At 43.7% G+C, this 57671-nt stretch carries 59 protein-coding genes and 1 pseudogene (1 of these 60 only partly in view); 11 read left to right on the forward strand and 49 right to left on the reverse strand.

The window, feature by feature from the left end; all coding sequences use genetic code 11:
• Positions 1-68: 68 nt before the first annotated feature.
• On the reverse strand, positions 69-1559 hold the full coding sequence (locus MKY44_RS21420; protein WP_341008509.1) for a glycoside hydrolase family 43 protein: 1491 nt from the start codon (positions 1557-1559) through the stop codon (positions 69-71).
• 180 nt (positions 1560-1739) lie between these two features.
• Between MKY44_RS21420 and MKY44_RS21425 the strand changes: the two genes are divergently transcribed.
• Positions 1740-2645, forward strand: a complete 906-nt coding sequence (locus tag MKY44_RS21425; protein ID WP_341008511.1) for an ArsR/SmtB family transcription factor — start codon at positions 1740-1742, stop codon at positions 2643-2645.
• Positions 2646-2711: 66 nt separating this feature from the next.
• Here the strand turns inward: MKY44_RS21425 and MKY44_RS21430 are convergent, their stop codons facing one another.
• From MKY44_RS21430 to MKY44_RS21545, 24 genes and pseudogenes are all read right to left on the reverse strand, one after another.
• The gene (locus MKY44_RS21430) at positions 2712-3239 is read right to left on the reverse strand and encodes a DinB family protein (RefSeq protein ID WP_341008513.1); all 528 of its coding nucleotides are present in this window, start codon (positions 3237-3239) and stop codon (positions 2712-2714) included.
• A gap of 28 nt (positions 3240-3267) precedes the next feature.
• Positions 3268-3725 (reverse strand): annotated as a pseudogene (locus tag MKY44_RS21435) (NUDIX hydrolase).
• 17 nt (positions 3726-3742) lie between these two features.
• Positions 3743-3892: a hypothetical protein gene (locus MKY44_RS21440; protein ID WP_165980251.1), complete on the reverse strand. Its 150-nt coding sequence runs from the start codon at positions 3890-3892 to the stop codon at positions 3743-3745.
• 53 nt (positions 3893-3945) lie between these two features.
• On the reverse strand, positions 3946-4677 hold the full coding sequence (locus tag MKY44_RS21445) for a metallophosphoesterase family protein (protein ID WP_341008515.1): 732 nt from the start codon (positions 4675-4677) through the stop codon (positions 3946-3948).
• Positions 4674-5618 (reverse strand): GNAT family N-acetyltransferase, encoded by a 945-nt coding sequence (locus MKY44_RS21450; protein ID WP_341008517.1) that lies wholly within the window; start codon positions 5616-5618, stop codon positions 4674-4676. Before MKY44_RS21450 ends, MKY44_RS21445 begins: the two co-directional genes overlap by 4 nt.
• A 76-nt stretch (positions 5619-5694) precedes the next feature.
• Positions 5695-6042, reverse strand: coding sequence for a hypothetical protein (locus MKY44_RS21455; protein ID WP_341008519.1), 348 nt, complete (start codon positions 6040-6042; stop codon positions 5695-5697).
• Between the two features lie 4 nt (positions 6043-6046).
• Complete coding sequence (locus tag MKY44_RS21460; RefSeq protein ID WP_341008520.1) at positions 6047-6667, reverse strand: hypothetical protein; 621 nt, start codon at positions 6665-6667, stop codon at positions 6047-6049.
• A gap of 39 nt (positions 6668-6706) precedes the next feature.
• Positions 6707-7408 (reverse strand): DUF1361 domain-containing protein, encoded by a 702-nt coding sequence (locus tag MKY44_RS21465; protein ID WP_341008521.1) that lies wholly within the window; start codon positions 7406-7408, stop codon positions 6707-6709.
• A gap of 41 nt (positions 7409-7449) precedes the next feature.
• Positions 7450-7878, reverse strand: coding sequence for a GNAT family N-acetyltransferase (locus MKY44_RS21470; protein ID WP_341008523.1), 429 nt, complete (start codon positions 7876-7878; stop codon positions 7450-7452).
• A gap of 17 nt (positions 7879-7895) precedes the next feature.
• Complete coding sequence (locus MKY44_RS21475) at positions 7896-8345, reverse strand: GNAT family N-acetyltransferase (RefSeq protein WP_341009916.1); 450 nt, start codon at positions 8343-8345, stop codon at positions 7896-7898.
• A 33-nt stretch (positions 8346-8378) separates the two neighbouring features.
• Positions 8379-8789 carry a GNAT family N-acetyltransferase gene (locus MKY44_RS21480; RefSeq protein ID WP_047843998.1) on the reverse strand — a complete coding sequence of 137 codons (411 nt, stop codon included), beginning with the start codon at positions 8787-8789 and terminating at the stop codon, positions 8379-8381.
• A gap of 128 nt (positions 8790-8917) precedes the next feature.
• Complete coding sequence (locus tag MKY44_RS21485) at positions 8918-10144, reverse strand: amidohydrolase (RefSeq protein WP_341009918.1); 1227 nt, start codon at positions 10142-10144, stop codon at positions 8918-8920.
• Between the two features lie 618 nt (positions 10145-10762).
• Positions 10763-11596, reverse strand: coding sequence for a class I SAM-dependent methyltransferase (locus MKY44_RS21490; RefSeq protein ID WP_341008525.1), 834 nt, complete (start codon positions 11594-11596; stop codon positions 10763-10765).
• Positions 11597-11745: 149 nt separating this feature from the next.
• Complete coding sequence (locus tag MKY44_RS21495) at positions 11746-11874, reverse strand: class III lanthipeptide (RefSeq protein ID WP_341008527.1); 129 nt, start codon at positions 11872-11874, stop codon at positions 11746-11748.
• 36 nt (positions 11875-11910) lie between these two features.
• A complete protein-coding gene (locus tag MKY44_RS21500) occupies positions 11911-12039 on the reverse strand; it encodes a class III lanthipeptide (RefSeq protein ID WP_218639195.1) in 129 nt (42 codons plus the stop codon).
• A 36-nt stretch (positions 12040-12075) separates the two neighbouring features.
• Complete coding sequence (locus tag MKY44_RS21505) at positions 12076-12201, reverse strand: class III lanthipeptide (protein ID WP_341008530.1); 126 nt, start codon at positions 12199-12201, stop codon at positions 12076-12078.
• Between the two features lie 64 nt (positions 12202-12265).
• A complete protein-coding gene (gene lanKC, locus MKY44_RS21510) occupies positions 12266-14878 on the reverse strand; it encodes a class III lanthionine synthetase LanKC (RefSeq protein WP_341008531.1) in 2613 nt (870 codons plus the stop codon).
• 123 nt (positions 14879-15001) lie between these two features.
• The gene (locus tag MKY44_RS21515) at positions 15002-15643 is read right to left on the reverse strand and encodes an ABC-2 transporter permease (RefSeq protein ID WP_341008533.1); all 642 of its coding nucleotides are present in this window, start codon (positions 15641-15643) and stop codon (positions 15002-15004) included.
• A complete protein-coding gene (locus MKY44_RS21520) occupies positions 15644-16495 on the reverse strand; it encodes an ABC transporter ATP-binding protein (protein ID WP_341008535.1) in 852 nt (283 codons plus the stop codon).
• Positions 16496-16521: 26 nt separating this feature from the next.
• On the reverse strand, positions 16522-17814 hold the full coding sequence (gene yfmH / locus MKY44_RS21525) for an EF-P 5-aminopentanol modification-associated protein YfmH (protein ID WP_341008536.1): 1293 nt from the start codon (positions 17812-17814) through the stop codon (positions 16522-16524).
• Positions 17811-19085: an EF-P 5-aminopentanol modification-associated protein YfmF gene (gene yfmF, locus MKY44_RS21530; protein ID WP_341008537.1), complete on the reverse strand. Its 1275-nt coding sequence runs from the start codon at positions 19083-19085 to the stop codon at positions 17811-17813. The genes yfmH and yfmF overlap by 4 nt, the downstream gene beginning before the upstream one ends.
• A gap of 499 nt (positions 19086-19584) precedes the next feature.
• The gene (locus tag MKY44_RS21535) at positions 19585-19890 is read right to left on the reverse strand and encodes a YfzA family protein (protein ID WP_341008538.1); all 306 of its coding nucleotides are present in this window, start codon (positions 19888-19890) and stop codon (positions 19585-19587) included.
• A gap of 237 nt (positions 19891-20127) precedes the next feature.
• Positions 20128-20682, reverse strand: a complete 555-nt coding sequence (locus MKY44_RS21540; RefSeq protein WP_341008539.1) for a methylated-DNA--[protein]-cysteine S-methyltransferase — start codon at positions 20680-20682, stop codon at positions 20128-20130.
• Between the two features lie 42 nt (positions 20683-20724).
• A complete protein-coding gene (locus MKY44_RS21545; protein WP_100529120.1) occupies positions 20725-21429 on the reverse strand; it encodes a DNA alkylation repair protein in 705 nt (234 codons plus the stop codon).
• A 190-nt stretch (positions 21430-21619) separates the two neighbouring features.
• On the opposite strand from MKY44_RS21545, the gene mgtE reads away from it, so the two are divergent.
• Positions 21620-22990, forward strand: a complete 1371-nt coding sequence (gene mgtE, locus MKY44_RS21550; protein ID WP_341008540.1) for a magnesium transporter — start codon at positions 21620-21622, stop codon at positions 22988-22990.
• Between the two features lie 70 nt (positions 22991-23060).
• On the opposite strand, the gene mmsB is transcribed toward mgtE, so the two are convergent.
• The 6 genes from mmsB to MKY44_RS21580 all read right to left on the reverse strand — a co-directional run bounded on the left by mmsB (position 23061) and on the right by MKY44_RS21580 (position 31457).
• Entirely contained in the window at positions 23061-24224 is a 1164-nt protein-coding gene (gene mmsB / locus MKY44_RS21555; protein WP_036674453.1) for a multiple monosaccharide ABC transporter permease, read from the reverse strand.
• Positions 24193-25758: a multiple monosaccharide ABC transporter ATP-binding protein gene (mmsA, locus tag MKY44_RS21560; protein WP_341008541.1), complete on the reverse strand. Its 1566-nt coding sequence runs from the start codon at positions 25756-25758 to the stop codon at positions 24193-24195. The genes mmsB and mmsA overlap by 32 nt, the downstream gene beginning before the upstream one ends.
• Positions 25759-25779: 21 nt before the next feature.
• On the reverse strand, positions 25780-26865 hold the full coding sequence (gene chvE, locus MKY44_RS21565; protein ID WP_341008542.1) for a multiple monosaccharide ABC transporter substrate-binding protein: 1086 nt from the start codon (positions 26863-26865) through the stop codon (positions 25780-25782).
• Between the two features lie 317 nt (positions 26866-27182).
• A complete protein-coding gene (locus MKY44_RS21570; RefSeq protein WP_341009919.1) occupies positions 27183-28433 on the reverse strand; it encodes a response regulator in 1251 nt (416 codons plus the stop codon).
• Between the two features lie 56 nt (positions 28434-28489).
• The gene (locus MKY44_RS21575; RefSeq protein ID WP_341009920.1) at positions 28490-30358 is read right to left on the reverse strand and encodes a cache domain-containing sensor histidine kinase; all 1869 of its coding nucleotides are present in this window, start codon (positions 30356-30358) and stop codon (positions 28490-28492) included.
• A 91-nt stretch (positions 30359-30449) separates the two neighbouring features.
• Complete coding sequence (locus MKY44_RS21580; protein ID WP_341008543.1) at positions 30450-31457, reverse strand: substrate-binding domain-containing protein; 1008 nt, start codon at positions 31455-31457, stop codon at positions 30450-30452.
• Positions 31458-31660: 203 nt separating this feature from the next.
• Here MKY44_RS21580 and MKY44_RS21585 point away from each other — a divergent pair, with 203 nt between their 5' ends.
• A complete protein-coding gene (locus MKY44_RS21585) occupies positions 31661-32242 on the forward strand; it encodes a LysE family translocator (RefSeq protein WP_341008544.1) in 582 nt (193 codons plus the stop codon).
• Between the two features lie 19 nt (positions 32243-32261).
• Positions 32262-33038 carry an AraC family transcriptional regulator gene (locus tag MKY44_RS21590; protein WP_341008545.1) on the forward strand — a complete coding sequence of 259 codons (777 nt, stop codon included), beginning with the start codon at positions 32262-32264 and terminating at the stop codon, positions 33036-33038.
• 174 nt (positions 33039-33212) lie between these two features.
• Here MKY44_RS21590 and MKY44_RS21595 read toward each other — a convergent pair whose 3' ends face one another.
• The gene (locus MKY44_RS21595; protein WP_341008546.1) at positions 33213-33788 is read right to left on the reverse strand and encodes a hypothetical protein; all 576 of its coding nucleotides are present in this window, start codon (positions 33786-33788) and stop codon (positions 33213-33215) included.
• A 172-nt stretch (positions 33789-33960) separates the two neighbouring features.
• On the opposite strand from MKY44_RS21595, the gene MKY44_RS21600 reads away from it, so the two are divergent.
• Positions 33961-34626 carry a phosphatase PAP2 family protein gene (locus MKY44_RS21600; RefSeq protein ID WP_341009922.1) on the forward strand — a complete coding sequence of 222 codons (666 nt, stop codon included), beginning with the start codon at positions 33961-33963 and terminating at the stop codon, positions 34624-34626.
• Between the two features lie 164 nt (positions 34627-34790).
• Here MKY44_RS21600 and MKY44_RS21605 read toward each other — a convergent pair whose 3' ends face one another.
• Positions 34791-36224, reverse strand: a complete 1434-nt coding sequence (locus MKY44_RS21605) for a glycoside hydrolase family 1 protein (protein WP_076252895.1) — start codon at positions 36222-36224, stop codon at positions 34791-34793.
• Between the two features lie 88 nt (positions 36225-36312).
• Between MKY44_RS21605 and MKY44_RS21610 the strand changes: the two genes are divergently transcribed.
• Positions 36313-37254 (forward strand): helix-turn-helix transcriptional regulator, encoded by a 942-nt coding sequence (locus MKY44_RS21610; protein ID WP_341008548.1) that lies wholly within the window; start codon positions 36313-36315, stop codon positions 37252-37254.
• A 73-nt stretch (positions 37255-37327) separates the two neighbouring features.
• Positions 37328-38143, forward strand: coding sequence for a class I SAM-dependent methyltransferase (locus tag MKY44_RS21615; protein WP_341008549.1), 816 nt, complete (start codon positions 37328-37330; stop codon positions 38141-38143).
• 99 nt (positions 38144-38242) lie between these two features.
• On the opposite strand, the gene MKY44_RS21620 is transcribed toward MKY44_RS21615, so the two are convergent.
• From MKY44_RS21620 to MKY44_RS21630, 3 genes are all read right to left on the reverse strand, one after another.
• Entirely contained in the window at positions 38243-39037 is a 795-nt protein-coding gene (locus MKY44_RS21620) for a hypothetical protein (protein ID WP_341009923.1), read from the reverse strand.
• Positions 39038-39136: 99 nt separating this feature from the next.
• Positions 39137-39553 (reverse strand): hypothetical protein, encoded by a 417-nt coding sequence (locus tag MKY44_RS21625; RefSeq protein ID WP_211082569.1) that lies wholly within the window; start codon positions 39551-39553, stop codon positions 39137-39139.
• Positions 39554-39830: 277 nt separating this feature from the next.
• Entirely contained in the window at positions 39831-41111 is a 1281-nt protein-coding gene (locus MKY44_RS21630) for an XRE family transcriptional regulator (protein WP_341008550.1), read from the reverse strand.
• A gap of 203 nt (positions 41112-41314) precedes the next feature.
• Between MKY44_RS21630 and fabV the strand changes: the two genes are divergently transcribed.
• The gene (gene fabV / locus MKY44_RS21635) at positions 41315-42508 is read left to right on the forward strand and encodes an enoyl-ACP reductase FabV (RefSeq protein ID WP_341008551.1); all 1194 of its coding nucleotides are present in this window, start codon (positions 41315-41317) and stop codon (positions 42506-42508) included.
• Between the two features lie 134 nt (positions 42509-42642).
• On the opposite strand, the gene MKY44_RS21640 is transcribed toward fabV, so the two are convergent.
• The 3 genes from MKY44_RS21640 to MKY44_RS21650 form a co-directional block, all read right to left on the reverse strand.
• Positions 42643-43887 (reverse strand): DNA glycosylase AlkZ-like family protein, encoded by a 1245-nt coding sequence (locus MKY44_RS21640; RefSeq protein ID WP_341008552.1) that lies wholly within the window; start codon positions 43885-43887, stop codon positions 42643-42645.
• A gap of 116 nt (positions 43888-44003) precedes the next feature.
• Entirely contained in the window at positions 44004-44231 is a 228-nt protein-coding gene (locus MKY44_RS21645) for a hypothetical protein (protein ID WP_315938477.1), read from the reverse strand.
• Positions 44232-44394: 163 nt separating this feature from the next.
• On the reverse strand, positions 44395-45513 hold the full coding sequence (locus tag MKY44_RS21650; protein WP_341008553.1) for an NADH-dependent flavin oxidoreductase: 1119 nt from the start codon (positions 45511-45513) through the stop codon (positions 44395-44397).
• 225 nt (positions 45514-45738) lie between these two features.
• On the opposite strand from MKY44_RS21650, the gene MKY44_RS21655 reads away from it, so the two are divergent.
• Complete coding sequence (locus tag MKY44_RS21655; protein ID WP_210109096.1) at positions 45739-46206, forward strand: MerR family transcriptional regulator; 468 nt, start codon at positions 45739-45741, stop codon at positions 46204-46206.
• Positions 46207-46415: 209 nt separating this feature from the next.
• Here MKY44_RS21655 and MKY44_RS21660 read toward each other — a convergent pair whose 3' ends face one another.
• Entirely contained in the window at positions 46416-47012 is a 597-nt protein-coding gene (locus MKY44_RS21660; protein ID WP_341008555.1) for a restriction endonuclease, read from the reverse strand.
• 261 nt (positions 47013-47273) lie between these two features.
• Between MKY44_RS21660 and MKY44_RS21665 the strand changes: the two genes are divergently transcribed.
• Positions 47274-48545, forward strand: coding sequence for a hypothetical protein (locus MKY44_RS21665; RefSeq protein ID WP_341008556.1), 1272 nt, complete (start codon positions 47274-47276; stop codon positions 48543-48545).
• 77 nt (positions 48546-48622) lie between these two features.
• Here MKY44_RS21665 and msrA read toward each other — a convergent pair whose 3' ends face one another.
• The 6 genes from msrA to MKY44_RS21695 all read right to left on the reverse strand — a co-directional run bounded on the left by msrA (position 48623) and on the right by MKY44_RS21695 (position 54562).
• The gene (msrA, locus tag MKY44_RS21670; RefSeq protein WP_341008557.1) at positions 48623-49138 is read right to left on the reverse strand and encodes a peptide-methionine (S)-S-oxide reductase MsrA; all 516 of its coding nucleotides are present in this window, start codon (positions 49136-49138) and stop codon (positions 48623-48625) included.
• Positions 49139-49316: 178 nt separating this feature from the next.
• Complete coding sequence (locus MKY44_RS21675; RefSeq protein WP_017686880.1) at positions 49317-49574, reverse strand: GlsB/YeaQ/YmgE family stress response membrane protein; 258 nt, start codon at positions 49572-49574, stop codon at positions 49317-49319.
• Positions 49575-49883: 309 nt separating this feature from the next.
• Complete coding sequence (locus tag MKY44_RS21680; protein WP_341008558.1) at positions 49884-51188, reverse strand: ATP-binding protein; 1305 nt, start codon at positions 51186-51188, stop codon at positions 49884-49886.
• Positions 51188-52651 carry an RtcB family protein gene (locus tag MKY44_RS21685; protein WP_341008559.1) on the reverse strand — a complete coding sequence of 488 codons (1464 nt, stop codon included), beginning with the start codon at positions 52649-52651 and terminating at the stop codon, positions 51188-51190. The genes MKY44_RS21680 and MKY44_RS21685 overlap by 1 nt, the downstream gene beginning before the upstream one ends.
• Before the next feature lie 503 nt (positions 52652-53154).
• The gene (locus MKY44_RS21690) at positions 53155-53973 is read right to left on the reverse strand and encodes a TerC family protein (RefSeq protein WP_036617064.1); all 819 of its coding nucleotides are present in this window, start codon (positions 53971-53973) and stop codon (positions 53155-53157) included.
• 277 nt (positions 53974-54250) lie between these two features.
• Positions 54251-54562: a DUF3817 domain-containing protein gene (locus tag MKY44_RS21695; RefSeq protein WP_036617062.1), complete on the reverse strand. Its 312-nt coding sequence runs from the start codon at positions 54560-54562 to the stop codon at positions 54251-54253.
• Positions 54563-54777: 215 nt separating this feature from the next.
• Between MKY44_RS21695 and MKY44_RS21700 the strand changes: the two genes are divergently transcribed.
• A complete protein-coding gene (locus tag MKY44_RS21700) occupies positions 54778-55881 on the forward strand; it encodes a glycosyltransferase family 4 protein (protein ID WP_341008560.1) in 1104 nt (367 codons plus the stop codon).
• A gap of 56 nt (positions 55882-55937) precedes the next feature.
• Here MKY44_RS21700 and MKY44_RS21705 read toward each other — a convergent pair whose 3' ends face one another.
• From MKY44_RS21705 to MKY44_RS21715, 3 genes are all read right to left on the reverse strand, one after another.
• Positions 55938-56300 carry an HIRAN domain-containing protein gene (locus MKY44_RS21705; protein ID WP_341008561.1) on the reverse strand — a complete coding sequence of 121 codons (363 nt, stop codon included), beginning with the start codon at positions 56298-56300 and terminating at the stop codon, positions 55938-55940.
• A gap of 42 nt (positions 56301-56342) precedes the next feature.
• On the reverse strand, positions 56343-57314 hold the full coding sequence (locus tag MKY44_RS21710) for a helix-turn-helix transcriptional regulator (protein WP_341008562.1): 972 nt from the start codon (positions 57312-57314) through the stop codon (positions 56343-56345).
• Positions 57315-57589: 275 nt separating this feature from the next.
• Positions 57590-57671, reverse strand: the end of a protein-coding gene (locus MKY44_RS21715) for a hypothetical protein (protein WP_341008563.1). 488 nt of this gene lie beyond the right edge of the window; 82 of the gene's 570 nt are visible here — the last part of the coding sequence; its start codon lies beyond the right edge, outside the window; it ends in the stop codon at positions 57590-57592.

Below are 57671 nucleotides of genomic sequence, written 5' to 3' on the forward strand. Positions count from 1 at the left end.
TTAATATATCTATATTTTTACACAAATTTAAAAAAAGAGAAGGACCCTTAGGCCCTCCCCTTAACTTCTCAGTGATAATCACACTTGAAATTTGTAAACTCAGCTGAAGCATCTTGCCCGCTCGCGTATAAACCAATGAGTACGCCTGTAAAACCTCCTGCCACCTCCGAGGATAGGTATCTCGTCTGTGCCGTGCCTAGCAGAATCTCTTCACCATCTGTTTGAAACAGGAAACTGTAACGTTCCTGACTTGAGCGGATCACCAGCGTTGCATGCTGTTTATTTCCCAGATCTACCTCATGTTCTATCGATTTGATATCACCGATATTCAGGCGCTCGATCACCTTATAACCGCCCTGCTGCCCACAAATAGCCACTTCATAATGATGATTCTCATCCATGTAGATCGTGATCCCGGCTTCTCCACTAGTCAGACTAACATCGACTGAAATTGTTGCATTAAAGTCTTTTTGACGTAGCCCGATGAAGGTTGGGGATGCTGGAACGTTCAGCGTTACATCGGTTCCTGTTAGTGTAAGCTTATCTGATTCAAGCTGATAATGCTCTGTATTTGGATGACGAAGGTAACACCAGTCGAGGTTCCAGTCTGTATTTGCAAACGTATAATTCTTCTTATCCTGCTGGATCACCGTGTCAGGAATAAGATTAGTCTCAAAACTCGTCAGCGTTGTACCTTCATGCCCGGATGTAAACCATCCATCTTCACCAAACGTAATTGGAGTCAAGAACACCTCACGACCCAGATGATGGTACGTAGCCCATCTGCCGATCTGTCGGAATCCCAGGTGAAAGAGCCACCAGTTTCCCCGATCATCCTGAACCAGATCACCATGCCCCACGCCCTGGAGCTCATACCCGCCCAGATTGCGATTCGTTAGAACCGGATTGTGTGCATAGGCTTCGAACGGACCTGAAGATGAAGTTCCCCGAGCATACGTAACCATGTGACCATACTCTGTGCCGCCCTCAGCTGCAAGCAGGTAATAGAAACCGTTCATTTTATAGAGATGCGGACTTTCCAGATATCGTCCACCTGTCCCATTCCATATTGACCGACTTGGGGTCAGTTTGCGGCCAGTTTCAATCTCAATTTCACACTGGACAATTCCGCCAACGCCTTCATCATCCACCCCATTACTCATAAACAAGGTCTTTCCATCTTCAAAATACAAATCAGGATCAATCCCGCCTTGATCCACGTAGATAGGCTCAGACCATTCTCCGTAGATATCGTCCGTCCATACATAGAAATTCTGATGTGTCGTATCATTCGTAGTCACCATATAAAAACGCCCGTCATTATGCCTGATGGTTGGGGCAAATACACCCCCGGAGCTGTTCACCGTCTCGAGCTGAATCTGGCTTTTACGAGTCAGGCAGTGACCAATCTGCTTCCAATTCAGCAGATCCTTGCTTTCAAAGAGCGGGACGCCCGGAAAATATTGAAAAGAACTACACACCATATAGTAGGTATCGTGCACCTTAATCACACTAGGGTCTGGATAAAAACCTTTCACAACAGGGTTATTGTATTTCATTACTCCACTCCATCTCTTATCATAAAATTCACAAATATAAGAATTCAACTTCGTAACAACTACAAAAATTAAACACCATCGGGCGTAAACTTGCAATGAACCTAGATTGCATCTTGGAGTTAATTTTATTAAATTAATATATATGTGATTTTAGAAGATTGAGGGTAGGGAGTTGTACAGATGATCAAAGCAAATGGGGAACCCCAGTTCCTTCCTTTATATGAGGCGCTGGCAAGTGAAGTCAGATGGAGAATCATGGATATGATTGCAGATCGCGAAATGAATGTGAAGGATATTGCGGCAGTATTAGAGCTTAGCCCCTCCATTGTCACGATGCATATTCGCAAACTGGAGGATGCGGGTCTAATTGGGAGTAGAAGAGTTCGGATTAACGGAGGAACACACAAATTATGTTACCTCAAGCAAAATCAGATTGAGATCGAGCTGCCATCCCCAAGCCAAACTTCACGAACCAGAGAGCAGACGATATCCGTCGGACACTATACTGCTTTTGATATCCATCCTACCTGTGGGCTAGGAACACTTGAGAAAGAAATCGGCGTATGGGATGATCCCCGTTACTTCCTTGATCCCGAGCGGGTACACGCCGCTATCCTGTGGTTTGGGAAGGGCTATGTTGAATATAAAACACCGAACTTTGTCCTTCCTGACCAGACAACCGATGCTATTGAAATTTCGATGGAACTGGCGTCTGAAGCTCCGGGATTGCGAGATCATTGGCCTTCCGATATTCGTTTCACCTTCAACGGCGTATCTCTTGGAACGTGGACAAGCCCTGCCGACTTTGGCAGAGCAGCACGCGGCAAATATACGCCGGAATGGTGGCATCGTAATGTGAATCAGTATGGATTGTTGAAGACTATTCGTATTGATGCCTACGGTACCTATATGGATGGTGAGCGGATGTCAGACGTTACTCTCGCGGATATTAAGCTTAGCGAACCGTTCTGGACGCTTCGCTTCACAGTTGACGAGGAAAGCCCCAACGTAGGAGGATTAACGATCTATGGTGCTGGTTTTGGTAATCATGATCAGGATATTGTTATTCGTGTACTTCAGATCTGAAGTAACCGCTGAGGGGAGGTGGTGATATCATCAGATCTGGCATTAGAAAAATTACCTGTCTATGTGTTAGCAATCATTCTTTGTTCGGAACCACTTTCTTAGCTGATTAATATGAGCTTGATGATAACGGTTATGGTCAGCCATATGCCATAATCCCCAACGTACCGTAGCTTGCTTTTCGTTCTGATGTCCAAAAGTAACTACTCGATCTAGGTCAGCATCTGCTACTTGTGTGCAGGTTTCTTTCAGAAGGGTTAATACACCCTCATATTGAGAGATAAGTGTGTCACGTGACACACCTTGAACCAGCGGAAGTCTATTATTTTCATCAATCATGGGACCATATTGCTCTATTAATGACTGCGGAAGGACAGATCCCTTTATTCTATAAACCCAATTCATATCAACAAACGTAATATGTCGTATTAATTGAGCTGTACTATTAAACTGGTTCTGTTCCCCTTTGTAATCTACCTCTTCTTGCGACATCCCCTCAGTAATCGATTTAAGTCGCTGACTATTCTCTGTTACTGCGGAAAATAACATTCCAACAATAGGCTCCATATTGGCTTCACCTTGTAAATCGTAAATCAAAGTCATCCCACCTCGCTTGAGTACATGTCTATTTCAATGACTCTCTGATCAGTCTTTGATTCAATTCCCAGATTGCTACTCTATTACTATCCCATTTAAGTATTTCAAGAGCTTCTTCATAAGCCACCCATTTATATTCTGAGTGCTCATTGGATAAAGACAGATCCATTTCATCCAGTTCTACTCCAAAGCAATACTCAGGAATAACAAATGTATCAGGTCCCCACATAAAATAACCAACCACATCTACCACGGAGTGAGTCGAGCTTGAATTAAGGCTCCTGTATTGACTATTTAAGGGATTCCCGCCTCTTCAAACGCTTCTCTCATGGCTGCTTCTAATGGTTTTTCTTCATCTTCCCCTCCCCCAGCTATGCCCTGCCAGTAATCTTCTCTTAATCTTCGAAAGATAGCGTATGCATAGTCATTTGAATCTTTCAACCTGGTATAAGGAAAAACTAATATTTGAAATGGTGCTCGAGACACAGGTACATCCCTCCTCTTTACCTTCGCTCTTTCAACAGTTCCTTAATCTCCCTTAACTCTGATAATATTTCTTTGGTGTGCTGGCTATTTTTTGAGTTATCTATTCCAACTTTCACAACATAAATACCGAGGAAGAGATACACCACCAACATAATGATCATTCCCATGTACATCTCTCCTTTCCAAAGTAGCAGCACATTGCTACGAACGTTTACTCCGTCTACACCCCCTCTCTCTCCAACTGATTCCCATGGAATGCCTTCAAAAGAAAAGCCCGATCCGGAACGTTCAACCGTTCATATGATTTCAGATACTCCCTATTGTCGTATGGAACGCCAATGAATTTCACATCCAGTTTGCTCTCTTGGAGATCCACAATACCATATCTGGCAATGGCAAGATCATTACAGCCTAAAGCTCCCGGATTCAGATATACTCTTTGATCTGTCCTATAATAATGAAGAATATGATGATGACCAAAACAAACCAAATCATGGGCCGTCCCCTGATATCTTGCATCCAATTTGGTTCCGGATGTTTCTTTGTCGATGACATCCAACTTGTCGTTGCTCATATGATAGTGAGTCAAAAGGAAGCGATGTCCTTCTACCTCTTTTTCAACGAATTTCGGTAGAGCTTGGATTTTCTTGATCGATTCTGCACTTAGATGTTGACCAATCCATTCATGGTGCTCAGCTATGCCTTTATGTCCTTCTAATGGACCCTTATTTTGGAGTAAGCTCAATACGGCTTCTTCGTGATTCCCCGAAATCGCTATCATATTTTCACGATTGTACAGCATCTCAATCACTTCATTGGAGTAAGGTCCGATGCCGATCATATCCCCCAAACAAAATGTATGCTCAACATCCCCTCTGGAATCGATATCAGCCAATACCGCTTGCAGCGCAGGAAAATTCCCATGAATATCGGTTAAGATGGCAACCTTCATTGTGATTCCTCCTCAGGAATATACATCGTCTGAATCTCCTGCACACCCGGAATAAATCCCAGATTCAGATACACGGACTCCGCATCATTTCCTTGCATCACATACAATCGCAGCACGGGATATTGACCCTTAAGCGCATTCAAAGCTCTCTGTAACATCAGTGTAGCAAGCCCTCTTCCTCTATATGCCGGCCGAACCCCTATGCTATATACAGCAGCCTGATTATCTTGCAAGCACAAGCGACAATTTGCAATAAGCTGTCCCGTTTCCTTGTCGTATACAAGCGTGGACGCTTGGGTCAAAATCTCATTGGTATAATTAGGGTCATCGCTTGGTGTAAAATCTGCAAGCGTGGTATGTTTTCTTCGTGTAGCTTCAAGACTTCCTGCAAAACTCTCTAGGTCACATTGAGCAATCTCATCTTCATTCACATATTTTTGGGTGCCGGTTTCACTTTCAATAATCTCTGGACTCTTCACGGTTACCCTGCTGTCCCATTCGATTTCAAAATGATCTGTAGGCCGCTGCATCCAGCGACATCTGAACTCCACTGGCCAGAATCCAGCTCTTGCATATAGATCGACTTGGTCTGGAAGAATCTCAAAGGTCAGAATACGTTTGGTGCGATCCGACCACTGTAATAATTTATGCTTCAGGAGCTTCAATACCTCAAAGCACTGCTGGAATGGCGGGATAAAAAACAAATGATACATCTGGTTAGGCTCCATTCTCACGCCACCTATTTTGCTTTCCCCTTTGTAAATCCAGTACGCACTGATCTTGGAAGAACTGAACTCTTCTTCCCTGAAAAATCCGACATAACGCATATCATAATAAACCGTGCAATATAATCCCCATTCGGCAAAATCAGCTTTGCGAATCGAATATTCATCCGACAGATCATATTGAAGAATATCTGTAGACCACTCAGTTAAACCCATACGTAATTCCTCCTCAGTTTTAATTAAATGGCAAGCAATCAAATCATTTTTCTATACGCCACCCCGTGAACATGAATTAACACATGTTGTGCCTCCATACGTTCGAAGAAATCTGACATGTCCTTAAACGGATTCTCGAAATACGAAGACTACCAAGGAAAACCTCTAATGTCTGCCCTGTTTCTGTATTCTTGAACATACAATGCTCGCCGTGAACATCAAAATACCAATTTCCCGTTAATTCTTCTTCTCCGTGGATTACATCCGCATTGGTCAGCAAATGGTACGCACCTTCGAGAATTTCCGCCCGATCAGGCTGATCGGTTTCCAATATCAGTTGGTCGATCAATTGCCGCGCGATTCTTTGGTACATATCCATCACAGCCAACAATTCCTCCGTAATTTCCTGGGTTATAGCCTTCATACCTTCATATCCTTATCCGGTATCCAATTTCTGCAATTTCACCTTCGATATCACTTAATTTCAGTTCATCATTTAATTGCTGTAGTAAGACCTCATCGATCGGCTTCATATCAAATACCTGTTCAACCAGTTTGATATCCAACGCTATCTCGTAGTAATCCTGTGCCCAAGCATGATAATATTTCGCGCCGCCTACCAAAATCTCTAACAGTTCGTATTCATGATCCCCAAGCTCCGTGCCCGCAGACCACCCTTCCTGATCCGCCACACTCCAGATACAGAACGTCGTCTGATCCATTACAAATGCCGGCTCTACCACAAAAGTATTAAATGCTTCTGGAACGCTTTTTACCACCTCACTCCTATCAACCTTATGCTGAAGTGTATACTCTTTATCAAAGCCTTTAATAATCAGCCCATTCGGACTGAATATTGCAAAATAATGATCTCCTTGCCCATCTCTCATCGATGCCATTTGCTCATTCGTGTCCCACTGGGAATTATACGAGTAATACCTGTACTCCCATTCCGGCATCAAAATGGCATCCAGCATAGCTGCTGCCTTTAGAATCTGTTTGCATTCACTAATGTGAGGAAGTTTATCGATAAAATTAAGATTACCCATCGTGTGATATTGCCTCCTTCACCCTTTCAAATGGAATAATTAGTTACCCGACCTTGCGGTTAGCAAAGATACGATAACGTAGCCAAAAAGTTGAACCGTAAATACAATGGCAACAAACTCAACCATTATGCTGTTCGCTGCATTAAAATCATTCACAAGATCCACGAAGATCTTCCCAGGTCGGGATAATACATCCCACGAATTCCACCGATTAAATCTCCCAATGTAAACCCCTATACTGCTCAATAGCAAAATAACACCGACAACCATCATGCTAATGTACTTATTTATTAATTTGCTTAACATGCCATGGATTTGAATGATTGAACAAGTCGAGAGCAGCAATCCGATGATCGCTACGGCAAACGTCAGGGTGAGTCCATACCAAAAATCAATATTAACCCAAAATCTAACTTCCCCTTGAGCATCAAAATATCTGAATGAATGCAGAATCTCCGTAAAAAGGTAGGCCGCATTGGGCAGAAAAAAGAGCCAGACTCCACACATCAGCCCCATACATATCAAGCTCGTTGTGGTTAATTTCTTATTGAATATGTATCTAATGCAGGATGAGATGATGAATGGTACCCATGCCAGGAACATATCCCAACTTAAAAATCGATACATATTCGTATCTGTTTGGGCACGTAAATACATCACAACACCTAGACAACATAAAGTAGCCACGAGCAAGGTAACGATGAGTCGGAGATCTTGAACCGGATGTTTGTTATCTTTCATTTCTTTGCTTCTACTTCCTTTTCCTTGATGAATGTTATAAGTTATAAATACTTTTTAAATGCCTTGCTGGATTCTCCGTTGTACCCCAATTTCGTATAAAAGTGATGTGCTTCGTTTCTGGATGATCCGCTCGTAAGAAACACCTTTACACAATTTTTCTGCTCACATACATGCTCTATATGTTTCATCAATTCAGATCCATATCCCTTGCTCTGCACATGTTCCGTAATGATAACCCGCTCAACTACGCCGAATGGTCTATTTTCCACCAAAGCATCCAGACAAATATGTAAATGAGCCGTGCCGATCACCTGATCACCCAGTTCATACACAAACAAGAAACTGTTTGGGTTATTCCGAACTTCTTCAATCCGTTCTGCCAGCACCTTTGTGTTTAAGTTGTTCGGCAATAATTCTGTATACAGCCTTTCGATAACCGCTGCATCCCTAGCTTCTGCCTCTCTTATCATCAAGCTTCTCCTCCCTGTTACCTCAATTGATAACTTAAAATGATATCACCGTTGTCTTCAAACTCTCCCGTTTCTTGAAACCCGCAACGTTTGTACAGCACATTTGCCGCAATGTTATGTGGAACATGGGATACCCTGATTTGCTGGCAGTCACTTCTCTCTTGCAACATATGAATCACTTCTTGAATGGCAAGTTTGCCGTAACCCCTCCCCTGGTACTTCTCATCAATCATGAAGCGCAGAATCCAGTAATACCCGTCATTGTAGATCTCGTTATCAAATAAAATAAAACCGACCATCTGAACCTCTGCCAAAATGCCATATGGTTTGGACGTAATCTCCTTCGTCGCATGGATCAATGAATCCGCATTGCTTGCGACCAAATCCAGTTGATCTTCCCGTGGTTTAAGGTGGATGCACTCAAGTTCATTTTCTTTGGTTATAGGTTGTAACGTCACTTGTTCCATACCCACAATCCTCTCTCCTTGCAAGCTTATTCACTAGATTTTCTTGATCAATATAATCTCCAAGGGTTGTGTATCCAGCAACAGAGCCCCTGCATCAACATACCCCAGCTTTCGATAGAAATGTTGCGCATGTTCGTCTGATTGCGTTGAAGTCATCACCGTATCAAAGCCTTGTTGCTTCATTAGATTTTCCCAGTGATGTACCACTTTTTTGCCATATCCGCCGTTTCGATAGGGTTCATCAATCCAGATCATATTCATGAAGGGAAGGTTATCCCAAAAGTACCCGTACCTCATCCATCCAACTCTTGATCCCTCGTCCTCGTCCCATAGGATGAATATTTCTTTCTCACTAATCTTCGTTTTCACAAGTGGCTGATGGATATGCCGATCTCTTTCAATGATGTAGTCGTAGTCAGCTTCCGTTGCATACTCAATCTTCATTTGTAATACTCCCTTCATTAACTACGTCCATCATAACCCAAAATGTGGTAGTTGCGAACAGTTCTTTCCTCTTTTTCTCCCATGCCAAAAAACCACGGTTTCCCGTGGCTGCACCCGCTCTATTTTCCTCAATCCGCTGTTGATCCGCTGACCAATTGCCCCTTGTACCATACGGCCTGCCGCGCAGATCGCCGCGCAACAGCTTCCGCCGAACAACTCGCATGCACCAATACAAAACTCGCGGTGTCGCCTACCTTCGGCCAGACTTGTTCCCCTTGTGAATCCAGCGGTGTAACCCCGCCTGTTACCCATGCCAAAGATTGAGACAAGGACAGTTCGTCGCTATATCCGTACAGTTCTGCGAATCGTCCCGCTTTCTCAAGCATATCCCCATTGCCAAAAGGAGACCAATGATCCGTCAGGCTGTCTGTGGCCAGCTTCACGTTCACACCCATACCGTGGAGCATGGGAAGAGGCATCATCGTTCTGCCAATAGGCACCGTAGAAGCAATGCTCATCCCAAGCGAAGCCATTCGCTGCGCCATGTCTTCTGCTTCCTGCTGCTCTGCGCGGGCGAACCAGAACGCATGACTTACCGTAACTTTACCCTGAAGCCCTGCTGCTTCTGTCAGATTTGCGAGTTCCAGCAGCGTTTGTTTGCCAGCCTGCCCGCCATCATGCAGATGTATATCAATGCCCGCCTGGTGCTGAACAGCCAGTTCAACCATGGCGTTCAGTGATTTCTCGATCTGTTCGTCCACCGTATGAGGATCAAGTCCGCCCACATGCGTTGCACCTTCCTTCATCGCTTGGCCCATAAGCTCCACTGAATGGGAGCGAAGCAGTCCATGCTGCGGGAAAGCCACGATTTCCGAAGAGATTTTGCCCGAAAATGATTCCAGAGCCTGCCGCGTCGCTTCCAGTCTTTTCAAGCCACTGACGGGTTCAATATTGCAATGACTACGTACATGAGTGGAGCCGTACCCCTGAATCAAGGTCAGAATACTCTCCGCTTGACGCTGGGCATCTGGTAACAACTTGGGCAACAGAACCTTCTCTTCTTCAATACGTTCAAAAATACTGGAAATACGCTTAACGGCTGTCCATGGCCCATCGTAGTAGGTTTTATCCAGATGAATATGTGCCTCCTCGAACGAAGGCAACAGCAGAAGTCCCTTGCTATCTACTTGTGGTAGATCGCTAGACAGCGGGTTGTTTCCTTCCACAATCTCCGCGATCACTCCATCTTTAATCCGCAGATGAGCGGGGCTTGTCCGTGTCCCCGTCACCTGTTGCCCTTCCCGAATATAACTCCGCTCCACAATCACGTTTGTTAACCAATAAGCCTGCTTCATCATGTCACCCCTCTTTTCAGTCCGTTTTTTCGTACATCATGCATCTAATTATTTATTAAACCATGGTACCATAAGGGTTCACTGGGCAAAAATATATAAAACGTTGGTGTCCCATATGCAGATCGTTTGGCTCGCTACGGATCAAAGAATGCCAAAAAACAGACACAATCCAGTGCCTGTCCTACGCGTTCAATCTCCTATCAGAGATTTAATTTCCATCCATCTGTCTATACATTCATCCAATCTCATTAAAAACGAAACCACGCATGCCCTTCATCCGTCATGCCTTCAATGTGCTGGTCGCTTATGTCAACGCTCTAATAGCATACAAAACTTATTATGTAAATATGACGCTTGCTTGGACTATCTCTAGGCTTTATGGAGATAAACATGAAGTGATATGGATAATCTGAAGCATACTGCTCCGAATGATTTTTCACATCATAAGTCTCTCCAGAAAATAACGGAATCCTCTCGCGTTGATCGAGAGAGTAAGCAGAGGATCCGCAGCATGAACCGAAAAGTAAAGAACCAGGGTAATTCCATGCATGACTGGAGAGAGAGGACGTTCGAGACGAAGCATTTAATGTGAAAACTGTCGGTGGCGGGACATAATCCTTATTTCTTCTTTAAAACCGCCGCGAAGGACTCCCCCTCCGCTTGATACTCTCCGCCATTCACATCTGCGTATATTTTTTCGAGAGTAAATCCGGCATCATTCACTTCTTTTTCCAAACTTTCAATCGTAAAATGTTGATTCCAGTAATGATAATTAACTAGCTCACCATCTCCAAAAACGAGAACATTTTTTGACAAAGTCACATGATCAGGATATTTTATTGAAGCAAATAAAGATAAATGTTTTTTATCCGAAAATGGATTATCTTTTCTAGTTAAACCCCACATAAAATTTTGCTCAAATTTTTCGTAACTATTCTCCGATAACACATCTAATAGAACTAATCCTCCGGACTTTAAACCACGATGGATATTGCTAAGTATTTTTTTTCTGTTTTCCGGATTAAAGACACTATAGATTTCATAGATTAGTAGAGCAAGATCAAACTCCTGTTCAATCTCAATGTTAGTCATATCTTCGATTCTGTAATCTATTATTAAACCCTTTTTTTGGGCTTCGTGAACTGCGTATTCAATTGATTTTTCATTAAAATCCACACCAACAACGTCATAACCCCTAGCAGCTAAACTTTGGGAATACAGGCCTGGACCACAACCTAAATCAATGATCTTTTTATACTTCGTCAATGGTGCAATTTCGCTAATAAAATTAACAGTTTCATCAATAAAATCATTCCCCTTGCTTCCACCAGGAATATTTTCATCAAAATGAGCTTTCAAAACAAAGTCAGCCCGGTTTGAGTCAAGCCAGATTTGTACTGATCCTTCCTCAAATGGCTCGGGAATTTTAGCTAAATCCAGTAATTTTTCCATTTTTTTCACCTCTATTGAATTTTTAATGGTTGGTTTGTATCTAAAATAATGCGTTGCTTAGCTGAAGATCAGCTAAAATCAGCTAAGCAACCAGTTATTGAAGTTAGTAAAATGGCGCGTTTTTTTTGCAGTTCTATTTCATAGATTTTTTAACAGCTGTTACTGATTGTTGATAGGAACGTAGTTACAGTCCAGGTGGTTGTAATTGTTCCATCCACGGCTTGACCTTTACCTTCTTTGTCTTTTGCTAATTTTTGCAATTCCAATACTGCTTTCATTGCTTTCAGCTCCTTTTCTGAGTGGAAATTATACTTTTAACAGCTGTTACTGATTGTTGAAAGAAACGTAGTTACAGTCCATGTGGTTGTAATTGTTCCATCCACAGCTTGGCCTTTACCTTCTTTGTCTTTCGCTAGTTTTTGCAATTCCAATACTGCATTCATTGTTTTCACCTCCTTTTCCGGAATGATACTCACTTTTTAGCAATGATTACTTAAAGTTGAAAGAAAAATGGTTACTGTAACTGTTGTTACTGTTGCTTCCACAGCATGACCTTTGACCTCTTTGTTATTGGATAATTTCTGCAATTCCAACACTGCATTCATTGTTTTCACCTCCTCCGAAAATTTATGTTCAACAATATACCCATATATTCTCAACTAATTTTTATTAACTCGTTACTGAAACATCGTGAGCTTTAGTTCTTGTCAGAAATTCATCTGAATTGACAAGTGGCAACCAATAGAGCGGGTTATCTTTGACGATGCCCATCAATGCCAGTATTATTCCCGAGCTACCTGTATACACATCATCCGCTAGCCTATATGAGAATTGACCGGGGTATACATAATATCCATTTTTATCAATTAAGAATAAATTAAGAAGGCTCAATACCTCTTTAATAATTACTTCACGTCCCCCGTTATTTTTCATCAAAGAAGGAATTAAAAGGAAGCTTCCTGCCCCATCGAACAACCCACCACTAATAGTGGAACAGATCTGTGACAACTTTGTAATCGCATTGATTTCTTCTTGATAAGCATCTTCTCCACTTACATGATTTAGAAACCATATTGCAATTCCAATTCCAATCGATCCTCCTGATAGGTAGGGCAATTGACGATTTCGATTATCCAATGTTTGTAGAGAGCCGGTTACCTCATCAAATATTGTTTTTTCTAGATCCTCCTTTATTAATTGTCTAGCTATTTCCAAATAATGTTTATCATTCGTAATGGAATACATGGCGGAATAAAAGAGAGAGACACCTGATAACCCATCAATTACTCCTATCCCTACTGCCATCCAGTCATTCGTGCTAAACCGCGCATCGTTATTTCGATTTCTTTCAATTGATTCTTCAATTTCCTTCGCGAACTGTAAATATTCATCATTTTCTGTCTCTAAATATAAACTGATGATGAACAGCCCTATTCCTGAAAGACCTGAGCGCAAAGAAATATTGGATTCGTTCATATTAGCTCTTATGTTCTTCAATTCATTTAAGACAACTGCCTCATAACCTGTGTCATACAATAAAGCCAATATCCCTGTTTTCCCATCAAACATACCATTAGATTCAATAGTATTTAAATTTCCTAACAAAAAGTCTTGGATCCACTTATCGACTTCTAGAGAGTTCGTATTATTTTTGATAAGTGTAAAAGCAGCACCAGTCCCACCAGTTAAAAAGTTGAATTTACCCCCATTCATCTCAAACTGGCGGATATCTCCATGAACAAATCTTTCATCATTTGTTAAATTATCCTGCATGCCCTCTATTAATTTCTTCGTGATTGAGGAAATGTTAAAGTCACTTGTTTTATCAGAAAGGACCATTTCTTTAGGAAAATACTCTTGGTAATTTCTTATTTTTTGGTCACATTTCTCTTGTAAATCTACAATAAATTGGTAGAATGAATCTTCATAAATCTCTTTTATCCATCTGAAGTGATTGTATTGTAGGTACTCATCTAAAACTTCCGAAGATAACACTGGAAGAGCCAGATACTTTGTTAATTTCTTTAATCCAAACCAATCTCTCGCTCCACTGATCTTCATTTCCTGGGATGCGAATCCGATGGTCATCATAGTGGGTTTGTCTTTGGAGGTTACATGCATAGCTGTTTCAAAATCAATTAGCCTCACGGTTAAGTCATCAGCCACCATTATATTCGCTGGCTGAAAATCACCCATGGCTATTCCTTTTTTATGCATCTGATCTATCAGCGTAAAAAGTTGCAACAATACCTTTTTAACATTTGCGGCATGATTACGCATACGCTCATCATCTCTAAAGAATGGAAAGTGTTGAGCGAGCCACTGCCTTAAGTCTCCCCCTTCAATGAATTCTTCCACCAAAAAGTAGTGCTCCCATTCTTGAAAATACTCTATTAAACTTACAACGCCCGTTACATCTTTAAGCTTCACTAAAGCATCATATTCCTTTATCTGTCTCGATAAGGAGTCACGAGCTGAACCGTCCAAACCAGCATTTGGCCTGGCTTCCTTGATAATCACATTCAGGTTATCTTTCTTTCGAGTCGCACGGTATACCCCACCCGCATTACTATAGCTAAGTGCACTTTCAATCTCATATCGCTCTAAATTGCCATCCCCTTTAGTTTCCAGATCATCAGAATAATTTAGTGAATTCAGATAATCATCAAAATCTTTCACAAAATCAGGAACCTGATAAAAGGGCGTTCTCTCATCTTTAACTAGATTACCTTGTTCATCCTTAATACAATGTTCTCCATATTCATTATATATACTTCTGAATCCACCATATCTGTAAAATACATTACTATTTTTCCATCTCTTATCACTAAGTATATATGCGCCTTTCTTAAACCCTTGGGTTGCCAGACATAACATGTCTAACAATTTTACAAAGACATCGTTATTCACAGGGTATATTGTTATAAACTTCCCCGAAGAAGCACGATTGGCATTCTTCGAATTCGTTTTGATAAAACTTTGTCTATCCTTGAGGTGCTTGAACTCAATCCGCTCATCTATACATAATTTAGAAACCCGATCTAGCAGGTTCTGTGATTCTTCGAATAACGCTGTAACATGAATTTTCCATCCCTGATCAGGAAGTCGTGAACCTTTAACATGATAGTGCTTCCAAACCGATTCACGATCTGAGATAACCGCATATGTATCAGGAATGTCACCAAGTTCATACCTATTCTGCTTTTTTTCATCATTCTCCAATTTACCGTAATATTCCGAGTTTGGTTTTAAATATAGATTGTATAGCATATTTCCTTCCATACATAACCCCTCCGATTTAGCTTTAACATACTCTATTATCGAATTAATTAACGTTGTTAGACGAATTAACCATTAAAACAGTCTTCAAAAAAATTTTGAGACTGTTTTATAAAATTGTCATTCTTAAAATTCTTTCCTTCGGTATATTAGAATAGCAGACCATAAAGATACAATATAAACAATAACACCAAATATTAAGTAAATAATCGGGGCAAGTAGATCTGGATTGTTCGGGTTAAAGAATGATGCCACATAACCAACCAAGCTTTGTGAAACAATCGTAATCAATATCGCCCCACCTACACTCCCCAATGTAATGGAATCCGATTTTTCTGGACCAAAGATGTAGTATAATGGAAAGTTTATTGCACCAGTGACAAGAACTGCGAAAATCCCAAAAAAGATAGAATTGGACATCTCATTGATCGGCGTGCCTGACACCAGATCATATATATAAAAGATGCTATACGACAGTATAACTCCGTAAATTACCACCAAAAAATAGAAGAGGTAGTGACTTTGTACAATAGTACTTCTACTGACAGGTAGAGTAAGAACGTATTTATCATAACCCGACTTACCCTCGAATTTGATTACGTCAAGGGCAGACATCACCATAAGTAAGATATTTAACAGTGCAACTAACCGGTGCATTGAGGCATCTGTAAATGTTAAAATGATGACCGATAACAGTATGGCCAGTCCCGTATATAAAAAGGAACTCCGATAAACTAAATAATAACTTGTCAATAATAAACCGTTCATTTATTCATTACTCCTTGTTAATAATAAGCTGATGTCATCCATTGAGATGGGCTTAGTCACCAGATCATGCGGTAATTGCTTTTTATCGGATACAAGTACACTGTAATACGTATCAAAGTTTCTTTTGGCAACCACGATATCTTGGTTAAGGGAATTAAGTTTTTCCATGTCCATATCTACAATTGTATACTTTTCAAAAACTTCATCTTTCTCTGCATTCAGCAAAATTTCACCTTCCTTTATAATAACAAGATGAGTAGCTATTTTCTCAATATCACTCATTATATGAGAGGAAAGTAATATACCCCCATTTTCTTTGCTGGCAAAACTTTTCAACTCATTTAACACCTCTTCTCTTGATGAGGAGTCAAGCCCTCCTGTCGCTTCGTCAAGAAGCAATAATTGTGCATTATGCGACAATGCAACAGCAACTGACAGTTTCATTGACATTCCACGTGAAAATTCATTTACCTTTTTATCTACAGGGAGAGAAAAAGAACTAACTAAACGATGAAAGTTATCCTGATCCCAAGAATCAAACAATTTGCCAAAAACTTTATTCAGTTGCTTTATTGTAAGATGAGCCGGCAGATTAGCTGCATCAAATACGACGCCAATCTTCTCTTTGATTTTAGGGTTTTTATTTATATTTTCTTCTCCAAATATGTTCACCATGCCATCGTCATTGGAAATTAACCCTAATACAATTTTGAATGTTGTTGATTTCCCCGCACCGTTATCACCAATAAAACCAACAATTGATCCGGATGGGACATTAAATGAAATCCCCTTTAAGACAACCTTGTTTCCATAGGATTTTCTAACATTTTTAATTTCTAAAAGGTTTGACATTCTCTCAGCTCCTGATTTTCTGTCTTCTATTTGTCCTTTACAATTAATGTTGTTCTTGAATCACTCGAAAAGTGTACATGCAGTACCTCTTCAAGATCAGATGCTGTTAAGCTCTCAAGTATTGGCAATACGTCAAATAAGTCCAAGTCATTAAAACGATAACGTGTAAATTGATTAGCGATAAATTGAGGCGAGTTAATGGCACTTAAAAATGCACCAATCTCTTTTTTAATAACACGTTCTGCATCGTCTTGATTGATGGAGTCCTTTTTAAATTTCTCGATGGTTTCACTTATAATTTTAATTACGTCTTCAGGCGAATGACTGTTTCCACCTATGATCGAAAACCCAAAATTCTTTTCATGTGTATATTCGAAATTAAATGAGTTGTCCACATAACCATTCTCATACATTTTCTCATAAGCTTCTGAACCGATTCCGAACATCAACTCAAGCAAAACATTTAATGACATCTCATATTTAAGTATCTCTTGTCCTTGTTTTATCGGAAATGATTCTTTGTATCCAATAAAAACTTTAGGAATCGGAACTGGCAATTTTATAACACTTGAGCTTTTGTTCACTGCAGCACCTTCTTCAGGAAAAAAACGGCGAATCTTTTTAGTTTCAGGAAATTCTTTTTGCTCCTGGTTGCTTCGAACAAGCCTTAAAATTTCTTCAGGAACTACAGGTCCAATAACGAAAAGCAACATGTTACTCGGGTGATAAAATGTATTATAGCAAGTGTACAAATCCTCTTTTGTAATTTGTTGAATTGAAGGAATTGTTCCTGCCAGATCGATTTTAACTGGATGACTCTTATACAGATTATCCAGAACACCAAATCGTGCACGCCAATCTGGATTATCGTCATACATTTTTATTTCCTGTTCAATGATACCTTTTTCCTTTTCTACCGTTTCATCTGTAAAATAGGGTTCCTGAACAAAATCAAGAAGAGTTGTGAGATTCTCTTTTATGCGAGATGTAGCTGATAATGTATATGCCGTACGAGTGAAACTGGTGAATGCATTAACAAAGGCTCCTTGCTCTGCAAATTTATGAAATGCATCCCAATTTTCACATTCAAACATCTTATGTTCTAAAAAATGGGCTATTCCATCCGGGAATTGAACTGAATAATCTTTTCCTTCAGGTGAAAATTTGTTGTCTATCGAACCGTACTTAGTTGTGAATGTAGCAACTGTTTTATGGAAGTCTTTCTTGGGATGTATGTACACTTCAAGGCCATTGGCGAGCTTTTCATAATATATGGTTTCTTCTAATCCCTCATAAATAATGGGGTGCAATTCATTCACTCCTCTCTATTCAAGAAATAGATCGTATCCAGTTTCCACTTTTTAGCGGCGCAAATGACATCAGCTTTTGATATTTTACTAATTCTTTGAATCTGATCATGTATATCAATAGATAATCCACTATCCACAGATTGAATGAATATGTCCATAATTCCTACAGGAGAATCATGCGCTTCCAGTAATAGATTAATCAACATTCCTTTACCTTGTTCAACTTCCGCCTCTGTAAATTCACCTTGTTTCATGGCACGCTCTTGTTCTCTAATCATTTCAACTACACGTTCATAATGAATGAAATCAATCCCTGCCATAGCGATCAATAATCCTTTATTGCTTTCCATTTGGGAATGAGAGAAGTAAGCAAGACTTTCCTTTTCACGTATATTACGAAATAGTTTGGAAGATGGAAACCTGCCAAAAATAGCATTCGCCACTCTTGCAGCCTCGTAATCCTCATCTTGTATTGTCGAAGAAATTCTGTACCCTAACAAAAGGATACCTTGCTTTACGTCCATTTTATCTTGAATAACTTTAATATCATTTACAGTTACACCTGCAGAAGAAAACCCTTTCATAAATTCATTGTTATGTTGTTCACAAAAGATGTTCTGCACCATTAATTTGACCTGATCTTCGTTAAATTCACCCACAATAAATAAGTCAAAACGATCCGTTTGAAGCATATTTTCATAGGCTTGATAAATTGATATGGCATCCAGTGAATTAATATCTTCTTTTCTTCCGAATGCTGGAATTTGGTAAGGCTCACCTTTATACATCTCTTCTAGCAAGCGAACATTCGCGTATAGCATTTTTTCATTATGTATTGAATCAATCCGTTGTTTTAAGGAACGTTTCTCTTGTTCAACAATTATAGAATGAAACCCTCCATTTTCAATTAAGGGATTGTAAACGATCTCATGCAATAATTCAAGAGACGACTTCAGTAATGAAGCAGAATCATCAAGAAATTTGTCCGCAGGTATCTCCATCCTAAAAACAATGCTATGATCTTCACCTTTTTTTTGTACATCTAGAAGGAGAGTTGCTCCGTACAATTTATCAAGTTTTTGTTGTATCAACTTACGATTCGGGTAAAGTATTGACCCCCCGTTCAGGATATGGGGAATGAGTGCTCTTGCAGTGATCAAACTCTCTTGGAGAGGCGACTTCATCGTTAACATAATACTTACTGTCTTAAATTTATTCGTGTTGTACAGGTGAAGATGTACGCCGTTTAACTCCTCGGAACTTATATGTATATCTTCCAACCGTGATTCCCCCCTCATATATCTATGTAAGAATTCTTTTTATGTCCAAATCCATAAATATATTAATTGATGATCACCAAGATAACAAACTATATAATCTACATTTACATATTTTTTCCACTATTGTATCATAAACCATCATATATTTCTACCATAATTGCCAAAAAAATTCAAAATTCTACTTTGCTACAAACGGACGTTCCTCACGTAACATCGACTCTTTGAGAACTCACTCTTGTTTATGCGTTTGAATTATTAAAATGATTGCTTAAGGGAAAAGCTTGGTAGAAATAAAAGAGTCAGTCCGTTCTGAAACTGCACATTTGATATTTAGAAGTGACTGATGTGGAGAGAAAACTGAAAAAGAGGAATTATAGATATAAGGTGATCTTAAAAGAACGTTATCCAGAGAAAATAACAAGCTGGCCCCTGGTGTTTACCATAACCAGCTTGCAAATTGGATTTCTATAAATCTTTTAGTATCCTGCCATTAGTTTGCTTATCTTTTTGCAAATATAGCTGATATACTATCTCCCAATGCTTGAATCAATATTGCAACAACGTGAACTATCAAAAACAAATTAAAAAATGGAAAAGAATACGGGGCAATCCGTTCGGTGAGTAATTTTGATTCCAAAACCCCTCTTACCGTTTTGGCCAATACGTTGTCACTATCGTTTATACTGGGTTCCAAGAAAGTGCCATCAATGGCGATAAAAATTATTTGAACAACTATGAATACTCCAATCGTAATGATCCAGCGCTTTGCTCGATTAGAATGACGCTTTTGAGGAGCATACGACATCGTAGTTCCTCCTTTCTGAATTAAATTTGAATCCTCATTGAATATGCATATTCCTAGTAGTTGTATTTAAGATATATATATACCACACATAGATTATATACCACTTTCATATTGCAAATCACTTATTTTATCCCAAATAAAGAAAAAAAAGTATAATCAAAATTGTTTATGATGCTCTCTAAATAATAAATATGCTTTAATTCATATTGGACTTTCACTTTCTAACTATTATCAGGCTTAGAAATTAAACCGCGCATGCCCTCCATCGGTCACGCCTTCAATCTGTTCGATATCCAGCAGTCTGCGCTTCATCTCCAGGCCTCCACGGAACCCAGTCAGCTTGCGATTAGCCCCAATAATGCGGTGGCATGGTAGCAGAACCGGAATTGGATTGGCCCCATTTGCAGCACCAACCGCTCGCACAGCCGATGGTCTTCCAATCGCAGCGGCAATGTCACCATAGGTCCGAATTTCACCATAAGGCACACGCCCTAGCTCTCTCCATACCTCTTGTTGAAAGTTCGTTCCGATCAAGTCGAGTGGGATTGCATCTGTATAAGCCATGGGTTCCCCTGCAAAATAAGACTGCAGCCAGTCCATCATACCTGTTTGTTTGAGAGCATGCTCGTTCTCTTCCAGTTCCACGCCAGGTGCAACTTTCTGTATCCAGCCGTTCCAATCTTCCAGTGTTTCGTTGGGCATAACCACTCGGCACAATCCCTGTTCCGTAGCGAGCAGTACCCATGGACGACCGTCCAACTGCATCGTGGTGTACATCAACTTTTTTCTCATTCGTTTATCGCCCTCTCCCCGGTGGAATGCTTCATGTTAGGACTAGGAGGTAACCTGCTTCTTCACCTTACGTTTCATACTGCGGATCATCTGCTTGCTCTCTGGATCCACGCGATAAGATTCCGTGATTTTCTGAAGTGCCTTATTATACGTAAAATCGTCCAGGGTATTATGGTTCAAATAACGCATAGTCACCTCAGGTTGTTTCACATAAGCCATTGAGATGGCCCAAGCAACTGCCATTTTCACATAATACGCCTCGTGCCTAATCTGATCCAATGCGGATAAAACCTGATCGATATATCTCTCATTCAGATAAAAATTCAACAGCATTACCACACCAAACCGGATTTCATATTCCTGATCTGATCTCAGATACGGCTGCAAGAATTCCCACATGGGTTCCGGATGGACCTTCGTATATTTCAGTCCCGCACAGAAGCTGTCACACACTGACCAGTTGTCAATCTTCGGTACAAATGTTTCAATAGCCTTTAACAGCTCGTCCAGATCAGCCTGTACATGTCCAATGACCATTGCTTGCAACATCACTTCTTCAAAATATTCATCCTCTGCCGTTTCCAGATACGTGCGCCAGTCCCCGGCGGCAAGGTGCTTGGCAATTTTTCGTAAGGCTGGCAACCTTACACCAAGTACATTCGAGATGTTGGGAATAAGTGCAGCCGAGAATTTCTGATACTCCGGCTCAACCATGCTGAGCAATTGTGTTCTGATATCTACTTCCACTAGCGCATGTCCTCCTCGTCTGTTGCTGTACAACAAGTATATCCTTGCAGCGGCTGTTTGTAAGCCCATATCGAATGTTTGAGCAAGATTACAATATCATTTTGGGTAATCTCTTTTTTCTCCATTTGTTTAACCGCCAACCCATTTCGTTTAAAAATATGAAGCTGACCGAATAGAAAGGAGTGTCGATATGAACGGACCTCATACCAAAAAAGATTTCTCCGTGGAGGAGATCACCGAACAACTCGTGCAACATGTACAATCTCCGAACCTTCCCGATTTCTATAAATTGGTGAAAGAACTGCATCCCTACGACCTCTCACTTGTATATAAAAAGTTCCCTGAAGAAGAAACCAATCGGTTTTTGCTCCTTTTCAAACCCGATGCTCTGGCGGATCTCGCCGAGACCTTGAAGCTGCACGAACAGATTCAACTGTTTGAACGACTTGGGCCGGAACGAACACTTGAAGTCATGCAGCAGATGGACAAAAGTGATCTGATTCGGTTCATGCACGATTTGCCTGCCAAACGCAGAGAAGAATTGCTCTCCAATATGAATCTGGATCACTCTGCCATTATCCGATCCGTGCTTAATTACCCGCCGGAAACGGCAGGACGCATCATGACAGATCAATATCGGACCCTGCTCGCTCATGAGACAGCCAAGGAAGCCTTACGACAATCGCAAGGTACCATGCATATCTCAGCCTCAAGTTATCTCTATGTAACCGATAATGAAGGCAAACTGGTCGGTGTCGTGAGTTATCGATCCCTTGCCTTGGCTGACGATAAGACCCAGGTTGAAGAACTGATGACCCGGCGGGTGATCCATGCAACGGTAGATATGGACCAGGAAGAAGCAGCACAGCTTCTACAGCGTTATGAGTTTATTGCACTTCCGGTGGTGGATGAAAATCACAGGTTATGCGGTATCATTCAGATGGATGATGTCATCGATATTATTATGGATGAAGCCAGTGAAGATTTGGCCAAGATGGGGGGCGGCAGCAAGGATATCGACTTTGATACCAAACCACTCGTGGCCGTCAGACGCAGGCTTCCCTGGCTCATCTTGCTTCTATTGATTGGTCTAATCTCGGGAAGTATTGTGGATTTCTTCGAGGATACATTGAATCAGGTTGTAGCACTGGCATTCTTCATGCCGATGATTGCAGGTATGACCGGTAACACAGGAACGCAGTCTCTGGCTGTTGTGGTACGCGGACTGATCGGACGCAAACTCGACAAAGCCACCGTACTCGCACTGATTGGTCGGGAGATCAAGGTAGGCATCATGATTGGCTTGGTATGTGGATTGCTGATTACTGTCATCGCTTATTTCTGGCAAGGGGACTGGCTGCTGGGCGCCATTATTGGGGTATCTCTGTTCCTCACTCTGGTCATTGGTACACTGACCGGTACATGCATCCCGCTTTTACTTAGTCGTTTCAAAGTCGACCCGGCTGTTGCCTCTGGCCCGTTAATCACCACATTGAATGATATCTTGTCCCTGTTTATCTATTTTGGAATCGCCACACGTTTCCTCGATGCCTTGATGTAAATAAGTTGGGCATACAGCAAAACAGACCTGATCCTGAGATCAAGGTCTGTTTTTTTCATTTTACCAAGTGTTACGCTGATCTTTTATTTTTATTATAGATATCAAACGCTACCGCGAGCAGCAGTACCAATCCCTTAATGCCCTGCTGCCAGTCAATACCGAGACCAATCAGGGACATCCCGTTATTCAGCACACCCATAACCAAACCACCGATGATGGCACCAAATACCGTACCTATGCCCCCTGAAGCGGAAGCACCACCGATGAAACAGGCCGCAATGGCATCCAGCTCAAAGTTGGTGCCCGCTCTTGGCGTAGCCGCATTCAGACGTGCGGCGAAGATCAACCCGGATACCGCGGCAAGTGTCCCCATGTTCACGAAAACCCAGAAGGTTACCTTTTTTGTTTTGACACCGGACAGACCTGCGGCCTTCTCATTACCTCCAAGCGCATACACATGTCGTCCCATGACGGTACGATTCATCACGAAGGAGTACACAACGATCAGGACAAACAGCAGAACCAGAATATTCGGAATACCTGCATAACTTGCGAGTACAAACGTAAACAGATTTGTCACAACAGCCACCACAATCAACTTGAGCAGAAAGAGTCCCTGTGACACAACCTCGAATCCATATTTTCGCTGGGAACGGCGTTCCCGCAGTTCATTGACAATGTACCAGACGGTGAGCACAAGACCCACAATGATAGATACCAGACCGAAACCTGAGAATTGAATGTCCGCCAAGAAACCCGAGCTTATTTTCTGGAATCCACCCGGGAAAGGAGAGATCGATTGCCCCTCCAGCACAATCATCGTTAAGCCGCGGAACAGTAACATCCCTGCCAACGTTACGATAAATGCCGGAATCCGTACATATGCGATCCAGAAGCCTTGCCATGCACCGATTAAAGCGCCAACCAGCAAGGAAGCGATGACTGCAAGCCAAGCTGGAAGCTGCCAATCAACCATCATAATTGCGGCAACGGCACCAACAAAGGCTGCAATGGAACCAACAGACAGGTCAATATGCCCGGTAATGATGACCAGCACCATTCCGATCGCCAGCACCAAAATGTAACTGTTCTGCAAAATCAAATTTGTAATATTAATCGGCTTGAGCAACAGCCCGCCTGTAAGTACCTCGAACAAAAGCATAATCACTACCAAGGCAATAATCATACCGTATTGACGGATATTATTTTTGAACAGTTTTGTTATCATTTCCATGCTTGCCGCCTCCAGACTTGGTCATATATCTCATCAACGTTTCCTGTGATGCTTGCTCCCGGCTGACTTCACCGGTGATTCGTCCGGCATTCATCACATAGATCCGGTCACACAGGCCAAGAACCTCCGGAAGCTCGGATGAGATTACCAGTACGCCCTTGCCTTCAGCAGCAAGCCGATGAATGATCGTATAGATTTCGAATTTCGCTCCCACATCAATACCGCGGGTAGGTTCATCCAGGATAAGAATATCTGGTCCGGCAAAAATCCATTTGCTGAGCACCACTTTTTGCTGGTTGCCTCCACTCAGATTACCGGTCTTTTGCAAAATACTTGGTGCTTTGATGTTCATGCTTTTCTTCATCTTTTCCGCCACCAGTACTTCTTCACGCTCATTCACTACCGCGTTTCGCGTCAGCTTGCTCAGACCCGTTAAGGAAATATTGCGCTTGATGTCATCCATCAGAATGAGTCCGTATTCCTTGCGGTCTTCTGTCACATAAGCAAACCCGTTCTGAATAGCCTCCGTGACGGTATTGTTGTGGATCGGTTTACCATTCTTAATGAGTTGACCCGAAATATTCCGGCCATAGGATTTGCCAAAAATACTCATAGCAAGCTCGGTACGCCCAGCGCCCATCAGCCCGGCAATCCCTACAATCTCACCACGTCTGATATTCATATGGATCTGATCCAGTACTTTCCGCTCGGCATGATGTTCGTGATATACCGTCCAGTCCTTCACCTCAAGGATAACTTCACCTATGGTGGCATGACGCTCCGGATAACGACTGGTGAGATCACGTCCTACCATTCCGCTAATAATCCGATCCTCCGACACTTTTTCCTTCTTCATATCCAACGTCTCAATTGTCTTGCCATCCCGTAAAATAGTCACCGAATCGGATACCTTGGATACCTCATTCAGCTTGTGTGAGATCAGAATACAGGCGATGCCCTGTTTCTTGAATTCCAGCATCAATTGCAGCAGATTTTCACTGTCGTCCTCGTTCAGCGCAGCGGTTGGCTCATCCAGAATAAGCAGCCGCACCTTTTTGGAGAGCGCTTTCGCAATTTCGACCAGTTGCTGCTTGCCTACCCCGATGCTGGATACCAGCGTGTTTGGATTTTCGCTCAGTCCCACCTTCGAGAGCAGTTCCCGTGTACCTACAAAAGTTTCCTTCCAGTTAACAATTCCTCTGCTGGCACGCTCATTGCCCAGATATATATTTTCCGCGATTGAAAGGTAGGGAATCAGGGCCAACTCCTGATGGATAATGACGATCCCCAGATCCTCGCTCTGCTTAATATCCTTGAATTCACAATTTTTGCCCTGAAATAAAATGTCGCCTTCATACGTGCCATGTGGATATACACCACTCAGTACCTTCATCAACGTAGATTTACCTGCGCCATTTTCACCACATATGGAATGAATTTCGCCTTCACGGACTTTCAGATTGACATTTTCCAGCGCTTTGACGCCAGGAAAGGTTTTGGTGATGTTTTTCATTTCCAGAATGATTCCGGCCATGGGATGTGCTCCTTTCATTTATTATTTCAGTCCGATTTCTTCCTTCGTGTAATACTGTGTACCAACGATATCCTGCTCCACATTTGTACGGTCCACCGAGATGGGATCCAAGAGATACGCCGGAACAACCTCAATTCCGTTGTTATATGATTTTTTGTCATTAACTTCCGCCTGTTTTCCTTGCAAAATACTATTGGCCATCTCTACCGTCTTCTCCGCTAGCCTCCGTGTATCCTTGAACACCGTCTGCGTCTGTTCCCCGGCCACAATTGACTTAATTGAGGCAAGTTCGGCATCCTGTCCTGTAATAACGGGTAGCGGCTTGTTCGAAGTACCGTAACCAATCCCTTTCAAGGATGAAATGATACCAATACTGATTCCATCATAAGGAGATAATACTGCATCCAGATTATCACCCGAGTAATACGCACTCAGCAGGTTATCCATCCGTGACTGGGCCAGTGCACCGTCCCAGCGCAAGGTTGCAATCTGGGCCATCGTCATCTGCTTGCTGCGTACCACCAGTTTGCCGGAATCGATGTACGGCTTCAGGACAGACATCGCACCGTCGAAGAAGAAATAGGCGTTATTATCATCAGGAGAGCCACCAAACAGCTCAATGTTATACGGTCCTTTTCCATCCTTGAGCCCAAGCTTTTGTTCGATGTAGGAGGCTTGAAGCACACCCACCTTAAAATTGTCGAACGTGGCATAATAGGTTAAATATGGCGTATTACGAATGAGCCGATCATACGAGATCACTTGTATCCCTTCGTCATGCGCTTTCTTGATTACATCCGTTAATGTGTTGCCATCCACGGACGCGATGACCATGACATCCACACCTTTGGTGATCATGTTTTCAATCTGTGAAATCTGATTCTCGACCACATCCTCAGCATACTGAAGATCGGTTTTGTACCCCTGCTCCTGAAACAGACGGACCATGTTCTCCCCGTCTCCCACCCATCGTTCTGATGATTTGGTTGGCATCGATATACCGACATATCCCTTTTCTTTGCTGCCTGGGCCACTCTCTGCCAGATTGCAGGCCGAGAGCATCAAGGTCATCACCAGAAGCCAGATGAGCATTGCTCCTTTTTTCATATGAAGTTCCCCTTTCCTCACGTCATACGGTTCTGAATGAGTTATAAGATAACGCTTACAATTCATGTAGTGCATCCTGTTGCTTGCTGTTCCTGTCTGAGACTATGGTAGCATTGGAGATGCCGCAAGGTCTTTGCACGTTTTGAACCTTTTTTATAAAAATTTAACTTTTGATGGAAACGCTTAAAGTATAAGTGTGATCCACGAGATACCATACCAGAGTCAAAAAAAAGGACATGCTCCACTTCGCTTCACACGAAGTAGAACACATCCATCTCATTTATCACATGTCTAAGTGAACAACTGTAATACGATATTTAATTCGCAGAAGGATGATAGGCTGCCCCCCCGTTCTTTCGATACTGCACAGGCGAAATGCCCATTGTTTTCTTAAATGCAGTGCTGAAATAATGTTGCGTATCATAACCTACACGCTCAGCTATGGTGTGGATCGGCAGTGTTGTTGAATCTAATAACTGTATAGCCTTGCGAATGCGAGCATGCGTGACAAGTGTGACAAAGGAATCATTCAGCTCTTTCTTCAGCACACGGCTAAGATATACGGCAGATACTTGTAGACGGGAAGCAAGCGATTCCAGGGTCAATTCCCGCTCGGCATACTCCTCGTGAATAAGTTGTCTTGCCCGGCGAACCAGAGGCGACAACTGCACTTCCCCGAATACCCGTTCACGGCAATGACGGTATGTATCCGGCGTTTCTTCCAGTGTCCCTGCATGTGTCTCCACATGAGCATGAATGGAAATATTCAGGCAAGAACTGATCTGCTGTTCCAGAAGGGACTCTATTTCTTCAGGGGCTTCCTGCCACAGACACATGCCGATCAACCCGCTTACGTCCCGAAACAGGACATGTGGCACGTCCCCCAGCAGTTCACTAATTATATTTTCCACTGCAAACAGAAACAACTGACGATCATTCTCTCTCAGTATCGTCTGACGAGCTTCAGCGGCAGGCCAGCGTACGACCCCGATCTGCACAGGTGGGACGGCGGGCAGCCGCAAAAACACAAGCTGCTCCGTCAGATCCCTCCCTTCAGCCTGCCCCTCCAGCCACTCCAGCATAAATCGCTGGCGAAGCAACGGGATATTACGTTCAATCTGATGAGCTGCCTGTTGTACATATGCCGTCCTCTGGTGCTCTTCAGTAAGTCGCTGATGCAATCGCTCAAGTGCAGCATATAATTGTTCTGCTTGCACAGGTTTTAAGATGTAATCCTCTACGCCAAGACGAACCGCCTCCTGCGCATATGCAAATTCATCATGTCCCGAGATGATCAGGTAACGACAGCCCGGGCACTTCTGCTGAAGGGCACGGATTAGTTCGATTCCGTTCAGGAATGGCATATTCATATCAACGAGAACAATATCCACACCCAAGTCAGCCGCCCGTTCCAGCGCTTCCTCGCCATCTTCCGCTTCACCAACAACCTCCATCCCGAGAGTTGTCCAGTCAATGGCATCCCGAATCCCCTCACGAATGATCGGTTCATCATCCGCGATGAGCACGCGGTATTTCTTAGTCATGTGGCTATCCGGCGTAATCTCCATTACTGTGGTCGATGCGGATGTCTCATCTGTTTCAGTGGAAGTTGTCACTGCCGATTTCATGAATTTTCCCATTCACTCTCCTGCCTCTCTTCGTTATTGATTTGCTTGGTTGGTGGGAGCTCTCGCATCAACGGATGAATGATGGTCACACTCGTTCCTTCACCTTCCTGACTCTCCAGCACAATACCGTATTCATCGCCAAAGGACAGTCGGAGACGGGCCTGCACATTCAACATTCCATAACTTTTGCCTGTTATCCCAGGCGAAGACGCTTCCAAACTGGCCAAAGGAGCTTCGAGTAGATGCTGCATCTCGGCAAGCCGTTCGTTGGACATGCCTGCTCCATTATCCTGAACGGTCAGCAGCAGTCTGTTATGCTCCAATCTGGCCTCCACCCGAATGTGTCCCGGCCCACGCCTGCCCTTGATTCCATGATAGATTGCATTCTCTATCAGGGGCTGAAGCAGCAGCTTTAACACAAAAAGATCCCGCAGTTCCTCTGGAATATTCAATGTATATTGAAGACGATCGCGGTATCGTGTCTGCTGAATTTGCATATAGCTGGTCATATGCTCAATCTCGGAGTGCAGCGGAATGTAATCCTGTCCTTTACTAAGCCCTATGCGAAATAATCGAGATAACGCGCCAACCATGCCGGACACATCTTCTGCACCCTCTTTGCGTGCCATCCAATGAATCGTATCCAAGGTATTGTACAAAAAGTGTGGTTTGATATGCTCCTGCAAACTTCGCATTTCAGCGTCGCGCTTCTGTCGCTCCCGCAATTCATTTAGTGATATAAGTTGTCGAATCTGTGCCAGCATTCGGTTATAACTGTTACCAAGCATGCCAATCTCGTCAGCCCGGTCGCTCCAGCGGCCTGGTCTGAGATTGCCGGTCTCCGCCCTGCGCATATAGGACATGAGCCGGAAAATGGGCTGAGCAATGGAACGGGAGAACCATAAAGAGGCGCTCAGGCCAAACAAACACACCACAAATACAAAGCTAACCACGTAAAACTGGATTTGGCGTACTTCGGATATCGAGTCTCTTGTGGGAAATACCCCTACCGTTCTCCAACCTGTAAAGGTAGACGACTGATACATGAATAATAACGTTCCACCTTCTGTATCGGCGGTAAACGTTCCACTCTCACCGGAGGGGAACCAGTCTGTGGGAATGTGTTCTATTAGCGGATGCTCAGGCTTGTATACACTTTGACCCTCTGCATCCGTCACCATCACATAACCGGATTTCCCCAAGGTTACATTACGAGCAGCCTGAGAGACGGACCTTAGTTTAAGATCAATCAAAATAACGCCTCGTACACGTCCTGACGCTTCATCCGTTATGGAACGCGCAACCGATACAATCTCATCATCCTTGTAGCGTACATGTGTCGTGAGATTACGCTCTTTTGGCTGACCCAATACCATGAATATGCCCGGATTGGCCGAAGCTTTTTGATACCATTTTTCCTGGATCAGGCTCTGTTCCGCCCGGGGATACATCTCGTTGCTAATATAGTCACCACTTTCATTGACGAGAACAATCCCGGCGATTTCAGGATACAACGTTGTGAACCCCTGCAAGGTTTGTTTGATGCCATATAACCGATTTTGCTCCGTTGCGGCATTGGTGTCCATGGTCATCGGTTCGATGCCTGCATCATCATTCGGTGGCTTTTTGTCGTTCATAAAAGCATCAATATCCGGGTCAAATGCAATCAGATAGGTCATATTCTGCAAATTCTCCATTTTGCTGTTCAGAGCTTCATTCACTTTGCCAATCAGCTGCATGGTATGCCCTTCAACCTGTCGCTCAACTACCCGCTCCACCGTCCAGTTCACAAGCAATCCAAGTCCTACGGAAGGTACAATGGCGAATAACAGAAAAAGCAGCATCAGCTGGTAGCGAAGGGGCATATTACGCAAGCGTAAACGCCGAATCCCGTTCCTGAAAGTGGAGAGAATTGCTCTCCTGCTCCAAGGCCTTGGACTCTTGAAATCTCCCTTGTTATTTGGCATAGTAATCATCCACATCCGAGCGTGTCACCACAGAGATCCCTGTGTCCACCATCACGGGAAGCGGTGCATTTTCACCGGATGAGGATGGGGCCGGAACCGTTAACTGGTGATGCAGATGGAACAAATATTGGAGTGACCAATATCCCATATTCCAGGTTCCCTGCGCAATCGTTGCTGAGATCGTACCGTTCTTGATCATATCCAATGTGGCCTTATTTGTATCAAACGAAATAATCTGCAATGGATGTCTGTCCCCGGCAGTTTGAACAGCTTCCCCCGCTCCTGCTCCTCCGGTGGCTTCAGTCACAAAAATACCCGCCAGCTCGGGATGTTCCTTCATCATTCTCTGTGTTTCGTCTCTGGATACCATCGCATCACCGTGTCCGTCTGCAACTTCAACGATCTGCATGGAAGGGTATCTCTCCTTGATCGTATCGCGGAAACCCTTCGTCCTCTCTTCATGATTTTGTTGCCCAGGTAAAGTTAATACCGCGACCTCTCCCTCACGACCCAGCAATTCAGCCATTTTATCGGCAGCCATTACACCCGACTTGTAATTATCTGTCCCAAGAAAAGAATAGGCCTGGCTACCAGGTGCATCCGCGTCAAATAATACAACAGGGATATCTGCGTCGATTGCCTTGTTGATCGCTGGAACTAGCGATTGAGGATCGATTGCAGATATAGCAATGCCTGCGGGCTTACGAGCGATAGCCTGCTCGATTACCATGGTCTGCTCCTTCGCATCATACCGGGTAGCACCGCGATATTCTACGGTCACGCCAAGCGCATCCGCGGCATCCTCGAAACCTTTGAGCGGGCTTTTCCAATACTCGAGCCCGGACTGGAATGTAATCATGATATACGTCTCTCCGATATCGCCGCGCAGCCCCCGGTCTTCCCACGAACTGTTTACCTGACTGGTGTATTCGAATCTCAACACATACAATGCAAAGGCTGAGATTAGTAAAATGTATACCAGCAGCATTTTTTTCATTCCGTTCACTTCCTCAAGTGGTCTGATCACCATGTACATCGTCTAAATTGTAAACGCAATCATTCAAAAAGAAAACCACCCCTTATCTTTTAACAATAAGCTCCTGCTGTTAACGGTGTACCTGCTGCAATAATGTACTATATGGTTTCTCCCTCTGGACGTATGATCATGGAACTAGACTACAACCAGAGGAGAGCATCATCATGAATCTTGCATCTTTTTTAATCTACTGCATCGTCGTTACGTTTACCCCAGGCCCCAGTAACATCGTAATTCTTTCTTCTACACAGATCGTTGGCGCACGAAAAACAATGCACTATGTCTGGGGAGCTACGTTGGCATTTGGTCTGCTGCTTACCGCTTCAGCTTTTCTTAATCAGCTTCTTGCCGGAGTGTTGCCCGGAATTCTGAAAGTGATGCAGATCGTCGGCGGTCTGTACATGGTGTATCTGGCGTACCAGATCTACAAGATGGGTACCACCGAGGATGCACCGAAACAAGTTACCGGATTTTGGAACGGTTTCATCATGCAATTTGTGAACCCAAAGGTGGTCTTGTTTACTTTCACTGTCATTCCAAGTTATGTATTGCCTTTTTATCAAAGTTCATTATCATCGTTTCTATTCGTGGTGCTAATTACCTTCATTGGATTTCTGGCCTATTCCAGTTGGGTTGTTTTTGGCACGGTTTTCAAAACGTTGCTGAATCGACACCAAAAATTACTGAGTATTCTCATGGCACTTTTTTTGTTATACTCAGCCATTATAGTATCCGGATTAATCTAAAGCTTGGGAGGTGTGCTGCATGGAACGGTTTAACTATAAAAAGTCGCAAGACGTGCTGGCACTATCCGCCAGCTTTACTGATTTTGCATACAAAAAACATTGCCACGAGGAGTATGCGGTTGGCGTAACCCTGCGTGGCATTCAACAATACAACCTGGACGGACAATATCAGGCGTCTCACCAAAATGGTGTCATGTTGTTTAACCGTGAACAGTCCCATGATGGAAGCTCCTATGATAAGGCTGGCATTGACTATGTGATGCTGTATTTGAAGCCGGAATTGGTAGAGGAGATTATAGGCAAAAAGGAATTGCGTTTTGGAAGTCCCATCGTCTATGATCCCGAGCTTGCACGTAAGATCCTGATGCTGAACGACGCCGTTCAACTCAGACAGAACGAAGCCGAGTGCAGCGAACGGGTCTTCGATCTGGTTCACCTTCTGGCTCAGAAGGAAATGGACACCAAGCTCTGGTTGCCTCAGGACAACCTGGTCCGCAAAGCCAAGGAAATCATGTTTTGCAGCACCGAAGATGTGCTCAAGCTGGACAACCTAAGTTCCGAATTTGGCATGTCCAAGTTTCAATTTATCCGTGAATTCAAGGCACATGCAGGCATATCCCCCTACCAGTTTTTCTTAAACTGCAAGGTGGAGCGTGCCCGTCAATCCATCGAAATACACAAGGACGTATATACTGCTGTTGCCGATTGCGGATTTGTTGATCTGACCCATCTGAATCGACATTTCAAACGGGTATTTGGTGTCACAGCTTATGAATACATGTTGCAGCTGAACTAGTTCCATCGGATCGATAATCTCGACTCCAATTGGATACAATTTTGACGCCACTCCTGAAAATCCCCGTATAGAACGTCAATGTTTCTTAACGTTCTGTACGGGGATTAGTTTCTTTTTTCGTCATACAAACCTTATGTTATACAATCCAACTTTCAAATTTCATTAGACCTGAAATCAGATTCTTTTCTTTCGTCTCCAGGTCCACACGACTGCCAACACTGCCAATAAAATGACTGCACTGTATAAGATAAGATAGAAAGGCCCAGTTCGCCCATCACCATCATTGGTTTCTCCAAAATCTTCTTTACTTACAACCTTTCCCGCACCCAGCAGTTTCAGATCGTCTCCAGCTTGTTCAATTGGAACATTGCCACTGCACAGATTCGTATGCAACCTGTTGTCTCGTTCATCCAGACTGGCAAAGATCAGGTAAGACTGATTCTTTTCAAATTGAATGCCACAGGAGTCAGACCCTCCGCCCTTCCCCACAATTTTCATCTTTTTGGTACTGACTCCCTTCCATGCAGAATCTACATCAAAGGTATACTCTCTTACCCCATTATACCGGTATATCTGCGATCCGCCTTTCTTCACCACCTCTCCTGTAAATACCGTGGTATACGTTTCCAATCTCTTTTGAGCATCACTCTCGAGACAACTGTAAGCATACACTTTCTCTCCGGGAAATAGAGCTAACCCAGACGTAACCAACAGTAAGACCAACATGCACATCACCAAACGTCGTCTCATTCTGACCGCTCCCCTCCTACATTCTCTGCTTGAATAAGCGTTGTTAAGGTTACATATTTTTATTGCTGCTATATTTATTGTAAAATTATAGCACAATACAAATATCGTTATGTCCGAGATACGCAAGGACACAACATACGAAATAAACCATCACGGAGGAACTCAACATTTGATGCACAACTGGAAAAAGAATATCTCATTCCCGCTGCTCGTTGCAGCGTTATGCATGATCGCTTTTATAAGCATCGCCTTGTCCATCAGCGACAACCAGATTCATCGATTTGATGATACGCTGATCGGCTGGATTCAGGGGTTGGAATCCCCTGGTATGACACAATTCATGCACCTTTTTACCTGGATCGGCAGCGAAATGCCAGTGGTCTTCATTACCATCATCGCCATGATTGTGTTATATGTTTGCCTGCGACACAAACGCGAACTGCTCTTCCTGGCTTGTGTGCTCGCAGGTTCAACCCTGTTAAATGCATTGCTCAAGCTGGTATTCCAGCGTGCCAGACCTACCATTAACCGGATCATTGAAGTGAGTGGTTACAGCTTCCCCAGTGGGCATTCTATGGCAGCATTTAGCCTGTACGGTGGACTGGCCTTTCTAATCTGGAAACATGTACCCACCGTCACGGGCCGTGTACTGATGATTATTGCCAGCGCCGTATTTATACTGACCATTGGTATAAGTCGTATCTACTTGGGAGTGCATTATCCAAGTGATATCGTAGGCGGATACTTCTTAAGTGGTTGCTGGCTCTCCACATGTATATGGTTTTATCGGCGGCATTTGGAGCGCATGTCCCAACTGCAAAGCAGAAGGCTGGCCTAGGCGGCCCACTATTGAACTACACAAAGAAATACCCGGCTTTCCTTAACTGAAGGATAACCGGGTATTTTTTATATTCATATGTAGTAGTCCTGAACTCGTTCAGGACCACATGGACCGCTTGTCCCATTTAAGGGAACAGACCGATCTGGTTTTTTCACACCAAATTATAACTCTTCACCATTGGATTCGATGACTTTTTTGTACCAGTGGAAACTCTTCTTCGGTGTTCTGCTCAAGTCTCCGTTACCGTCGTTGTCCTTGTTGACATGAATGAAGCCATAACGCTTCTTCATCTCTCCAGTGGATGCACTAACCAGGTCGATACATCCCCACATGGTGTAGGCAATCAGATCTACGCCGTCAGCTACCGCTTCTTTCATTTGTTCAATGTGACCTTTCAGATAATCAATGCGATAGTCATCCTGAATGGAGCCGTCTTCCTCTACCACATCGACAGCGCCCAGACCGTTCTCAACCACCATCAATGGAATCTGATAACGATCATACAGATGATTCAGTGTGTAACGCAGTCCTTTTGGATCGATCTGCCAACCCCAGTCGGAAGCTTCGAGATATGGATTTTTGATACCGCCCAGCAGATTACCTTCTGCTCTCTCGAGGGACTCGTCCGCACTTTCAACCAAAGACATATAATAACTGAAGGAATAGAAGTCTACGCAGCCTTCACGCAAGGTCTGTTCGTCTCCCGGTTGCATCTCGATCTGGATACCTTCTTCGGCGAAGAAACGTTTGGCGAATCCAGGGTATGCACCACGAACCTGAACATCACCACAGATCATATTGGAGATTTGGTCTTTCTTCTGTGCAAGCAACATGTCGTCCGGGTTACATGTGTTTGGATAGGTTGTCATGAAAGCGACCATACAACCAATCTGGAAATCAGGGTTAATCTCATGTCCCAGCTTCACCGCTTTGGCACTGGCAATGAATTGATGATGTAATGCTTGGAAACGAGTCTGTGGATCATCCACTCCGTCGACAAGTGTTTCTTTGCCTTCAAACAGAATACCTGCAGCCATATAAGCACCCATCGGCATCGTCAGACAGTTGATTTCGTTGAACGTAAGCCAGTATTTCACTTGATCTTTGTAGCGGTTGAAGAGAGTTGTACAATAACGGATATAACAGTCGATAACTTCACGGGAAGCCCAGCCGTTATACTTCTGTGTCAGACCGAATGGCGTTTCATAATGGGAGATCGTTACGAGCGGCTCAATATTGTATTTTTTCAACTCGGCAAAAACATTGTCGTAGAACTGCAATCCCTCTTCGTTCGGCTCCAGATCGTAACCGTTCGGATAGATCCGGGACCAGTTGATGGACATGCGGAACATTTTGAAGCCCATCTCTGCCATCATGGCAATATCTTCTTTGTAATGTCCGTAAAAATCAACCGCTTCATGGCTCGGATAATACGTGCCCTCTTCCAGTACAGGCGTAATCCGGCGTGGAATCGTGTGGGTTCCCCCTGTCATCATGTCAGACGTGCTTGGCCCCTTACCACCCTGGTTCCATCCACCCTCGAATTGATTGGCAGCCGTTGCGCCACCCCAGTAAAATCCTTCTTTCATTGTCATGACCAGTTCCTCCTTCATATCTCAACAAGACTATGTAACCAGTGTACCATCCATACCCTGACACCTATTGTCATGGTATAATCAGAGCATGGAAAATAACCGACTATTTCGAATGTTGCTTTTGTTATTGGAGAAAAAGAAAGCCACTGCACCAGATCTCGCCCGTTTGTTCGAGATTTCTGTACGCACGGTGTACCGTGATATCGATCGGTTGAGTGCTGCGGGCATTCCCGTCTATACGACGACCGGTAAGCATGGCGGTATCCATCTGATGGACAACTATGTCATGGACAAGTCCCTGTTGTCGGAAGAAGACCAGAACGAAATTTTGATGGGGCTATACAGCATCAGTGCGATCCCCCATCTTAACAGTGCCCATATGCTGCAACGGTTAACCGCCCTTTTTGATCACAAGCTGGATTGGATCGAATTCAATTTCTCACCATGGGGCAGCATCCCTTTACAGGAGAGAGAACTGTTCAATCAGGTGAAGCAGGCTATATTAACGAATCAACTGATTACGTTTCATTATGTTAATTCGGATGGTGAGAAGAGCATGCCGACTGTGGAGCCACAGAAGCTTATATTCAAAAACAGTACATGGTACTTCAAAGGCTATATTCATGATGATCCTGATCGTAAAGAATTCGAGACATTTAAGATGAAACGGATCACCCAGTTGACTTTTCTAGCGAGAAAACACGATCACTCTGTTACTGCCGGATCAAACGACCCTGAATCAGAGGCAGCTCCTGTCCTGACTCCTCTTACACTCTCGTTCTCCAGCAACATTGCATACAGAGTACATGATTTTTTCGAACCCTCCCTCATTAAAAAAGAGCCTGATGGCAGGCTCCGTGTGTCTCTCGAACTGAATGTAGGGGAATGGCTCTACTCCTTCCTGCTGTCATTTGGTTCCGAGCTGACCGTAATCGAGCCTGTTCATGTTGGACAGGAATTGCTCAGACGTCATATCAAAGCCGTTGAACATTTGCAGAACGTCATGAACAAACTTCCCAACAATGAATGATATAATATAGGCCTATACAACTTTTGATCACAGCTGACTCTCCGTCATCCATCTGACCGAAGGAGGTTTATCCATGCAAGACATTAGACGCAACAATGTGGAACGTTTCAAAGGTTTCGGTACGTTATACGATCAGAACCGACCAGCTGCTCCCACTGAAGTGGTGGATATTCTAACGACATATCTTGGCAGCACACCGCGTATGGTCGCAGATATTGGCTGTGGCACCGGCTTATCCTCCTGGATCTGGCTTAATGAAGCTGAACGTATCATCGGCTTTGAACCCAGCGATGACATGAGGTCTGTAGCAGAATCCAAGTGGGAAGCTGCCGGGAAGCCGGATAACCTGCGATTTGTATCCGGCTTGTCTCACGACCTCGGACTACCAGATGGCAGTGTGGATGTGCTAACCTGCTCCCAATCGTTTCACTGGATGGAGCCGCAACCCACACTACGCGAGTTTGCACGTGTACTTCGTACAGGGGGCATATTTGCAGCCTACGATTGCGACTGGCCGCCAATGTTAGACTGGCAGTTAGAACAAGCCTATCTGCAGCTGAATAAGGAAGCAGATCAACGAGCAGCCCGTCTGGCTCCCCAAGATAGTCAGGCACACAAATGGAGCAAGGAGGGGCATTTGCAGCAGATTCAGCAGTCCGGGCTGTTCCGATATGTCCGGGAAATCGTATTTCATCACCACGAGACATTCACTGCCGATCGATATGTCAATCTCGCCCTGAGCCAAGGCGGCCTGCAAACGGCGTTGAAGCTCGGAGCGGATGATCTATTAACAGCTGCTGACGAGTTCAGAGCGCTGGCTAATCGTGTATTTGACGGAGAATCCAGAGAAGTACTCTTTTCTTATCGCATGCGCCTTGGTATTGTTTGAAAATCGTCCGTTGCTTGTATCTCTCATACATACCAAAATGAAAAAGGAGGTCCTACACGTCATAAACATGATCTGTAGGACCTCCTTTTGTCTACATCCTCAAGAAGAGAATAAGTCACTTAATTGTCGCTCCTGTACATTCAATGCCAACACCAATTTTGTTGGGTCTTGTCTTGAATAGATGACATTAATGATATGACCTTGCTGCACCTGGGGCAGCGCAGATGACAAAATTTCTTTTTGCGTTGTCACATTGAAGGTTTCACCGTTCGTTTTCGTTATGCTGAGTTTGAGCTGAAGCTTGATCTTATTACTGCCTCCACTCCCAAGTGGAGTGACATCAAGGATCTTGGCCATCGCTTTTTCCCCTGTTCTTGCAATATCCATCATTTCAGGTGATACCCCTTGCTGTACCATCTTTTCATCCAACAATTGCTGCATATCCTCCTGTGATAATTGCCCATTCATATCAAGCCCTACCTTGCGTTCATCCTTTACGGAGACCACTAACGGAATAAAACTGCCCGGCTGAAACTGTGCCATGGAGGTCAGCGGAATGACGGTTTTCATCTCCGTATCGTATTTCTCACGCCCCTTGCGCGACACCGTCAGACCCAATCGAACCTCAGGCTGTTCATTAATATACGTACCTGTCTGTTGTATAGTCTTAATGACCCCAACTGCTGGTAAACCTGTCTTCACTCGACCTACGCCAAAAATATTGCTCAAAATCGCAGGAACAAAAATCAGTGCAAACCCGGCAAAGATCGCCGGAGTATACCACCATGCCTGCATAATCATAAACGGATCATCCCACAGCTGCTGTGCCAGAAATGGGGAGAACCCCACTCCGAACACCGTTAATACACCAATGAATCTCAGGAAACCTACCATATGATCCACCCTCTCTTAATCCTTCTCTTAATATCTCTAATTACCGTTGTTATAAGCATTATATAAATAGATTATGACTGTCTTATAACCAAATACCTTCTAGATGGACAATAGCCCCATGTAGATCAGCTCGGACGGATTCGCTGGATTCTGACCTAATCCCACCCGATCTCCAACTCGTGGAATCTGCATTTTGGACACCAATGTCTCCAATGTTCGCTGATACTGGTTGCCATTCGTTTCTGTCACATCCAATACAAGCACAACAATCGGATCAAAATTGATCAGTTTGCCTGTATCGGTGATTGTCACCACCGTAGCCGTAGCTGTTAAAGGCAGAGAACCACTCGCTGCCAACTGTGCCTGCTTCGCCGAATCCAGACTTTGGTTGATCGCCTCCCGATGTTCCTTTGATACAAAACCTTTCATCATCATGCCAGTGAGTCCTTTATTCATCATTTTATCCGCTTTAGCAATCGCATCTTCTTGTTTGTTCTTCTTACCGAACCATCCCATATCAAGCACCTCATTTGTTTTATTTTTATTTATAGTTAAATTATAATCACGGCGGCTTGTCCTTGAATACCCTTCTGACGGCATACAAAAAAAACGAAAAACCCGGCAATTGAATTACGGGATAATCGTTTTTTGGGTAAGGAATTATACTAATTCCGCAAAAAAAGACTTGCTAATCCGATCTTCATTTCACGATTGGCGGCCATATTTTGTGCCAAGAGTTTTGGTAATGCACCAAATCATGCCATAATGAGGCTCTTCCAAGCCGATTTCCACTCTATTTTTTGCGTAACAGATAGACCAGCTTTCGATAATACATCGCCGCTTCTTTGTATTTACGCTGATCCTCAGACACTACTGCCATCCCTTCATATAACGGTTCAAGCCGCATGACATGCTGCGCGGATTCAAAATAAGGCAGACACGCAAGTGCCCGCTCCATGAAAACCTCGCGATCTCCATGTGCAAGAGCCAGATGACTCTGGTAGAAGGTTGCGCTCATCTGCTGGTCCTGTGTTGTTGCACATTTTAAGAGTTGATCTACACTCTGCGCGAGCACGCCCCAGTTCTTCCGTGCCAGAGCTACTTCGCATCGATACACACTGACGAGCGGCTGCATTGCTATCTGTGTTTCTTCCGTTTCCTTCTGCAATAACGATTCAAATCGTTCAATCTCCGTCTGTGCCTGATCCAGTTCACCTGTCATTGTTAACATGACAATGCGATTGTTGGCAATCGCCGTTACCAGATCTCCCTGGTTGCCCGCATACACGAGGTTTGCCTCCGCCATGGTTAATGCCGAGAGTGCCTCCTGAACCAGCCCCATTGCGAAGCAATACCCACTATATGCTACATATAACCCGGACAACCGATGGAACATCCGCTGATCATAGACATGACGCATCGTAAGCTCAAATACCTGTTTTGCCTCTTCGTACTGTTTGACCTGGATGTAGGCTTCCATCTTGATATTTTGCACAGACAGCCAGAATTCACTGCCAGGGAGTGCCAGCTCACTGAGCCTGGTTGCATGAGTTAATACATCCACAAAGGCCATTTTGGAGCGATAATATTGTATTTTATAGAATAAAAGTGCCTTGACTAACGGGCGCGGCAGATCAATATCGTCTGGACGACCGTATTTCTCCAGGTAAAAATTGAGGTAAGACGTATGTATATATTCATGAGCCGTTGCATCGTTTAATTGCTGATAATAGACCGCCTTCATTAAGGCCGTTGTCAACTCTACGGTCAGCGCGTCATCCCGATCTCCCAGTGCATGCACCGTATCTTCAGATATCGCCGACGCTGGAACTGACATTTGTTCGAAAATAACCTCTGCCCGTTCGAGTGTCTCCTCGTCCTGAGCTGCAGCCTTTAGAATATAGGAAGGGGATACCCCAAGACGCCCGGCGATGGCTTCTGCCAAGTCCTCAGGGAGAGGATAACGATCCGCCAGGATATTGGCAAAGTGGGCCTGCGTGACCAGACCTTCCACAAGGTCTTTACGGGAGATTTGTTTTCTTTTGCTTAGCAGTTCAATGCGTTCCTTCAGCATGGTATCCCTGTCCTTTCTATCCTAACTAGCGAGTACATTCTATTCACATCATCGCAAAATTAGAGATATAACGCCACCCTTCCAGTGAAATCAAACGAAACGGTTTCCGTTTCCGAGGTAATTGTTTTACAATAAGAAAGTATGTGTAAGAGCATTTTATCGAAATGCTGAAACATGAGCTGAATATGAAAGGATGCAAATAAATGATTATTAAACCAAGAACACGTGGTTTTATTTGTACCACTTCCCATCCTGTAGGTTGCGCTGCGCAAGTGCAGGAACAGATTGATTATGTGAAATCCCAGCCTCAGCTGAAAGGACCGCGTAATGTACTTGTCATCGGTGCTTCCACCGGATACGGTCTGGCGTCACGCGTTGTCTCTGCTTTTGGAGCGGGAGCGAATACGGTCGGCATTTACCGTCCGAGCAGTTCCACAGAGAAACGTACAGCTTCTGCAGGCTGGTACAACTCCGCTGCATTCGAAAAAGCCGCGGAGGAAGCAGGACTGAAATCGTACAGCGTTACAGGTGATGCATTCGCAAACGAAACACGAGACAAAGCCGTTGAACTGATTCGCAGTGAACTCGGTCAAGTCGATCTGGTCGTATATAGCGTAGCCTCGGCACGCCGTACCGATCCGAACACGGGTGAAGTATTCAACTCTGTGCTGAAGCCTATCGGACAATCCTACACGAACAAAACGGTAAACTTCCACACAGGCGAAATTAGCTCCGTTACCCTTGAACCGGCAAACGAAGAGGAAATTCGTCAGACGGTAACCGTTATGGGCGGAGACGATTGGGAACTATGGATGGATGCCCTGCAACAAGGCGGCGTGCTTGCTGACGATGCAACAACGATTGCTTTCTCCTACATCGGTCCTGAACTTACGCATGCCATTTATCGTGATGGTTCCATCGGTCAAGCCAAGAATCATCTGGAAGCGACTGCACACAAGCTGAATGATCGCCTAAGTGCAAAAGGTGGACGTGCGTACTTAACTGTAGCCAAGGCGCTGGTGACTCAATCCAGTTCTGCAATTCCAGTCGTGCCGCTGTACATCTCAGCATTGTACAAAGTCATGAAAGAAAAAGGATTGCATGAAGGATGCATCGAGCAATTGCAACGTCTGTTCGCTGATCGCTTGTATGCGGGGGGAGAAGTTCCAACCGATGCCGAAGGCCGTATTCGCATTGACGATTGGGAGATGAGAGCTGACGTTCAGGAAGAAGTGGCGAAGCTCTGGAATGAGTTGACCACAGAGAACATCTACGATCTGTCCGATCTGGAAGGTTACCGTCGCGAATTCTTCCAGCTGTTTGGTTTTGAAACCGATGGTGTGGATTATGAAGCAGATGTTGATCCCAACGTTGAAATGCCTCATCTGGTGAACTAAAAAAGTTTGGATATTAAAATCAAATGAAGAAGGAGGGGCCCTCTGGCTCCTCCTTTTTTTATCCCTTTTAGATTCTCCCCCCTCTTAACAATTCCAATTCCCCGTATCCATACATTCTTTCGTGTATCCTCTAATCAAATCAATTTAAGCTGCTTTTTCAGCTCTTTCGGTACCGTCTTCTCGATAGTAATGGAACGTGCTCCATGCATGGACGCAAAGAATTGAAGCCCCTCCCGAAAATCCGTAATCCATTCCTCCACAGGTGGAGCAGTCTCTTCCATTGATAACAAACGAACGGTAAGTACTCCCGTTTTGCGATCAAGTCGTGGGTCCATACGTCCAATCAACCGATCACCGTGAAGAATAGGCATGGCATAATAACCGTAGGTTCTTTTCACCTCTGGGGTATAAATCTCCCATTTATAATGAAAATCAAATAAATCAACAATACGTTCTCTTCTCCATAACAGGTTGTCCAGCGGCGGCAGGAAACGTACCGGGCCAGACGGATCATAGTGTGGCTCTTCCCTTTCCATGTGTAGCAGCAAATCCTCATCTTCAGCACGAATATAATAAGGCGTGGCCACGTCCTCCACCTTAAGTGGGATCATTCGCCCATCTGACACACGGGCAGCAATATCGGCGCGTCGTTCAGCCGCTGTAGATTTTAACCAACCCAGACGGGGATCACGGGCATCTACGACACGATACGCATGAATGTATTTATCCAGCAGAGCCTGTCTCTGGACCAACACATCCATATCTTCTTTCGGAAGTCCCTGTTGCTGCAATTCGGATTCGGTAATATGAAAATAACGTTCATTCCCCTGCCTCGCCACCACTCGAATCACAGCGGAGTCCAACAGTAGATTCAGAGCAAGTGTGGTATCCTTGGTCTTTGGCACATCTGCACTGTCCCAGTAACCACTTACCCGCTCAACAGCACGAAAGGCTCTGGAAGGTAAAGGTCCTTCTTCCTTCAAACGTTGTAACACATGCTGCACTGTCTTCTCCAGACCTTGCAAGGACGGAGCCAGACGCTCCCTTAATCGAGCACGCACAGGTTCAAAGAGAGCATAGTCTTCCATTGGAATGACACAGGCAGCATTTGCAAAATATTCAAACACTTTGTGATCACTCAGCAGTGTATTTAAGCTGTCAGCAGTATAACCAAGGTCACGAGCCCCCAGCACCAAATGCTGGTTTCCAGTTACAGCAGCCACAGGATCGATCTGCACGCAACCAAGGGAGCGAATCAAACTCAAAACTTGGTTGGGTCCCGAAGGTAAGGAAACTGCGGGCCAACGTCCCAGTAAAGCTTGCGTTTGCAGCAAAAAACGCCGAACGATTTTTTTATTCATGTGCAGCGCTGTTGTCATATGTATAGGTTCTTCCCTTCATTTAATGTACAAGGATTCATAGTTCAGTTCATTAAGATTGATTTTAACAGTCCACATCATTACTTTCCAACCAAAGAAAGAATTCAATGTCTTACTTATCCAGCAATCCGGTCCTTATGGACAAAATAAAAAGAAGCACCACCATCCTGGATGATCTGCTTCTTGTGTTTAACCTTTTGCAATTTTTCCTGCTTCGTAGGCATGAGCCGCACATGCTGGGATAACGCACCATAATCTCCGTTAACTCTTCGGCTCTGTTCCGAGCACCATTGACCTGACCGCTCTGCTTTGCGTAATGCTTTTTGTGTTTGTGTACGTGCCATAATGGATCACACACTCCTTTGGTTGATATACACTCAATATATCATGTGCAGCTACGCAAGTGAAGGTGAAGCTTTTTTGTTGAAGCGGATAAATTAATACAAAAGTTCTTGAAATCAAAAAAGGCCGCTATTATTAGCGTCCTTTTTTGATCTTTCATCTTCTTTATTGTTCAACTTTAAACCATGGACCTGCATTTTGTATGACACCCCATAGTTTCGCTGGCAACACAAGATCTCTAACGTTAGATGATTTAATCACGTTTTGAATTTCCGCCTCCCTTCCTTGTTGAACTTTTTCAACCCACTCTGGATCGGAGATTAATACACGTCCAATTACCGCTAAAGAGAGTCCTCTCTCCATACTTTCAGAGACATCCTCTGGGCTTTCCAAGGCACCCGCTGCAATTACAAAAATCCGATTGTTGGCATGTTCAACAATCAGCTCAAGATACGTTTTTTTGTTATCTTGGTTATATTTTGATTTTGACGTAAGGGCTTGTACCAAGGAACCATGAACATAATCAACATTTTCTTCAATCAGTTTATCAATCAGTGCGTAAGTATCTTTCATTCTAAGGGCATCTTGTTGATGTTCTTCTGGGGAAATGCGGTAACCTAAAATAAAAGGTTTTGTCGAATATTTTTCAATAGCTCTTTTCACCTCTCGAATAACAGCTATTGGAAAACTTAGACGTTTTTCCAGTGATCCCCCCCATTGGTCTTGACGTTTGTTGAAGAATGGAGATAAAAAGCTTTGAAGTAAAAAACCGTGGGCTCCATGGAGTTCAACACCGTCAAAACCAGCTTCAATTGCACGTCTTGTAGTTTCACCGAACGCATGTATAATTTCCAGAATTTCTTCATGTGTGAGTTCTCTAGGGGATACTGCTTCAGTCAGAGCAACACCGCTCGGACTTACCACGTCACCATTAGGAACTAATTCAGCAATCGCTTTATCTCCAGCATGGAACAATTGAAGAATTGCTGGAGCTCCTCCACTCTTAGCAGCATCTGCCAATTTTTTTAGACTAGGGATAAATGAATCATTATATGCGGCGAATTCATGTGTAAATCCAATCCCATTGGGTAGGACATGAGTACAGCCCGTGATAACTAAACCTACACCATTCACTCTTTTTTTATAATATGCAACTTCCTCATCGGAAATCGTGTAATCATCATTACTTGACCATGTCGTCATCGGAGACATAACCACTCTATTCTTTAAGGTAATCCCTTTATTGAATGTAAAAGGTTCAAACAAGTTATTAAATTTACTCATTGTACGTTCTCCTTTGTATTTTGATTTCTAAGTGCTTATTTATGGAACAGATGAAGGTAACCTACGCTCATTCATCCCAACCACAAGTTCTACTCAAGAATATCAGGTTAACCTAAGGGGAAGTAAAGCAGGAATTTGACACGTAATTTCGGACGATTTACTTTTAATAATTTTCTATTGTGATAAAATAACAGTTACAGTAACTGTAACTATGGAGGCGATCAGATGTTTTTTTCAATGAAATATGTGGTGGAGAATTATAATATAACTGCAAAGACACTTCGATTTTATGAAGAGCAAGGGATATTACCGAATATTTCACGCGACGAAAAAGGGAATAGAGTTTATACCGAACAACAAATCGATTGGATTTCTTTTATTCTTTGTCTCAAAGAAACAGGAATGCCACTTTCTAAAATTAAAGACTACAAAGAATCTTATGAGATGGGGAACTCCACCTATTTAGAAAGAGAGGAAATGTTAAAGAAACATAAAATTGAATTACAAAAGAAAATCGAAGAAAGTTTGAAACATATGGAAGAAATAAATTATAAATTAGCTATGTATGAACTTCAAAAAGATGAGGTTAGGAAAAATCCTAACCACAATTTTAAATGTCACGGCCTTGAGGTGAACATTGTCGATACCCGGGGAGGTGAATCAAATATTCGGAATGCTACAACCAACAGATGAACAAACGGAGCTCGAAATATCTATCCAGAAAAATAACCAATCGCCTATATTACCTAGCGATTGGTTATAATTGTTTTAAAATCTGCATCTGTCCCAGCCATCCGTTTTTTTTGAGGGAACCTCCACGGTTATAACGTTAATCCTGACTACATTACTACTTTCGATTATTTTAAAAAAATCTACGTTAAAGCACAGTAACACAATGCTATCTAGCGGGATTGCCGCTTTCGCCGGGACTGCCACGTCTCGATTGGTTCGTGGTCATCTTCTTCGATCAGTTCCAATGCTTCTTCCACTCTTCTGGCTTTGAATAACAGAATTAATTCCATCAGGTCTTCCCGGTCCAGCAGCTTCACACCATTAACCGCTGCAAGCGTCCGACAGGCTTCGGTGTAACGAGCGGACGTTAATACAATCGACCGGTCGGCTTCATAATAACGCATGGATGTATATATCTCCTGCACAGCACTCAACCCTACGGGATGGTTCGCACCATATCGCTTCGCTTGTATCACACTTCGTCTGCCGAGTCTATCAACAAACACCAGATCTGCCCCAAAATCCCGGCTTCTTGTTGTCTTATGCACCTCATCGTACCCGAGCTCTTCGAATAAATGATAGAGATATAATTCAAACTCCGAACCATCCTCCATCTTGTCGATGTCCTTTATTGTGATCTTACGAGGATTGGCTTCACTTCGGATCCGCTGCCCGCGCCCGATAACCCGCCGAATAATCCAGGCCAGCAACAACAATATGATGATACATCCAATGACCCATAGGGTCACATTTTCACTCCAGTTCATAGCTGTTCTCCTTGTTCATTTCCTATGTTCTATCCAACGTCTTACGTAGATATGGCTTGTCACCGCACTAAATATATCAGACTTCCACCTTCATCGAAAGAAGATGAATTCCCTGTAACCGTTAGACTTCCCCAAACATGGTCATTTCGATAAACCAATGATAAAAGGTTACAGTGCGTTCGGTTGAATTCAGCTTGACTTTAATGGTAAAATTCAACAATCGGTTCTATTTTGTACCGAAGAAGAAAGGTGGTTTATCACTTGCATACATTGACCAAACACAAGTCCAAAACATGGGCTGCCCTCATTCTCAGCGGCATGCTCCTCTTCACCATGAATACAACAGGTTACGCCGCTGCTTCAACCGAATCCATGCCCAAACCGGCGTGGACGTCATCTTCCCTGATGTTATCTGAGGCTAATACAGAGAAAGATGTCCTGATCAAGGGAATCAATGCCGTGCCATCCAAAAACCTTGTATATGTACATGCCTCCCAGCCTGTGACCAAAACAAGCAGCAAAACAACGCTGGACTGGCAACTGGACTCCCTTCAGGCATTCGATGCTACAACTGGACAATTGAAGTGGAATACGATATTCCATGAGAAAAGTGGTCCTTACACCACCTACTCCGATTCGGTATATGCCAGCAACGGTACAGCCTATGTATATATGGAATATTCGGACAAAACCAAAAAATTGTACTCATTCAATACATCCGGTAAAACCAACTGGGTCAAAACGGTGAATTCACCTGCAAGCATATCCCTACTGGATAACGATACGCTGATCGTTGCTTCAAGTCAGGGTGTGCAATCGAATGGTTCGGTTCGCTCAGCCATCTCGTTATATGACAAGAAGGGCAAGCTGATTACTGAAAAAAACATCAACGGCAACGTGCTTAAGGCTGACCATGGTCGAATTGTAGTGGATGCCAGTAAACAAACCAAGGTAGGCAACTTCTGGCAGCAAGCTGCGAATCCCAAAGTAGAGATCTATGATCGTACGTTGAATCGTCTGTCCTTCTACCAATTCCCTGCCAATGCAAATACATTAGGAGATGGCGGCGGTGAATCGCTGGCCATTCTCGACGATGGTTCCATCATTATGCGCGCCAATTTTGAGAACACCGGGAACCGACTGATGGGCTTTGGCACCGATGGCAAGCTTGCTTGGGGACGTGCCATTGCTGGTGGTGCCTACATTCAGACGGCTGGCAACGGTTATACAGTCTTTACAGGGCAGAAGCTGGAACTGTACACGATGAAAGGCAAAGTGACTGAGCGTACATTCAAGGACGCACAGCCTGCGTTGATGCATGTCGACCAGACACAGGATGGTCAGTATCAGCTTGATTTTGCCAAAACAGGATACATTCTTGATCCACAGACGCTGGAAGACGTGCATATCTACACGACCAGTGCCTCGGTTCCTTCATTAGAAGGTGTCTCTACTTATGTGGATGATGTCATCTATTCCATGAACAATGAGACATTGTCCAAATATGTACTGAAGTCCAATTCTGCAAAATAAATACTCGATCTAATAATAAGCCGGGAGAGTTCCATAAGGAGCTCTCCCGGCTTATTCATTGGCAGGATAGAATCATCCTATTTCCAATTCTCGTCTATAAATTCGTCCCGTCCGGATAACGCACGGTCTTCCTTATAATGTTTCTCGTTTTTCTTGTGGTAATCCTGATGATAATCTTCAGCCGGATAGAATATAGCTGCATCGCGAATTTCCGTAACAATCGGTTGACTGAATCGACCGCTGGCTGCAAGTTCCTGTTTGGACTGTTCAGCAAGCTCACGTTGACGTTCATTATGCACAAAGATCGCCGTACGATACTGTGTCCCCCGATCCTGGAACTGGCCTCCGTCATCCGTCGGATCAATCTGTGGCCAGTACAGCTCCAGCAGTCGTTCATAAGGGAATACATCTGGATCAAATTTAATCTCAACCACTTCGACATGACCGGTCTCCCCGGTTTTGACCTGCTCATATGTTGGATTGTCGACGTGACCGCCAGCATAACCTGATATAATGCCATGAATGCCCGGTTGTTCTTCAAACGGTGTAACCATACACCAGAAACATCCACCGGCGAATGTAGCTTTTTCCATTCCGTTCATCCCCTCTTATCGAAACTATCTATAGAATACTGATGCTAAGTTACGCATACATTCTTATATTTTAAAACAACAAGAGGTTGATTGAAAGCCATGGTTATGGCTCTCAATCAACCTCTTCATTGGTAATGCATTTAGCTGACAACTAATTCAAGAAATTATCTTGATTAAGTTACCCGCGACTACGTCCCATCGAACGGAAGATCAAGCTTACGATGGCTACAAGAACGATCGCACCAATCAATGCAGGTACAATGTAGAATCCGCCCATCTCAGGACCCATATCGCCCAAGATTACTCCACCTAACCATCCACCGATAAAACCAGCAATGATGTTACCAATAACACCACCTGGAATGTCACGACCAACGATCAAACCTGCCAACCATCCAATGATACCACCGATAATTAATGACCATAACCAACCCATATCATTCACCTCTAATTAAAGTTTTTGTTGTTGTCTGTCTACTATTAACCGCTACAGAAGCATTTAAACAATTGGCATAAAAATTTTTGCATATTACCTTTTGTCCCCATGCATCCTTCTCTGTAAAACAAGCCTTAGTCAGGTATGGAAACAGATCGCGTTACTTTCCGGCATCTCACCAGCTCAGGGCTGCGTTATGTACCTCCCGAAAGTCATTGTATGTTAGAGCAGACAAGGTTAGTATCACCAATTGAGGTAGGATTATTTATAAATTTGCGTCATATTATAGGATGGATGGGTTAGGTCTGATCAATAAAAGCCTGCACGGCCCTTACCTGGCTGCGCCAGCCAAGTATGTTTGTGGCTCTTGTCCAGCTCGCCACGCATCGACTGAATGACTTTCACAATGTCTGTCTGTCCATTCTGATGCCATTCCAGCGCAGCACTCACATACAACTCACCTAGCTGTGCAAGAGAAAACGTGTCGGTCAAACGAGCTGCTTCTATCGTGCCTTCTTCACCCGCAAATATGGTGAAGCCTCGTTGGCGCAAGTATTGCAAGCGCAGCGCTTCATCTGGCAACGGAATTTCATAAGCCCGGTCAAACCGTCCAGCACGGTTCATGAGGCCAGGATCTATTTTCTCCGGATAATTCGTTGTCCCAATCAGGAAAATGCCTTCTTTTGACGTAGCTCCATCCAGTGTATTCAGGAAAAAGGAACGGACTTCATCCGGCATCGAATCGATGTCCTCAATGATCAGTACCATCGGTGCGAGCCGCTTGGCAGCCTCGAACACTTCACGCACCGATTCACTGTTGGTATACTCCGTAATCTGCCAATACGCAGCCGGTCCCGGAATACTTCCTGCAATGGATTTCACCAATGTGGTCTTACCGTTTCCGGGATGTCCATACAATAAAATGCCCCGTTTGTACGGGATATCATAATCTCTGTAAAAGGAACGATCCGCTTCGAAAAACTGATCCAGCGAGCGGAAGATATCCTGCTTGATCTGTGCCGAAAGAACAACATCCTCTCTTCCCACGGAGCGAGTGATGGATTCCACATGACGATCGCTGCCATTGCGGGCATCGGTGTAGACCGTTACTTTTTTCATATTTTGCTGACGTTCCCGTTCCCGGACACTTCCCAGAAATTGCTTCATCTCCTCATCACCGACGGCAAAGACAAAGTCTTCACTGTAGATCCCGTTCTCTCGGAAAAACGGAACCCGCACAAGTGCTACGCCCCATTTCGGATAAGCAAATACGTTATTGCGAATGGAGTAATGCACACCATAAGTAGGCACATCTCCATCATCGTCGTAATGCAAGGTCTGAAGCTCCAGATCTTCGAATATACGGCCTACCAATTCCACTTCGTCACTGCCATTTTGCAGGTCTTCCCGGAGTAACTCCCAGTATTCATTGTTCGGGTCGGAACTGGCATAAAGCTTGTACTCAACTCCATAGCGCTGATGAAGTGCCTCACTGATTCCACGAATCAGCCTTGAATAGATAGCGTACCCTTCCACTCGAATCCGAGTATCATGTTGTTCGTCATAGGTATAGATCGCTTGAGTTGGATCTGTTTTTTGTTCGTTTATTGTCATTATTTCGCTCCCTTTACCGCTACAAGCGGTTTACATTTGGCTACAACTTGAGCCAGGCCTGCGCCGGTAACACTGTCTATAATTTCATCTACATTCTTATAAGCCTGAGGTGATTCATCAATAATGGATTCAAGTGAGCGTTGATTTACCACGACCTCATCTTCTGTACCCACACCCAGTGCCGTAGCAAAATCTTCCACGCTAATCAATCGTTTTGTTGCCGTCCGTGAACGGATTCGACCCGCACCATGACATATTGAATAATAATTATCAGCACCCTGCGGCTGACCTACCATGATATATGAAGCAGTTCCCATGGAACCGGGAATAAGCGCCGGATGCCCTGTTGCCAGATAAGGCTTTGGATTGTCCGGATGACCTGCCGGCAACGCACGTGTCGCCCCTTTGCGATGCACAAAAACGGAACCTTGGTCTGCGTGAGATTCTTCCCAGGCATAGTTATGCATCAGATCGTATAAGGTACGAAATTCACATTTGGAGCCAAACACATCCCGGAATGCTTCGCGAATAGCATACGCAATCAGGTGCCGATTGACAACAGCGTAATTCAATGCAGAATACATCATGTTCACATAATGACGACCTTCCGCATGCTCAAGTGGAGCAAATACCAGTCTGGGATCGGATGTACCCAGGTTAAGCCGCTGCATGACTTTGGCAATCGCTGACGTACTTGTCTGGCTTACATAACCACCCCATGCACGAGAGCCGGAATGAATCATGACCACGACCTGTCCATCGTATAACCCCCAAGCTTCGGCGATTTCACGATTCTCTTCAGCGATCTCAATCGCCTGGATCTCGGCAAAATGATTCCCTCCACCCAGTGTCCCAAGCTGACGATGCGAACGATGCCATGTCATATCAGGAACGTGATTTAACACATCCTCATCGTAACTGAATTTACTGCTTTCCACATGTGTCATCGAGGTTGATTTTTTCGGTGTATAGCTGTCCGGAATATACTTTTTGGGTAAACCATGCAGTCCTTTACGAACGATATGCTCCAGTCTGATATCCGAGTAATGACCTCGCTGGTTCGCCTCCATCGGCAATACTTTCTCAATGGCCTTGACGAGTTTGCGGCGAAGCTTGATGTCTTTCAATTCGTCCTTATGCAAGTTTGTCATATGCACTCGCATGCCACAGCCGATGTCACTGCCCACGATGGAGGGAGATACGTAGCCGCTCTGCGCATCCCACACGGCTGTCGTTCCAATGCAGGTACCTACACCGACATGCACGTCCGGTGTGTAACTCATATAAGAAATTCCCGGAATTTGCAGATTATTGTTTGCCATCTCGAATACCTTGTAATCGAGCGAGGAGAAGAGCTGTTGCGCCGCATATACGGTTAGGTCGCCTGCAGGCAATTTTACTTCATGCCGGTAGCCACCTGCGATTTCATTTGGATTAGTAAATAAATTAAATTCTGTATTCATAAAAGTGTATTATTCCTTCCTGTACATTCAGCAAATTCGGTTTGCTGATTCATCTGTAAAATAAAACTAAAAAAAGCCATAGGCTAATCGCCCATGACTTCTACTGAATGACAATAACGGAGAACAGAGCAGCATAAACATGCTGTGTGTCTGTCATCCATCGCTAAAATATAAGCGAAGAACGCATATCGATTATAAAAACCGCTAAACGATATGCCTATCCCCTATGTCGACCGTATGAGGCCAATGAAACGATGAGCCGGATATGCTATTGTGTCTACGTTGCGCCCTGTTTGAATCAAATCATAACCAAGCATCATGTCTCTCGGCCTCCCTTCGTTAATGTTAGTCTTATATTAAGGGGACTAGAATTCATGTGTCAACCCTTTTCTTGGAAATTGGTCCATGGTGTAGATTGCATATGTAAACAAAAACAGGAGATTGTCCTAGGGACAATCTCCTGTTTTCCAAATAATAATGATGTTGTTAGCGTAACATGATTATTACAGTCCTGCTTGTTTTTCCAACTCTTCAACCGGATTTTCGTCTTCTTTTTCAGGAACTTTGGAAGACAGGAACCAACCACATACCGCAATGGTGATCAGTACAATATAGAATCCGAATTTCCAAATTTTATTTTCCGGGAAATGCTCATCCAGAACACCCAATGAAGGGTGTGCGAGTGTAATAACTGCCAGCTTAACCCCTACCCAACCTACGATTACAAATGCCGCAACTTCAAGTCCTGGACGGGAATGAAGCAATTTCACAAAGTATGAGGCTGCAAAACGCATGATCACAAGCCCGATGAATCCACCGAGGAAGATAACGATAAACTGTCCACCGTCGAGTCCGCCAATTGGAGGCAATCCACTTGGTGGCAACGCCACGGCCAAAGCAACAGCAGCCAGAATGGAATCAACTGCAAATGCGATATCCGCTACTTCGACCTTGAAAACGGTCATCCAGAAACCGGATTGTTTTTTCGGTTTCTTAGGCGTTGAATCAGCTGCTTCATCTGTCTTATTGCGACTACCCAGTATCTTTTTAACGATATGGTTAATCGAAATGTACAGGAGATACAGGGCACCGATCGCTTGCACCTGCCATACATCAACGAGGAAAGAGATCAGGAACAACGAACCTAAACGGAAAACAAATGCACCCATCAGACCATAGAACAACGCTTTTTTGCGCTTATCTTCAGGCAAGTGTTTAACCATGATTGCGAGTACCAATGCATTATCTGCTGCGAGTAATCCTTCAAGGACCACTAAGACAGCAAGCACCCACCCATATTCTAATAATAATGAAACATCCAAAATTGACTCCTCCTTAATATTCTTATGATGTACAAAAAAAAGGACCTTTACCATCACTGGTAAGGTCCTTTTATATCCACAAAAAGAGACCTTTACCGAGCATGAAAACTTGGTAAAGGTCTCGCTAACAACAAAATTGCTGCCAATAAAGCCGGGGATATGATCCCGAATTGACGACTTTACTGTAAAAGCTACTCCCCTTTAACAGGAATATGTAGTTTTAGTTGGAACGGGTTGTTTAACCTGTACTCATCATATTTCATAACGTTAAATAAAGTCAAGCTTTATTTAGCTGACGATACAACTTACGGAATACGACAACATCGTAGATCATATTCCCCAGTGGAATGAAAGAAACAAAGAACAGAGCAATTGGACGGCGCAGACGCCATTTCTGTGAGGTGTACATAGTCACCATAAATAACAAATACATTAAAAACAAAAAACCGTACAGATTCCCAAACCATGTGACAGCCTGCGGCATAACCCCGGCATCTCTCAACGGAAAAGCAACAAACAGTAACAACACGTACGAAATGCCCTGCAACCACAACATTAGCCGGAAGCGCCCCAGCGTAGAATGTAACATTATTTTCCTCCTGCTTTTATACATGTAACGAATTCAATTGTTCCCGTACAGTATATCACAAAAGCTGAATATCTCGCTTAATGCCATGTAGCAGATTATTCCTGCACGCTTATATGGTTGGCTCACCTACCATTTCGCAGGAGCCAAATGCTTCAACTTCTCATAAGATATATGACGAAGATTGTTACAGATGTCGGACAAGAAGGAGCCGGATCATGAAAATAGCTATGGTTGCACCCGAGAAATTGCCTTTGCCCGGTAATGGTTCCGTGGAAATCTGTATCCTGGGCATCGCTCGTGAACTAGCCCATCGCCATCAGGTGACCATTATAAGTCGTCAAATGCAAGGTCTCGCCGCCACAGAACAGATCGACGGTATCACCATTCAACGCGTCCCTGCGTCGAGTCCTGTCATGTACACCAAAGCAGTCATACGTTTGTTATCCCAACAACCCTACGATGTAATTCAAGTGGATAACAGGCCACGCAGTATGGCTACCATCAAACGAGCTTTTCCACGCACTCCCGTTGTACTCTATCTTCACTCATTAACGTTTGCTCAGCCCGGGCCTTCCAAACTCACATTAATGAAAAAAGCTGATTGGATTGCCGTCAACAGTCATTCTTTGCGACAAAGGTTAGGCCGCAGATTTCCGTTGGTAAAACACCGAATGAGTGTTGTTCCATTGGGTGCAGATCTAAGCCGCTTCAGGCCTGTTGAATCCAGCGAAGAACAGATTCATCTACGTACACAATTTGGAGTAACTAAACCATTCTCTATTCTGTATGTCGGCAGGCTGATCCCTGGAAAAGGTGTAGACGTTTTAATTCGTGCGACTGCCCTCCTTCAGCAACAGATGCCTGTTCAACTGGTTGTTGCAGGCAAAGGACCTCCGTATTACATGCGTAAACTTCGCGAACTTGCCCAAAAACAAAAAGTCCATGTTTCCTTCCGTGGTCAGATAAACCATGAGCATATTGATCAGTTGTATCGGGCAGTCGATTGTCTGGTCTGTCCGTCTCAAGAACATGAAGCTTTTGGCCTGGTTAATGTTGAGGCGATGGCTTCAGGATTACCCGTCATTGCTTCGGATAACGGAGGTATTCGTGAGATTATTGAATCAGGTATCAATGGATACCTTGTCACCGCTTATAAGCGTCCCCAACGTTTCGCCTCTTACCTGTACAAACTTGCAAGCAATCACACTTTTGCCGAGAAGTTAGGGAAGGCTGGCCGAGACAGCGCAAGGGCATATTTCAGTTGGGCAAGAACAGCCATGCATCTGGAAGCGACCTATACCAGGCTCATCCGTAAATGAGCCTTCTTCTGCTAGGATGATCATTTTAACAAAAATGAACACACGCTTTAAGATGATCAAGCTTTTTCACGAAATTGCCATCCCTTAATCAAAGAATCCATCTGCGGAACAGGAACATGACTCATCTCAATTAACTCCATAATAACCATATCTCTCATCATGAATCGTACTTTGGCACACGTTAGTTGATGAAATACATCATAGAATGCCGTCCCGGTCCAACATCCATGAGGTACGACCAGTGGATCATTAACGATATAACCTACGGCTCCAATCGGGGGAATAACAACCTTAATTGCTTGATGATCCAAACGATTATCTGGATCTTTGACGAGATACACGGTATCCCCCACATGTAAAGCCTGTACTCCATGGTAGTGGTCCATCCCATACATAGCTGCGAATAATTTGGTGCTCATATTACCTGCTCCTTTTCCTGTATTTCTCCATGATTAAAATTTTCACAATGATACATCGGTTTCATAATGTTCCAACCACTCGACAAGTTGCCTGCGTATCTCTCTACGAAACTCACGAGGTTCAAGTACCTCTGCCTCGGGCCCAAATTGATACAACCATTTCAAAAATTCTCTGCTGCTATTCAGTGTCACTTCAAATAACAATCCCCCATCCGACATATTCGTCATTCGCGGGCGAACAAACATTTCTTCTTCTTTTATGTAGGGGGCCACTTTCTCAGAGAATCTTACCTTGAAATGAATATTTTCGTCGCCACGGTCAATAGACCATGTGTTCTTCATGTACTGAGTTATGTTGAAATCACCCATGTCGAAACCGGCATTTGTTCGTGTCACATCCAAAAAACGGCTGATCCGAAACAATCGAACTTTTTGCAGCAAATGGCAGTATCCAATCAAATAAAAACGTTGATCACGTGGAATGAGATAATAGGGATCGATATCCCGGACTGTGATCTCATTTCTTGTCAGCGTATGATATTGAGTACGAATGGTTTGCTGGCTTAGAATAGCTTCGATGATGGGAATCAGCAAATTAGGATCTTTTCCTTCCTCACGATAAGCTGGCGTGCCCATCCGAATAATTCCCGCAATATTCTCTACAATGTCACTGTTTCTTGATTTTAATTTGGTATGAGCCGACATGACCTTGTCAAAAGCTGAATCGAACTCAGCAGGTAACTTGGAGGTATCAACTACGGACGGAAGCATGGAGAAAACCATTGCTTCCTGTTCAGTAAAATCTAATGGATACATCGCAAACTCACCAATAAATCGGTAACCCTTGCCATATCCTTCATTCATAATCGGGGCGACCCTATCCAAAATCCGGAGATCACGATAAATCGTGCGTACAGTCGTACCGCATTTCAGCGCCAACTCCTTGGCCGAAATTCCAGGATTTGCTTGTATAGCCTGAAGTATACGCAGCAGACGAATTAATTTCTCTGTCATGTAGTTTCTCCCCTTCGATATTTTATCGGCAAGGAAAACTAGTTCCTTTAGTACAGAACTAAATCTTTAGTCCCAATATTATTTTCGCAATTTCACCATTTTTGTATAGTCCAATTGCACTCTTACCCCCTTTTAATATACATTCTCTTACTTGCTTGCGTAAAACATTAACCTAAAAGACCTTAAACCTAAGCCTGAAAGCCTATACAATTTTCTAAAAATAATACAAAAAAAGCCCTGATCTCTACAAAGAGACAAGGCTTTTCTCGGAATTACTAGTTATGCAACTGTAATAATTGATTCATCACATTCGCCATATGCTCACAGAGTTCAGCAATGTCCCCCATCTGGTCTTCA

Origin of the sequence: Paenibacillus sp. FSL R7-0026 (genome assembly GCF_038004485.1) — a bacterium.
GTDB classification, from domain to species: domain Bacteria; phylum Bacillota; class Bacilli; order Paenibacillales; family Paenibacillaceae; genus Paenibacillus; species Paenibacillus xylanexedens_A.

What these genes read in the sequence shown, in the direction of transcription:
- MKY44_RS21460 (WP_341008520.1), bottom strand. Translation starts at nt 6,667, where the DNA reads ATGGGTAATCTTAATTTTATCGATAAACTTCCTCACATTAGTGAATGC.
- MKY44_RS21630 (WP_341008550.1), bottom strand. Translation starts at nt 41,111, where the DNA reads ATGCTGAAGGAACGCATTGAACTGCTAAGCAAAAGAAAACAAATCTCC.
- MKY44_RS21585 (WP_341008544.1), top strand. Translation starts at nt 31,661, where the DNA reads ATGAATCTTGCATCTTTTTTAATCTACTGCATCGTCGTTACGTTTACC.
- MKY44_RS21640 (WP_341008552.1), bottom strand. Translation starts at nt 43,887, where the DNA reads ATGACAACAGCGCTGCACATGAATAAAAAAATCGTTCGGCGTTTTTTG.
- MKY44_RS21625 (WP_211082569.1), bottom strand. Translation starts at nt 39,553, where the DNA reads ATGGGATGGTTCGGTAAGAAGAACAAACAAGAAGATGCGATTGCTAAA.
- MKY44_RS21445 (WP_341008515.1), bottom strand. Translation starts at nt 4,677, where the DNA reads ATGAAGGTTGCCATCTTAACCGATATTCATGGGAATTTTCCTGCGCTG.
- MKY44_RS21600 (WP_341009922.1), top strand. Translation starts at nt 33,961, where the DNA reads ATGCACAACTGGAAAAAGAATATCTCATTCCCGCTGCTCGTTGCAGCG.
- MKY44_RS21570 (WP_341009919.1), bottom strand. Translation starts at nt 28,433, where the DNA reads ATGGAGATTACGCCGGATAGCCACATGACTAAGAAATACCGCGTGCTC.
- MKY44_RS21575 (WP_341009920.1), bottom strand. Translation starts at nt 30,358, where the DNA reads ATGCCCCTTCGCTACCAGCTGATGCTGCTTTTTCTGTTATTCGCCATT.
- MKY44_RS21495 (WP_341008527.1), bottom strand. Translation starts at nt 11,874, where the DNA reads ATGAAAGCAGTATTGGAATTGCAAAAATTAGCAAAAGACAAAGAAGGT.
- MKY44_RS21465 (WP_341008521.1), bottom strand. Translation starts at nt 7,408, where the DNA reads ATGAAAGATAACAAACATCCGGTTCAAGATCTCCGACTCATCGTTACC.
- MKY44_RS21475 (WP_341009916.1), bottom strand. Translation starts at nt 8,345, where the DNA reads ATGGAACAAGTGACGTTACAACCTATAACCAAAGAAAATGAACTTGAG.
- mmsA (WP_341008541.1), bottom strand. Translation starts at nt 25,758, where the DNA reads ATGGCCGGAATCATTCTGGAAATGAAAAACATCACCAAAACCTTTCCT.
- MKY44_RS21655 (WP_210109096.1), top strand. Translation starts at nt 45,739, where the DNA reads ATGTTTTTTTCAATGAAATATGTGGTGGAGAATTATAATATAACTGCA.
- MKY44_RS21480 (WP_047843998.1), bottom strand. Translation starts at nt 8,789, where the DNA reads ATGAAGATTGAGTATGCAACGGAAGCTGACTACGACTACATCATTGAA.
- chvE (WP_341008542.1), bottom strand. Translation starts at nt 26,865, where the DNA reads ATGAAAAAAGGAGCAATGCTCATCTGGCTTCTGGTGATGACCTTGATG.
- MKY44_RS21620 (WP_341009923.1), bottom strand. Translation starts at nt 39,037, where the DNA reads ATGGTAGGTTTCCTGAGATTCATTGGTGTATTAACGGTGTTCGGAGTG.
- MKY44_RS21710 (WP_341008562.1), bottom strand. Translation starts at nt 57,314, where the DNA reads ATGACAGAGAAATTAATTCGTCTGCTGCGTATACTTCAGGCTATACAA.
- MKY44_RS21490 (WP_341008525.1), bottom strand. Translation starts at nt 11,596, where the DNA reads ATGGAAAAATTACTGGATTTAGCTAAAATTCCCGAGCCATTTGAGGAA.
- MKY44_RS21595 (WP_341008546.1), bottom strand. Translation starts at nt 33,788, where the DNA reads ATGAGACGACGTTTGGTGATGTGCATGTTGGTCTTACTGTTGGTTACG.
- MKY44_RS21535 (WP_341008538.1), bottom strand. Translation starts at nt 19,890, where the DNA reads ATGTCGTATGCTCCTCAAAAGCGTCATTCTAATCGAGCAAAGCGCTGG.
- MKY44_RS21515 (WP_341008533.1), bottom strand. Translation starts at nt 15,643, where the DNA reads ATGAACGGTTTATTATTGACAAGTTATTATTTAGTTTATCGGAGTTCC.
- MKY44_RS21615 (WP_341008549.1), top strand. Translation starts at nt 37,328, where the DNA reads ATGCAAGACATTAGACGCAACAATGTGGAACGTTTCAAAGGTTTCGGT.
- MKY44_RS21590 (WP_341008545.1), top strand. Translation starts at nt 32,262, where the DNA reads ATGGAACGGTTTAACTATAAAAAGTCGCAAGACGTGCTGGCACTATCC.
- MKY44_RS21520 (WP_341008535.1), bottom strand. Translation starts at nt 16,495, where the DNA reads ATGTCAAACCTTTTAGAAATTAAAAATGTTAGAAAATCCTATGGAAAC.
- MKY44_RS21540 (WP_341008539.1), bottom strand. Translation starts at nt 20,682, where the DNA reads ATGAGAAAAAAGTTGATGTACACCACGATGCAGTTGGACGGTCGTCCA.
- lanKC (WP_341008531.1), bottom strand. Translation starts at nt 14,878, where the DNA reads ATGGAAGGAAATATGCTATACAATCTATATTTAAAACCAAACTCGGAA.
- MKY44_RS21700 (WP_341008560.1), top strand. Translation starts at nt 54,778, where the DNA reads ATGAAAATAGCTATGGTTGCACCCGAGAAATTGCCTTTGCCCGGTAAT.
- MKY44_RS21420 (WP_341008509.1), bottom strand. Translation starts at nt 1,559, where the DNA reads ATGAAATACAATAACCCTGTTGTGAAAGGTTTTTATCCAGACCCTAGT.
- MKY44_RS21675 (WP_017686880.1), bottom strand. Translation starts at nt 49,574, where the DNA reads ATGGGTTGGTTATGGTCATTAATTATCGGTGGTATCATTGGATGGTTG.
- msrA (WP_341008557.1), bottom strand. Translation starts at nt 49,138, where the DNA reads ATGGAAAAAGCTACATTCGCCGGTGGATGTTTCTGGTGTATGGTTACA.
- MKY44_RS21695 (WP_036617062.1), bottom strand. Translation starts at nt 54,562, where the DNA reads ATGTTACATTCTACGCTGGGGCGCTTCCGGCTAATGTTGTGGTTGCAG.
- MKY44_RS21705 (WP_341008561.1), bottom strand. Translation starts at nt 56,300, where the DNA reads ATGAGCACCAAATTATTCGCAGCTATGTATGGGATGGACCACTACCAT.
- MKY44_RS21425 (WP_341008511.1), top strand. Translation starts at nt 1,740, where the DNA reads ATGATCAAAGCAAATGGGGAACCCCAGTTCCTTCCTTTATATGAGGCG.
- MKY44_RS21660 (WP_341008555.1), bottom strand. Translation starts at nt 47,012, where the DNA reads ATGAACTGGAGTGAAAATGTGACCCTATGGGTCATTGGATGTATCATC.
- MKY44_RS21650 (WP_341008553.1), bottom strand. Translation starts at nt 45,513, where the DNA reads ATGAGTAAATTTAATAACTTGTTTGAACCTTTTACATTCAATAAAGGG.
- fabV (WP_341008551.1), top strand. Translation starts at nt 41,315, where the DNA reads ATGATTATTAAACCAAGAACACGTGGTTTTATTTGTACCACTTCCCAT.
- MKY44_RS21685 (WP_341008559.1), bottom strand. Translation starts at nt 52,651, where the DNA reads ATGAATACAGAATTTAATTTATTTACTAATCCAAATGAAATCGCAGGT.
- MKY44_RS21680 (WP_341008558.1), bottom strand. Translation starts at nt 51,188, where the DNA reads ATGACAATAAACGAACAAAAAACAGATCCAACTCAAGCGATCTATACC.
- MKY44_RS21440 (WP_165980251.1), bottom strand. Translation starts at nt 3,892, where the DNA reads ATGGGAATGATCATTATGTTGGTGGTGTATCTCTTCCTCGGTATTTAT.
- MKY44_RS21610 (WP_341008548.1), top strand. Translation starts at nt 36,313, where the DNA reads ATGGAAAATAACCGACTATTTCGAATGTTGCTTTTGTTATTGGAGAAA.
- MKY44_RS21450 (WP_341008517.1), bottom strand. Translation starts at nt 5,618, where the DNA reads ATGGGTTTAACTGAGTGGTCTACAGATATTCTTCAATATGATCTGTCG.
- MKY44_RS21505 (WP_341008530.1), bottom strand. Translation starts at nt 12,201, where the DNA reads ATGAATGCAGTGTTGGAATTGCAGAAATTATCCAATAACAAAGAGGTC.
- MKY44_RS21485 (WP_341009918.1), bottom strand. Translation starts at nt 10,144, where the DNA reads ATGAAGCAGGCTTATTGGTTAACAAACGTGATTGTGGAGCGGAGTTAT.
- MKY44_RS21455 (WP_341008519.1), bottom strand. Translation starts at nt 6,042, where the DNA reads ATGAAGGCTATAACCCAGGAAATTACGGAGGAATTGTTGGCTGTGATG.
- mgtE (WP_341008540.1), top strand. Translation starts at nt 21,620, where the DNA reads ATGAACGGACCTCATACCAAAAAAGATTTCTCCGTGGAGGAGATCACC.
- mmsB (WP_036674453.1), bottom strand. Translation starts at nt 24,224, where the DNA reads ATGGAAATGATAACAAAACTGTTCAAAAATAATATCCGTCAATACGGT.
- MKY44_RS21605 (WP_076252895.1), bottom strand. Translation starts at nt 36,224, where the DNA reads ATGACAATGAAAGAAGGATTTTACTGGGGTGGCGCAACGGCTGCCAAT.
- MKY44_RS21645 (WP_315938477.1), bottom strand. Translation starts at nt 44,231, where the DNA reads ATGGCACGTACACAAACACAAAAAGCATTACGCAAAGCAGAGCGGTCA.
- MKY44_RS21500 (WP_218639195.1), bottom strand. Translation starts at nt 12,039, where the DNA reads ATGAATGCAGTATTGGAATTGCAAAAACTAGCGAAAGACAAAGAAGGT.
- MKY44_RS21470 (WP_341008523.1), bottom strand. Translation starts at nt 7,878, where the DNA reads ATGATAAGAGAGGCAGAAGCTAGGGATGCAGCGGTTATCGAAAGGCTG.
- MKY44_RS21580 (WP_341008543.1), bottom strand. Translation starts at nt 31,457, where the DNA reads ATGAAAAAAATGCTGCTGGTATACATTTTACTAATCTCAGCCTTTGCA.